This window comes from Salicola sp. Rm-C-2C1-2, from assembly GCF_040196175.1.
In the GTDB taxonomy this organism is placed as follows: Bacteria; Pseudomonadota; Gammaproteobacteria; order Pseudomonadales; family Oleiphilaceae; genus Halospina.
In genome coordinates, this window is the sequence record NZ_JBEFNF010000001.1 from 170578 (window position 1) to 227240 (window position 56663).

Annotated in this window: 55 protein-coding genes and 1 pseudogene (2 of these 56 only partly in view); 29 read left to right on the forward strand and 27 right to left on the reverse strand. The window is 60.6% G+C overall.

Features of this window, described 5'->3' with window-relative positions; genetic code table 11:
- Both AAF659_RS00740 and AAF659_RS00745 read right to left on the reverse strand, forming a co-directional pair.
- A protein-coding gene (locus tag AAF659_RS00740) for a YbcC family protein (RefSeq protein WP_349749778.1) crosses the window boundary here: on the reverse strand, positions 1-284 show its 5' portion. The gene continues 2206 nt to the left of window position 1, outside the view; the window shows 284 of its 2490 coding nt (coding positions 1-284); the start codon lies at positions 282-284; its stop codon lies off the left edge, out of view.
- The gene (locus tag AAF659_RS00745) at positions 281-1867 is read right to left on the reverse strand and encodes an NADH-quinone oxidoreductase subunit L (RefSeq protein ID WP_349749779.1); all 1587 of its coding nucleotides are present in this window, start codon (positions 1865-1867) and stop codon (positions 281-283) included. Before AAF659_RS00745 ends, AAF659_RS00740 begins: the two co-directional genes overlap by 4 nt.
- Before the next feature lie 101 nt (positions 1868-1968).
- Here AAF659_RS00745 and AAF659_RS00750 point away from each other — a divergent pair, with 101 nt between their 5' ends.
- Complete coding sequence (locus tag AAF659_RS00750) at positions 1969-2880, forward strand: LysR family transcriptional regulator (protein WP_349749780.1); 912 nt, start codon at positions 1969-1971, stop codon at positions 2878-2880.
- Positions 2881-2951: 71 nt separating this feature from the next.
- Here the strand turns inward: AAF659_RS00750 and AAF659_RS00755 are convergent, their stop codons facing one another.
- The gene (locus AAF659_RS00755; RefSeq protein ID WP_349749781.1) at positions 2952-3233 is read right to left on the reverse strand and encodes a hypothetical protein; all 282 of its coding nucleotides are present in this window, start codon (positions 3231-3233) and stop codon (positions 2952-2954) included.
- A gap of 275 nt (positions 3234-3508) precedes the next feature.
- Here AAF659_RS00755 and motA point away from each other — a divergent pair, with 275 nt between their 5' ends.
- The gene (gene motA, locus AAF659_RS00760; RefSeq protein WP_349749782.1) at positions 3509-4360 is read left to right on the forward strand and encodes a flagellar motor stator protein MotA; all 852 of its coding nucleotides are present in this window, start codon (positions 3509-3511) and stop codon (positions 4358-4360) included.
- Positions 4361-4393: 33 nt separating this feature from the next.
- Entirely contained in the window at positions 4394-5329 is a 936-nt protein-coding gene (gene motB / locus AAF659_RS00765) for a flagellar motor protein MotB (protein ID WP_349749783.1), read from the forward strand.
- Here motB and rsgA read toward each other — a convergent pair.
- Positions 5319-6308 carry a ribosome small subunit-dependent GTPase A gene (gene rsgA, locus AAF659_RS00770; RefSeq protein WP_349749784.1) on the reverse strand — a complete coding sequence of 330 codons (990 nt, stop codon included), beginning with the start codon at positions 6306-6308 and terminating at the stop codon, positions 5319-5321. The two genes, motB and rsgA, sit on opposite strands and share 11 nt — an antisense overlap.
- 71 nt (positions 6309-6379) lie before the next feature.
- Here rsgA and orn point away from each other — a divergent pair, with 71 nt between their 5' ends.
- Entirely contained in the window at positions 6380-6934 is a 555-nt protein-coding gene (gene orn, locus AAF659_RS00775; protein WP_349749785.1) for an oligoribonuclease, read from the forward strand.
- 78 nt (positions 6935-7012) lie between these two features.
- Here orn and queG read toward each other — a convergent pair whose 3' ends face one another.
- On the reverse strand, positions 7013-8074 hold the full coding sequence (gene queG / locus AAF659_RS00780; protein WP_349749786.1) for a tRNA epoxyqueuosine(34) reductase QueG: 1062 nt from the start codon (positions 8072-8074) through the stop codon (positions 7013-7015).
- Positions 8075-8176: 102 nt separating this feature from the next.
- Between queG and AAF659_RS00785 the strand changes: the two genes are divergently transcribed.
- The 12 genes from AAF659_RS00785 (at position 8177) to AAF659_RS00840 (ending at position 21131) form a co-directional block, all read left to right on the forward strand.
- Complete coding sequence (locus AAF659_RS00785) at positions 8177-9712, forward strand: NAD(P)H-hydrate dehydratase (protein WP_349749788.1); 1536 nt, start codon at positions 8177-8179, stop codon at positions 9710-9712.
- A complete protein-coding gene (gene tsaE / locus AAF659_RS00790) occupies positions 9705-10181 on the forward strand; it encodes a tRNA (adenosine(37)-N6)-threonylcarbamoyltransferase complex ATPase subunit type 1 TsaE (RefSeq protein ID WP_349749790.1) in 477 nt (158 codons plus the stop codon). The genes AAF659_RS00785 and tsaE overlap by 8 nt, the downstream gene beginning before the upstream one ends.
- The gene (locus tag AAF659_RS00795) at positions 10181-11515 is read left to right on the forward strand and encodes an N-acetylmuramoyl-L-alanine amidase (protein WP_349749792.1); all 1335 of its coding nucleotides are present in this window, start codon (positions 10181-10183) and stop codon (positions 11513-11515) included. Before tsaE ends, AAF659_RS00795 begins: the two co-directional genes overlap by 1 nt.
- An 18-nt stretch (positions 11516-11533) precedes the next feature.
- On the forward strand, positions 11534-13408 hold the full coding sequence (gene mutL / locus AAF659_RS00800; RefSeq protein ID WP_349749793.1) for a DNA mismatch repair endonuclease MutL: 1875 nt from the start codon (positions 11534-11536) through the stop codon (positions 13406-13408).
- A gap of 2 nt (positions 13409-13410) precedes the next feature.
- Complete coding sequence (gene miaA / locus AAF659_RS00805; protein WP_502949178.1) at positions 13411-14436, forward strand: tRNA (adenosine(37)-N6)-dimethylallyltransferase MiaA; 1026 nt, start codon at positions 13411-13413, stop codon at positions 14434-14436.
- A 19-nt stretch (positions 14437-14455) separates the two neighbouring features.
- Positions 14456-14716, forward strand: a complete 261-nt coding sequence (hfq, locus tag AAF659_RS00810) for an RNA chaperone Hfq (protein WP_349749795.1) — start codon at positions 14456-14458, stop codon at positions 14714-14716.
- 14 nt (positions 14717-14730) lie between these two features.
- Positions 14731-16140 (forward strand): ribosome rescue GTPase HflX, encoded by a 1410-nt coding sequence (gene hflX / locus AAF659_RS00815; protein ID WP_349749796.1) that lies wholly within the window; start codon positions 14731-14733, stop codon positions 16138-16140.
- A 12-nt stretch (positions 16141-16152) separates the two neighbouring features.
- Entirely contained in the window at positions 16153-17382 is a 1230-nt protein-coding gene (hflK, locus tag AAF659_RS00820; RefSeq protein ID WP_349749797.1) for an FtsH protease activity modulator HflK, read from the forward strand.
- A 2-nt stretch (positions 17383-17384) separates the two neighbouring features.
- On the forward strand, positions 17385-18260 hold the full coding sequence (hflC, locus tag AAF659_RS00825) for a protease modulator HflC (RefSeq protein WP_349749798.1): 876 nt from the start codon (positions 17385-17387) through the stop codon (positions 18258-18260).
- 108 nt (positions 18261-18368) lie between these two features.
- On the forward strand, positions 18369-18554 hold the full coding sequence (locus tag AAF659_RS00830) for a DUF2065 domain-containing protein (protein WP_349749799.1): 186 nt from the start codon (positions 18369-18371) through the stop codon (positions 18552-18554).
- Between the two features lie 48 nt (positions 18555-18602).
- Positions 18603-19781 (forward strand): ATP phosphoribosyltransferase regulatory subunit, encoded by a 1179-nt coding sequence (locus AAF659_RS00835; RefSeq protein WP_349749800.1) that lies wholly within the window; start codon positions 18603-18605, stop codon positions 19779-19781.
- Positions 19782-19835: 54 nt separating this feature from the next.
- Positions 19836-21131, forward strand: a complete 1296-nt coding sequence (locus AAF659_RS00840; protein WP_349749801.1) for an adenylosuccinate synthase — start codon at positions 19836-19838, stop codon at positions 21129-21131.
- Between the two features lie 3 nt (positions 21132-21134).
- Here the strand turns inward: AAF659_RS00840 and cmoB are convergent, their stop codons facing one another.
- The 4 genes from cmoB to AAF659_RS00860 are packed head-to-tail and all read right to left on the reverse strand — an operon-like array spanning position 21135 to position 24378.
- Positions 21135-22133 carry a tRNA 5-methoxyuridine(34)/uridine 5-oxyacetic acid(34) synthase CmoB gene (gene cmoB, locus AAF659_RS00845; protein ID WP_349749802.1) on the reverse strand — a complete coding sequence of 333 codons (999 nt, stop codon included), beginning with the start codon at positions 22131-22133 and terminating at the stop codon, positions 21135-21137.
- Positions 22130-22897, reverse strand: coding sequence for a carboxy-S-adenosyl-L-methionine synthase CmoA (gene cmoA, locus AAF659_RS00850; protein ID WP_349749804.1), 768 nt, complete (start codon positions 22895-22897; stop codon positions 22130-22132). Before cmoA ends, cmoB begins: the two co-directional genes overlap by 4 nt.
- 29 nt (positions 22898-22926) lie before the next feature.
- The gene (locus tag AAF659_RS00855) at positions 22927-23922 is read right to left on the reverse strand and encodes a serine/threonine protein kinase (protein ID WP_349749805.1); all 996 of its coding nucleotides are present in this window, start codon (positions 23920-23922) and stop codon (positions 22927-22929) included.
- Between the two features lie 3 nt (positions 23923-23925).
- Positions 23926-24378: a hypothetical protein gene (locus tag AAF659_RS00860; protein ID WP_349749806.1), complete on the reverse strand. Its 453-nt coding sequence runs from the start codon at positions 24376-24378 to the stop codon at positions 23926-23928.
- Between the two features lie 81 nt (positions 24379-24459).
- Here AAF659_RS00860 and AAF659_RS00865 point away from each other — a divergent pair, with 81 nt between their 5' ends.
- Positions 24460-25560 carry an NAD(P)/FAD-dependent oxidoreductase gene (locus AAF659_RS00865; RefSeq protein ID WP_349749807.1) on the forward strand — a complete coding sequence of 367 codons (1101 nt, stop codon included), beginning with the start codon at positions 24460-24462 and terminating at the stop codon, positions 25558-25560.
- 3 nt (positions 25561-25563) lie between these two features.
- Here AAF659_RS00865 and AAF659_RS00870 read toward each other — a convergent pair whose 3' ends face one another.
- Together AAF659_RS00870 and AAF659_RS15025 are read right to left on the reverse strand one after the other, a co-directional pair.
- Positions 25564-26007 (reverse strand): ComF family protein, encoded by a 444-nt coding sequence (locus AAF659_RS00870; RefSeq protein ID WP_349749808.1) that lies wholly within the window; start codon positions 26005-26007, stop codon positions 25564-25566.
- Between the two features lie 78 nt (positions 26008-26085).
- A pseudogene (locus tag AAF659_RS15025) lies at positions 26086-26310 on the reverse strand (double zinc ribbon domain-containing protein); the annotation flags it as partial.
- Positions 26311-26366: 56 nt separating this feature from the next.
- Between AAF659_RS15025 and bioB the strand changes: the two are divergent.
- The 9 genes from bioB to AAF659_RS00915 all read left to right on the forward strand — a co-directional run bounded on the left by bioB (position 26367) and on the right by AAF659_RS00915 (position 35901).
- Entirely contained in the window at positions 26367-27422 is a 1056-nt protein-coding gene (gene bioB / locus AAF659_RS00875; protein WP_349750735.1) for a biotin synthase BioB, read from the forward strand.
- Positions 27415-28578: an 8-amino-7-oxononanoate synthase gene (bioF, locus tag AAF659_RS00880; protein WP_349749809.1), complete on the forward strand. Its 1164-nt coding sequence runs from the start codon at positions 27415-27417 to the stop codon at positions 28576-28578. Before bioB ends, bioF begins: the two co-directional genes overlap by 8 nt.
- Positions 28575-29288, forward strand: coding sequence for an alpha/beta hydrolase family protein (locus tag AAF659_RS00885; protein ID WP_349749810.1), 714 nt, complete (start codon positions 28575-28577; stop codon positions 29286-29288). Before bioF ends, AAF659_RS00885 begins: the two co-directional genes overlap by 4 nt.
- Positions 29285-30094, forward strand: coding sequence for a malonyl-ACP O-methyltransferase BioC (bioC, locus tag AAF659_RS00890; RefSeq protein WP_349749811.1), 810 nt, complete (start codon positions 29285-29287; stop codon positions 30092-30094). The genes AAF659_RS00885 and bioC overlap by 4 nt, the downstream gene beginning before the upstream one ends.
- 16 nt (positions 30095-30110) lie before the next feature.
- Positions 30111-30812, forward strand: a complete 702-nt coding sequence (gene bioD / locus AAF659_RS00895; protein ID WP_349749812.1) for a dethiobiotin synthase — start codon at positions 30111-30113, stop codon at positions 30810-30812.
- Positions 30813-30893: 81 nt separating this feature from the next.
- On the forward strand, positions 30894-31163 hold the full coding sequence (locus tag AAF659_RS00900) for a flagellar biosynthesis protein FlgE (protein ID WP_349749813.1): 270 nt from the start codon (positions 30894-30896) through the stop codon (positions 31161-31163).
- 18 nt (positions 31164-31181) lie between these two features.
- Positions 31182-32093: a putative metalloprotease CJM1_0395 family protein gene (locus tag AAF659_RS00905; protein ID WP_349749814.1), complete on the forward strand. Its 912-nt coding sequence runs from the start codon at positions 31182-31184 to the stop codon at positions 32091-32093.
- A 107-nt stretch (positions 32094-32200) separates the two neighbouring features.
- Positions 32201-34000, forward strand: a complete 1800-nt coding sequence (locus tag AAF659_RS00910) for an acyl-CoA dehydrogenase C-terminal domain-containing protein (protein ID WP_349749815.1) — start codon at positions 32201-32203, stop codon at positions 33998-34000.
- Between the two features lie 107 nt (positions 34001-34107).
- A complete protein-coding gene (locus tag AAF659_RS00915; protein WP_349749816.1) occupies positions 34108-35901 on the forward strand; it encodes an acyl-CoA dehydrogenase C-terminal domain-containing protein in 1794 nt (597 codons plus the stop codon).
- Here AAF659_RS00915 and holA read toward each other — a convergent pair.
- The 3 genes from holA to leuS are packed head-to-tail and all read right to left on the reverse strand — an operon-like array spanning position 35898 to position 40059.
- Positions 35898-36902, reverse strand: a complete 1005-nt coding sequence (gene holA / locus AAF659_RS00920) for a DNA polymerase III subunit delta (protein ID WP_349749817.1) — start codon at positions 36900-36902, stop codon at positions 35898-35900. The genes AAF659_RS00915 and holA overlap by 4 nt on opposite strands.
- Complete coding sequence (locus AAF659_RS00925; RefSeq protein ID WP_349749818.1) at positions 36899-37453, reverse strand: LPS-assembly lipoprotein LptE; 555 nt, start codon at positions 37451-37453, stop codon at positions 36899-36901. Before AAF659_RS00925 ends, holA begins: the two co-directional genes overlap by 4 nt.
- A 20-nt stretch (positions 37454-37473) precedes the next feature.
- On the reverse strand, positions 37474-40059 hold the full coding sequence (gene leuS / locus AAF659_RS00930) for a leucine--tRNA ligase (protein WP_349749819.1): 2586 nt from the start codon (positions 40057-40059) through the stop codon (positions 37474-37476).
- 122 nt (positions 40060-40181) lie between these two features.
- On the opposite strand from leuS, the gene AAF659_RS00935 reads away from it, so the two are divergent.
- Positions 40182-40739, forward strand: a complete 558-nt coding sequence (locus AAF659_RS00935) for a zinc ribbon-containing protein (RefSeq protein WP_349749820.1) — start codon at positions 40182-40184, stop codon at positions 40737-40739.
- Positions 40740-40818: 79 nt separating this feature from the next.
- The gene (locus tag AAF659_RS00940; protein WP_349749821.1) at positions 40819-41802 is read left to right on the forward strand and encodes an aspartyl/asparaginyl beta-hydroxylase domain-containing protein; all 984 of its coding nucleotides are present in this window, start codon (positions 40819-40821) and stop codon (positions 41800-41802) included.
- Here the strand turns inward: AAF659_RS00940 and lnt are convergent.
- The 13 genes from lnt to AAF659_RS01005 form a co-directional block, all read right to left on the reverse strand.
- Complete coding sequence (gene lnt, locus AAF659_RS00945; RefSeq protein ID WP_349749822.1) at positions 41799-43310, reverse strand: apolipoprotein N-acyltransferase; 1512 nt, start codon at positions 43308-43310, stop codon at positions 41799-41801. The two genes, AAF659_RS00940 and lnt, sit on opposite strands and share 4 nt — an antisense overlap.
- 13 nt (positions 43311-43323) lie before the next feature.
- Positions 43324-44163, reverse strand: a complete 840-nt coding sequence (locus AAF659_RS00950; RefSeq protein ID WP_349749823.1) for a CorC family transporter — start codon at positions 44161-44163, stop codon at positions 43324-43326.
- A gap of 33 nt (positions 44164-44196) precedes the next feature.
- Positions 44197-44646: an rRNA maturation RNase YbeY gene (ybeY, locus tag AAF659_RS00955; protein ID WP_349749824.1), complete on the reverse strand. Its 450-nt coding sequence runs from the start codon at positions 44644-44646 to the stop codon at positions 44197-44199.
- Positions 44643-45614: a PhoH family protein gene (locus tag AAF659_RS00960; protein WP_349749825.1), complete on the reverse strand. Its 972-nt coding sequence runs from the start codon at positions 45612-45614 to the stop codon at positions 44643-44645. The genes ybeY and AAF659_RS00960 overlap by 4 nt, the downstream gene beginning before the upstream one ends.
- A gap of 12 nt (positions 45615-45626) precedes the next feature.
- Positions 45627-46970 (reverse strand): tRNA (N6-isopentenyl adenosine(37)-C2)-methylthiotransferase MiaB, encoded by a 1344-nt coding sequence (miaB, locus tag AAF659_RS00965; RefSeq protein ID WP_349749826.1) that lies wholly within the window; start codon positions 46968-46970, stop codon positions 45627-45629.
- 76 nt (positions 46971-47046) lie between these two features.
- The gene (locus AAF659_RS00970) at positions 47047-48066 is read right to left on the reverse strand and encodes a nucleoid-associated protein (protein WP_349749827.1); all 1020 of its coding nucleotides are present in this window, start codon (positions 48064-48066) and stop codon (positions 47047-47049) included.
- Positions 48067-48069: 3 nt separating this feature from the next.
- Positions 48070-49734, reverse strand: coding sequence for a sulfate adenylyltransferase subunit CysN (gene cysN / locus AAF659_RS00975; RefSeq protein WP_349749828.1), 1665 nt, complete (start codon positions 49732-49734; stop codon positions 48070-48072).
- 36 nt (positions 49735-49770) lie between these two features.
- The gene (cysD, locus tag AAF659_RS00980; RefSeq protein WP_502949192.1) at positions 49771-50754 is read right to left on the reverse strand and encodes a sulfate adenylyltransferase subunit CysD; all 984 of its coding nucleotides are present in this window, start codon (positions 50752-50754) and stop codon (positions 49771-49773) included.
- A gap of 36 nt (positions 50755-50790) precedes the next feature.
- A complete protein-coding gene (locus AAF659_RS00985) occupies positions 50791-51207 on the reverse strand; it encodes a PilZ domain-containing protein (RefSeq protein WP_349749829.1) in 417 nt (138 codons plus the stop codon).
- A 109-nt stretch (positions 51208-51316) separates the two neighbouring features.
- Complete coding sequence (gene gatB, locus AAF659_RS00990; protein ID WP_349749830.1) at positions 51317-52771, reverse strand: Asp-tRNA(Asn)/Glu-tRNA(Gln) amidotransferase subunit GatB; 1455 nt, start codon at positions 52769-52771, stop codon at positions 51317-51319.
- Between the two features lie 239 nt (positions 52772-53010).
- A complete protein-coding gene (gatA, locus tag AAF659_RS00995) occupies positions 53011-54465 on the reverse strand; it encodes an Asp-tRNA(Asn)/Glu-tRNA(Gln) amidotransferase subunit GatA (protein WP_349749831.1) in 1455 nt (484 codons plus the stop codon).
- 7 nt (positions 54466-54472) lie between these two features.
- On the reverse strand, positions 54473-54760 hold the full coding sequence (gene gatC, locus AAF659_RS01000; protein ID WP_349749832.1) for an Asp-tRNA(Asn)/Glu-tRNA(Gln) amidotransferase subunit GatC: 288 nt from the start codon (positions 54758-54760) through the stop codon (positions 54473-54475).
- A 65-nt stretch (positions 54761-54825) separates the two neighbouring features.
- On the reverse strand, positions 54826-56091 hold the full coding sequence (locus AAF659_RS01005; RefSeq protein WP_349749833.1) for a hypothetical protein: 1266 nt from the start codon (positions 56089-56091) through the stop codon (positions 54826-54828).
- 179 nt (positions 56092-56270) lie between these two features.
- Between AAF659_RS01005 and AAF659_RS01010 the strand changes: the two genes are divergently transcribed.
- Positions 56271-56663 carry the beginning of a rod shape-determining protein gene (locus AAF659_RS01010; RefSeq protein WP_349749834.1) on the forward strand. It continues 648 nt past the right edge of the window, so 393 of the gene's 1041 nt are visible here — the first part of the coding sequence; its start codon is at positions 56271-56273; its stop codon lies beyond the right edge, outside the window.

Below are 56663 nucleotides of genomic sequence, written 5' to 3' on the forward strand. Positions count from 1 at the left end.
GCTACTGCCGCTTCCAGGTGGTGCTCCCGGATGTGGTCACTTTCCCAGAGCCGGCGGTAGTAGGAGCGCGGCATCAGCAGTGACGTGCCCTGGCGTGTGGCGAGCATGGCGGCGATGGCCTCGATGGGCCGGTCCGTCATGTGCCAGAACGGGTTGACCGTTATGAACTGGTCGAGCGGCCAGGAAGGGGTGATGAATCCGCTGACCCGGTTAATGAGGCCACTCACCTCCCCAATGTCCGGAGACGTCGCGTACTGGTCGAGACAGGCTTGACTTAGGGTCATGATGAGACTCCTTCATCCGGGTAGATGGGGGCGGGTTCCGGTTGTTCACTGCGGGCACGTGGCTTCGGAGGCCAGAGTGTGAACGTGATCCGCGTGAACGCTTCATCCAGGTAGAGGCCGTTGAACAGCAGTGGGCGTGCGCGTTGCCACACCCGCGCCTGGGGGCGGTGCATGATGTGCGCCCGCGCGACCAGCAGCAGCGCAAGGACGACGGCGGTCAGAACGAAGGCCACAGGCGTGGGCGGCATCGCCGCGTACGGCGCCAGCCCAGTAAACAGCTGCTCCGCCAGCAGGTAGGCACCGGTGATGGCCACCGAGGTCGCCAGAGCCTTGCGCCAGCCCGCGCCACCCAGTGCGGCGCCGTATTCCGCGAGCAGCGAGGCAACCGCGGTTACCAGCACCACGCCCGTCAGCAGCGTTGCCGCCGTGAAGGGCTTGCCGACCAGCAGGTGGGCAACCACGAACAGGCCGAGCCCTGCCGCGAGCGCCAGGAGCCAGTTATTGGCGCTAGGCCGGCTCGACTCATCGCTGCCACGCCGGATCAGCGACTGCATCGGGGCCTGCCCCGAGCTCAGGAAGGTGTGCGCCTTGTAGAACGAGTGGGCGACGAGGTGCACCAGGGCAAGGTGATACAGCCCCAGGGCGCATTCGAGCAGCATGAAGCCCATCTGCGCCGTGGTGGACCAGGCGAGCATGACCTTGATGCTGATGCGGGTCATCATCACCAGCGAGGCGATGACCACCGTGGTCAGGGCGATGGCGAGGAGCAGCCAGACGGCGAACTGCGTGGCCTCGAGTACCGGTGACAGCCGGATCAGAAGGTAGCCGCCCATGTTGACGACCCCGGCGTGGAGGAGTGCGGACACCGGCGTGGGTGCTTCCATCACCTGGATGAGCCAGCCATGGAAGGGCAGCTGCGCGGACTTCAGGGCCGCCGCCAGGACGATCAGCACGGCCGCGATTTCGAGGCCAGGGGTGCCGGCGGCCGTACCCGCCTGGAGCCGCTCGGTGATGGTGGCGATGTCGGCGCTGCCCAGCGCCTGGGCGATCAGGATGAAACCGGTGACCAGCAGGATATCCGCCAGCCGGCTGACCAGGAACTTCTTGTGGGCGGCAAGCAGTGCCTTGGCCCGGTCCGGGTAAAACACCAGCAGCCGGTGAAGGCTGAGGCTGGTGGCCAGCCAGGCAAGTGCAAGCACGGTAAGGTGACTGGCAAGGACCAGAACAGTGACGCTCGTCAGCGTGAGTGAGAACCAAAGCGTAAAACGCAGTCTCCCGGGCTCGCCATCAATGTAGTTTCTGGAGAAGCGCAGGATGGACCAGCCCACAAGGGACGTCATCAGGACCATCACCGCGCTCAATGCGTCGGCACTGAGCAGCGGAAAATGGCGGGTGGGCGTTGCTGAGTGGAGTGTTGTGGCCAATATCGCAAAAGCTAATATGACGGCAGCGGAAGCGAATCCCTGGGTGAGGAGCCAGTGCTGGCGATGCAGCCGCGGAAGGCATGGAATGAGCGCAGCAGTCAGCCAAGCCAAAGGAAGCAGGGTCGGAAGGTAACCGTTCAGGTCAAAGAACCACGGCATCGGGCAGCACCTCTTGGGTCAACTTTGTTTGCCGGGATTGTCAGCTGGTTAAAAACATATTAAAAATAGAAACTATGGAATCGAAAGATCTATTTTTTAGATTGAATAAGCTTAATTACCACCATCTTTACCATTTCTGGTGGGTTGGACAGCTTGGCAACCTGACGCGCGCCGCAGACCAGCTCCATGTTGCTCAGTCTGCAGTTTCCACCCACGTGCATCGCCTCGAATCGGCGTTGGGCCAGACCTTATTTGAGCGCCAGGGGCGAACTCTCCAACTCACCGAGGCCGGGCGTGTGGCCATGCGTCATGCCGAGGAAATCTTCCAATCCGGTGCCGAACTGGTGGGGCTGCTTTCAGAGGGCGAAGAAAGTAGGACGCGGGACGTCCATGTTGGGGCCGTTTCCACGCTCTCGCGGAACTTTCAGGAGGCTTTCCTGTCCCCGCTGATCGGCAGTAGCGATGTGAACATGACACTCAACTCGGGGCGTCTGGATGATCTGCTCAAAGCTTTGGAAAATCACAGCGTGGATCTGATCCTGTCGAATACCGCCGTAGCCCCAGGGTCGGCAGGCATCCGGTCCTGCCAGGAAATTGCTCGCCAGGTGGGCAGCATTGTAGGGCCGCCCAGCCTGATGGAGACGTCGAACCATGTCTCTGATATCGACGGCGCGCCGCTGCTCCTACCAGGTCGTAGTAGTGGTTTTCGAGCCTCGTTCGACCTCTACTGCAGACGTATCGGGGTAGCGCCTGTCATCGTGGCAGAGGTCGATGATATGGCTATGCTGCGTCTTCTCGCCAGAGATTCCCAGTTTGCCGCCGTGCTGCCGAAGGTTGTTGTTAAGGATGAGCTGCACTCAGGAATGCTTGTGGAGTATGGGGAGTTGCCGGATGTCTATGAGTACTTCTATGCCATCACTGAGAAACGCCGATATGATAAGCCCGTCGTAATGGAACTATTGCGTCAGCTGGACGATGTACATCTCCATCAAAGCTTGAGAGCGTCCGAGTGAACCCAGGACTGAGTAGGTTTGGGCACAGAGGCCCGGAGCTGGCTGAAGGCTTTGTAACGAGTCGTTTACTCCTAAGTACGGGTAATATCTATGACACAGTTGATCGACAGTCGTTCATCTTTCGAATCTGCGCTGGCGATCAGTTCCGTCAAATCGGCCTTGGTCTGTAATAGCTGCTCAATACGTCGGTCGCTCTGCTCGCTGATATCGCCTAGCCGTTCCTGCTGGCTGAACCTGTCTTTTCGGTGGAATTGGATTTTGTGTTCGATTAAAGCTAGGAGAATGGTCTTAGCTTCTTCGGCTGAGAAATCGCCTTCAATCAGCTGATAGCGAGCATGTTCAGAATTTTCCAATATCAAACTCCATATTAAGATACCACCTATAAAATATAGCGCTTTCTGGGCGAATTGGGTAGGGGGAGTCTCGGGACGGAAACCCAACGGCAGGAAGCTGACTCGCAAGTCTCGCCTCGACGAACTGTACTCACTTCGCCTTCACTTTTGCTGCTATAGCACGACTTGGGTGCAGTTAGATGCTGTGCGATTTGCGGGTGCGTCTGGTCTGGTCCAGAATTAGCAGCGGGTTGTATTACCACGCGAGACCAGTCCAGCAGGAGTTACGCTAACCCATGCTCATCATCATCGGCGCGGTAGTGGTCACGTTCAGCGTGTTGGTCGGGTATGTGCTGCACGGAGGCAAGCTGCCCGTGCTGTGGCAGCCCACCGAACTGCTGGTTATTTTCGGGGCGGCGTTTGGCGCGTTCCTGATGGGTAATAACTTCCATACCGTCAAGGCCACGTTCGCCGCCTGGCCGCGGCTCATCATGGGCACGCCCTTCAATAAAGCGTTCTATACGGACCTTTTGAGCCTGCTCTCTGATGTCTTCGATAAGACCCGGAAACAGGGCATCATGTCCATTGAGGCGGACGTCGACGATCCCGAGGAGAGCCAGATCTTCACGCGTTATCCCGCAGTTATCAAAAACGAAGAGCTGCTGCATTTCATTACTGATTATCTGCGGATCATGAGTACCGGCAATATGGCAACCCACGAGCTTGAAGGGTTGATGGATCAGGAGATCGAGAAACGGGAAGAGGAACTGAAAGAGCCGGCACACGCTGTAGCGGGGGTTGCTGAAGCGCTGCCTGGTCTGGGCATTGTTGCAGCAATCCTGGGTATTATTATCACCATGGGGTATCTGGGCGGCAGCACCTCCAAAATAGGGGGGCTGATTGGCGCGGCTCTAGCCGGCACTCTTACGGGCATCTGGGCGGCTTATGGTTATGTAGGTCCAATCAGTAAGACCATGGAGCGTCAGGTGGACGAGGAGATGCATTGCTACGAATGCGTCAAGAACGCACTGCTGGCAACGGTGTCTGGCCAGGCGCCGCAAATGGCGGTTGAGTTTGGGCGCAAGGTGCTACCGACTGAAGCGCGCCCCAGTTTCCAGGAATTGGACGATCATATGCGTTCCAAGTGAATGCGGCAGACTTAACGCGAGACGAGGCGCGCCTTGGAAGACCGTCCCATTGTTGTAAAGCGGGTAAAGAAAGTCGAAGGCGGCCACCATGGCGGCGCCTGGAAGGTGGCGTTCGCTGATTTTGCCATGGCCCTGATGGCATTCTTCCTTGTGATGTGGGCAACCAACCAGGCTACGCCCGAGCAGAAAAAGGATATTTCCCGCTACTTCTCGGACCCAGTGGGCTATGAAGAGGGGGGGAATCCCAACCCCGTGGATCTGGGTGGGGCGCCGGCTGTTACTCGTAATGAAGGCCCCAGTGATGTTGCGCCAGAGCCTCTCAGTCTCAAGGAAGATCAGGTCAAAGAGCTCGCGGAGGCCATGGAACAGCGCCAGACGGAGCAGCTCATGCAGGATCTTGATCAGAAGCTCAAGGAAAGCGAGACCCTGCAGAAGTTTAAAGACCAATTGATGATCGACATTACGGATGAAGGGCTCCGAATTCAGATCGTGGACCGTTCGCAGCGGCCGATGTTTGCCAGCGGTGGCGACGAGTTGAAGCCCTACTCCCGGGATATTCTGTTTGAGCTGGCCGAGCCCCTCGCCGAGGTTTCAAATAAGCTCAGCATTACCGGCCACACGGATCGCACGCCATTCGCCCAGACCAATGACCAGTACACAAACTGGGAGCTTTCAGCGGACCGCGCCAATGCAGCGCGCCGCACCCTGGTCGCTGGTGGTGTGCCCAAAAATCATATTGGTCGGGTGGTGGGGCTTGCTGATTCGGTGCTGTTCAATAAGGAGGAGCCGCAGGCGCCGGTAAACCGCCGCATTTCAATCATTGTGTTGACCGAGGCAGCCCGCAAAGCCATGGAGAAGCGCGAATCCGGCGATACTGCCGACCCCGAGGATCGTGAAACCATGGCCGACGATAACTGGATGGAGCGGGCGCAGGAGAGCCAGGTCGACGAGTCCGAGGTTAATTGGTAGTCCGGCCGGCCTCGGCTTCATCGCGGATCACGAGGTAGTTCTCAACCCGTTCAGGGTCCAGTGTCCCATCCTCCACCGCTTCCTTAAGGGCGCAGCCGGGCTCCTTATGATGCCGGCAGTCGCGGAACCGGCAGTGGCCGACCCATTCGCGAACATCGGGGAACCCATCAATTACATTCTCCGGACTGATATGCCATAGCCCGAATTCGCGGATGCCGGGTGAGTCGATAATCGCGCCACCATTGGCGAGCCGGTACAGGCAGGCTGTCGTGGTGGTATGGGTGCCCTCTCCGCGGCGTGTAAGGTCGCCCGTGCGGATTTCGGTGCCCGGCAGCCAGCGGCGGATGAGGCTGGACTTACCCACGCCTGACTGGCCCGTAATGATGCTGGTAGCGCTGTCGTCGATGGGGTCGGGAAGGACGCTTTCGTCTTCTTCGGAAACGGAAGTCAGCGCCACGGGATAACCCAGATCCCGATAAGGCTCCAGAACTTCTTCCAGCAACTCCATGCTCTCCTCATCGAGAAGGTCGGCCTTGTTAAGCAGGATCACCACGGACAGCCCGTGAATCTCTGCGGCCGCCAGATAGCGGTCCATCAGAGTTGGTTGGGGCGCCGGAGCAGGGGCGATGACCAGCACCAGCCGGTCAATGTTGGCGGCCATGGTCTTGAGCCGGCCGTAGCGGTCAGGGCGCTGGAGCTCGCGCTCGCGCGGCTGCCGCGCCACGACCACGGCGGTGCCATTTTCTTCCTCGCGCCACACGATCCGGTCGCCGGCGACCAGGCCGCCGAGATTGGCCCTCGGCTGAGCGCGGCGCTGCTCCCAACCTTCGTCCAGGGGATAGTCAATCAGCAGCTCGCCCCCGAAGTGCGCCACCACGGTACCGTCGTGACCTTCTTCGCGCGCGGCGTCCTGCCACTGTTGTTGGCGGGACCGGATGCGGCGCTGTTGCTGGTGAGAGAGGTTGCGTTTGCCGGACACTGGGTCTTGTCTTGATGCTGTGAGAAGATGACGCTAAACCAACAGCTTATCGGAAAAGGAGCGCATCAGCCATGGCGCAGCACAATGAACGGGTTCAGCGACTGATCTGGATCGATCTGGAGATGACGGGGCTGGATCCGGACAGCGACCGCATCATCGAAGTGGCGACCATCATCACCGACGACCATCTCAACATCCTGGCCGAGGGGCCGGTGCTGGCAGTGCACCAGTCGGAAGCGGCGCTCGAGGCCATGGATGAATGGAACACGACTACCCACGGCAATTCCGGCCTGACCCGACGCGTGCGCGAGAGCAGTCTGACCGAGCGCGATGCCGAGCGGGAAACCATCGCCTTCCTGAAGGAGTGGGTGGACGCGCGCACCTCGCCCATCTGCGGCAACAGCATCTGCCAGGACCGGCGCTTCCTCGCCCGCTACATGCCCGAACTGGAAGCCTTTTTCCATTACCGTAACCTGGACGTGAGCACCGTCAAAGAGTTGGCCAAGCGCTGGAACCCTGAAGCTCTGGAAGGGTTCAAGAAGAAGGGGGCGCACCAGGCGCTGGACGACATCCGTGAGTCCATTGCCGAGTTGCAACATTACAGGAAGACATTGTTTGGGCTGTAAGCGCGACGCCATTCGCTTTTATATAGTCAGCGTTCCTCCATTGATGGTCAGGTATGGGACCTTCGGTGTGGATTCAGATCATACCTGAGTACTGCCATGTCTGCGCAGCGCCCATTGCACATGCTCTCGAACCAGCTCTGTCGGATAATCCCTCCGCGCTTTCAACGCCTCAATCACCGGAATGGTGCTCGGGGCGTTGCCCAGCCCCACCGCCAGGTTCCGTAACCAGCCCTCGTAGCCGGCCCGCCGGATGGCCGAGCCCTCGGTGCGTTTCAGGAACGTCTCCTCGTCCCACAGGAACAGCTCAGCCAAGGTGCTGTTGTCCAGTCCGTGGCGGGGCTGGAAGTCGGGTTCCTCCGTCGAATCGCTGAACTTGTTGAAGGGGCAGACCAGCTGGCAGTCGTCGCAGCCGAAGACGCGGTTGCCCATCAGCGGGCGCAGTTCCTCCGGGATGGGGCCGTTGTTCTCGATGGTGAGATAGGAGATGCAGCGGCCCGCGTCGAGCACATAGGGCTCCGGAAAGGCGTTGGTGGGGCAGACGTCCAGGCAGGCGGTGCAGCTGCCGCAATGATCCGTTGTCCAGGGCTCGTCCACCGGTAGTGGGGCACTGGTGTAGATCTCGCCCAGGAAGAACCAGGAGCCCGCCTGCGGGTGCAGCACCAGGGTGTGCTTGCCCTGCCAGCCCAGACCGGCCTTGACCGCTATGGGCTTTTCAAGCACCGGCGCGCTGTCCACGAAGGGGCGGTGATAATAGCCGGGTAGAGCCTCATCGATCCACTTTGCCAGCTTGGCCAATCGCTTGCGCATAAGCTTGTGGTAATCCCGGCCCAGGCTGTAGCGGGTGATGTAGGCCTTTTCGTCATCGGCAAGAACCGTCTCCGGGTCATCCGGTTCAGGCCGGTAGTCCAGCCTCACAGCAATGATCCTTTGGGTACCAGGGACCAGCTCGTCGGGTCGGTAACGTTTGCTGCCGTGCGCGGCCATGTACTCAAGATCCGCGTTCAGATCCTGGTTCAGCCACTGATTGAGACGGTTGCCGGCGTCATCCAGCTCGGTGTGGGTAATGCCTACTGCCTGGAAGCCCAGATCATGAGCCCAGTCGCGGACCTTCCCGGCGGTGGTTGTGAGGTTATCGGTCATACAGTGTTATGGCGCTCAAGCCGGAATTTGCTATGCTTATCAGGGTTCTGTGCGGATTTTTTCAACCGCATTGTGATAACTGGTTCATTTTTGAGCGAAAACATGCCAAACCAGCCGCTACCATTGTACACCGCTGAGCAGGTACGCAACCTGGATCGAACCGCCATTGAGGCATTCGGGGTGGACGGTTTTGAATTGATGAAACGGGCCGGTAAAGCCGCTTTCCGGTTGGCGCGTCGGCGCTGGCCGCAGGCGCGGCGTCTGCTTGTGCTCTGTGGTGGGGGTAACAATGGAGGCGATGGTTATGTGGTGGCTGGCCTAGCGGCTCAGCAGGGAGTTGCCTGCCAGTGCGTGGCCGTTTCCGATCCCTCGAAGCTCAGCGGGACCGCTGCCTCAGCCCATGCGTTTGCGCGTGAAAACGGCGTCGAGGTGATACCGTTTGAGGCCCTTGGTGAAGATGGCTTGGTTGCGCTTTTGGCTGAATCGGACCTGGTCTTGGATACCCTTCTGGGGACCGGGCTTTCCGGTGAGGTGCGTCCCCCTTATGCCGGTGTGATCGAGCAACTGAATGCGTCGCCGGTACCCGTGCTTGCTGTGGATATTCCTTCTGGACTCTGTAGTGGTACGGGTCGGGTGTTGGGCGTTGCGGCTCGGGCGGCGGCTACCATTACGTTTATTGGTCGTAAAACAGGGTTGTACACGGGCCAGGCGAGGGACTGCACCGGGCCTGTGACGTTTGATGATCTGGCTGTGGATGCGGCGGTCTATGAGGCGGAACCGTCTCCTGAAGCCTGGCTCTGGGCGCCGAAGGCTGCGCTCGCGCAACTGCCCCGCAGGCATCCCACCACCCATAAGGGTGAATGCGGGCGTGTTCTGGTGGTTGGCGGAGACGAGGGCATGGGCGGCGCGGGCATTCTGGCTGGTGAAGCGGCGCTGCGTTGTGGTGCCGGACTGGTGTTTCTGGCTACCCGGGCTTCCCATGTGCCGGCGGCGCTGGCCCGGCGCCCGGAAATCCAGGCGCGGGCGGTGGAGCACGGTAACGGGTTGGATCCGCTGTTGGAGCAAGTGGATGCCGTCGTGGTCGGTCCTGGTCTCGGTAGCAACGCCTGGGGGCAGCAGATGCTGCAGCGGGTGGCTGGTTTCCCCGGGCCCGTGGTTGCGGATGCGGATGCTCTGGCGCTGATGCAGCAGCAGGGAGTCCCGGCTGATGCCGAGCAGTGGATTCTGACACCGCACCCGGGTGAGGCAGCGCGGTTGCTGGAGACCAATGTGGCGGAGGTCGAGGCTGACCGTTATCAGGCTCTGGATAGACTGATCGAGCAACAGGGAGCTAGCGTCATTCTGAAGGGTGCCGGCAGTCTGGTGGGCGCGCGCGGGCGGGCGCCGGCTGTTATTGAGGGGGGCAATCCGGGCATGGCCACCGCTGGCATGGGGGATGTGCTCAGTGGTGCCCTGGGGGCGCTTCTGGGGCAGGGCCTGGGGCCGGTTGATGCGGCTGTGACAGGCGCGGCGTGGCACGCAGCGGCGGCGGATCATGCGCTGGCCTGGGCTGGCCCTGAGGGGGTGCTGGCCGGTGATCTTGCACAGGCATTCGCTGCAGCGGCAGACACCGTCTCCGCGGAGTCGCCACATGGATGAATCGCTGGCGCTGGAGCTCCCGGATGAGCAGGCGACCGAAGCTCTGGGCGCGGCTCTGGCAAACGCTCTTGCCGCGGGCGGCTTGGTTTACCTGGCCGGCGATCTGGGCGTTGGCAAGACCACACTGGCACGTGGACTTATGCACGCTCTGGGGCACGAGGGTGCGGTGCGCAGCCCCACCTTTACGCTGGTTGAGCCCTACGAAACCCTATCGCCGAAGGTCTATCACTTCGATCTCTATCGACTTGGCGACTCGGAGGAACTGGAAATGATGGGTATCCGCGACTACATGGAAGAGGGGGCCCTGGTGCTGATCGAGTGGCCTGAACGTGCTGGTGGTATGCTGCCAGCGCCGGAATGCCGGGTTGAAATTGCGGATGGGGGCAGCGGGCGTACCGCTCGTGTGGATACGAATGATCAGATTGCCCGGGTTCTGTCACAGATCCTGGTCAATGGGAGCAGCGGGTAATGAGCGCAAGGACCACACGTTTTCTGGCAAGTCTGGTCCTGATATTAGCGACCGTGGCACAGGCCGGGACGCCAGTGGATAATGCCCGGATCTGGCCGGCGACTGACCACACCCGCCTGGTGCTGGAAACCGGTGACTCAGTGGAGCATCGGTTGTTTGCTCTGGAGTCACCCCGCCGGCTGGTGATCGATGTGGAACAAGCGGATCTGGAGACCAATCTCGGCACCCTGAATCTGGATGATACCCCCATCCGCCAGATCCGCACAGGTCGCCGGCAGAACGGGGATCTGCGCGTGGTCCTGGACATGAAAGAGGATGTGGAGCCACGCAGTTTTCTGCTCCGTCCCAACGAACAGTATGGCCACCGTCTGGTGGTGGATCTGATGGATCTCGACAACACCCGGGATCAGGAGCAGAAAGCAGTGCTCGAAGACCAGAGTGAGAGTAAGCGCCGTGACGTCATTGTCGTGGTCGATGCCGGCCATGGGGGAGAGGATCCTGGTGCCATCGGTCCCTCGGGAACTCAGGAAAAAGAGGTTACCATGGCACTGTCTCAACGGATGGTGGAGCGGATTGATGCCATGGAGGGATTCCAGGCCTATCTGACCCGCAAGGACGATTATTACATTGGTCTGCGTAAGCGCACCGAAATCGCCCGTGATTACAACGCGGATCTGTTTGTTTCCGTGCATGCGGATGCGTTCCGTTCGCCGCAGCCGCGCGGTGCCTCGGTCTATGCGCTGTCCACGGATGGCGCGAGTAGTGAGACCGCCCGATGGCTGGCTGAGAGTGAAAACAGTGCCGATCTCATCGGCGGGGTTGGAGGCGTATCCCTCAAGGATAAGGACGAGATGCTTGCTGGGGTGTTGCTGGATCTTTCCATGACGGCAAGCATCGAGTACAGCATGGGCGTGGGGTCCAATGTGCTCGATCAGCTCGACTCGGTCGGTAAACTGCACAAATCATCTGTGGAGCAGGCCGGCTTTGCGGTGCTCAAAAGCCCGGACATTCCGTCGATCCTCGTGGAGGCCGGTTTTATCTCCAATCCGACGGATGAGCAGAAGCTGACCCGGGCTGGCCACCAGAAGCGTATCGTGGATGCCATGGTCGACGGCATTGATCGACATTTCCGTTCATCTCCGCCGCCGGGGACTCTGATTGCGCACCGCCAGCGAAATGGCGGCGAGGAGCGAGAGTATGAAATCCGCCGCGGCGATACTCTGTCCGCCATCGCGAGACGCAACCAGGTGTCCGTTCAGAAACTCAAGACGGTCAATGACCTGAATGGCGAGACGTTGCACATCGGCGAGGTCATCAGCATCCCGTCGTCCTGATCTGGTACCATTACGCTCATGGCAGCCATCCAGACACTACCTCCCCGTCTCGCTAACCAGATTGCGGCCGGCGAAGTCGTTGAACGTCCGGCTTCGGTCGTGAAGGAACTCATCGAGAATGCGCTTGACGCCGGCGCCTCCCGGATTGAAGTGGAGGTGGAGCAGGGCGGGGCACGTTTGATTCGGGTGCGTGATGATGGTGAGGGCATTGCTCATGATCAGCTGCCGCTGGCTCTGACCCGTCACGCGACCAGTAAAGTCCATAGCCTCGATGATCTGGAGGCCGTGGGATCCCTCGGCTTCCGGGGGGAGGCGCTGGCAAGCATCAGCTCTGTGGCCCGGCTGACGCTGACCTCGCGTGCCCGGGGTGAGACTGAGGGGTGGTGCGTTGAGGCAGAAGGCCAGGACATGCAGGCTCGGGTGTCGCCGGCCGCTCATCCCCAGGGCACCACTGTTGAGGTTCGGGATCTGTTCTTCAATACCCCCGCCCGACGCAAGTTTCTGCGTACCGAAAAAACCGAGTTCAACCACCTGGAAGAGAATCTGCGGCGTGAAGCGCTGAGCCGCTTCGATGTGGGTTTTACGCTCCAGCATAACGGCCGCGCGGTGCAGTCCCTGCGGCCGGCGACGACGGAACGCGATCAGCAGCAGCGGGTTGCCAGCCTCTGTGGCAGCCAGTTTATGACGCATGCCCTGAGCATTGATGTCCAGGCCTCGGGGCTGCGTCTGCAGGGGTGGGTGGCGCTGCCGACCTTCTCGCGCAGCCAGGCGGACCTGCAGTACTTTTTCGTCAATGGTCGCCCTATCCGGGATCGGCTGGTGGCCCATGCGGTGCGCCAGGCGTATCGCGACGTGCTCTACAATCAGCGCCACCCGGCCTTTGTACTCTACCTGGAGGTGGACCCTGGTAATGTGGATGTGAACGTCCACCCGACCAAGCATGAAGTACGCTTCCGTGATGGCCGTCTGGTGCATGACTTTCTGTTCCGGAGCCTGCACCGGGCGCTGGCCGAGGTGCGGCCGGGCGATGACAGCACGGAATCGCCGCAGGCGGATGCTAGTACCCCGGCGACGTCCGAACCGGCGGTGACGAAGGGCGCGGACGCGGCTGAGGCAGCCGGCGGGCAGGCACAGAGCCGGCAAGCGCCCCCCGGCCCCTCGGAAACCGAGGCCCAGATGGCGTTTTACGGAGGGCTCCATCAAGGGGGTGGTCCTTCCCGTAATGGCGTGCGTGAAGCCCCTCCCACGCCCTTCACTCAGAGCCGTGCCTCAACACCTTCCAGTATGAGCGAAGCATCCGACGGGGCGGTGCCGCCGCTGGGCTATGCCATCGCCCAGCTCCACGGTGTTTACATCCTGGCCCAGAGTGGTGAGGGGATGGTGATCGTGGACATGCACGCCGCCCATGAACGCATCGTTTACGAGCGCATGAAGCGCGGCATTGCGGGCGAGGGTGTAACATCCCAGCCGATGCTGGTGCCGCTGACTCTCAATGTGAGTCAGCGCGAGGCGGATCATGCCGAGCAGTATGCTCAGGATATGGCCATACTGGGTCTGCAGCTGGACCGGATGGGGCCTGAAACGGTCACTGTGCGTCAGGTTCCCGCTCTTTTGCGGGATGCGGACGTCGAGCAGCTGGTGCGTGATGTGCTTTCGGATCTGGTGGCCCATGGTCAGAGCCAGCAGGTTGAGGCGCGGATTGAAAACTTGTTGGGTACCATGGCCTGTTATGGCTCGGTGCGGGCTAACCGCCAGCTCACTATCCCGGAGATGAACGCGCTCTTGAGGGATATGGAAGCTACCGAACGCAGCGGCCAGTGCAACCATGGTCGGCCTACCTGGACGCGGTTGAGCATGGGCGACCTCGATAAGCTCTTCATGCGGGGGCAGTAGACGTGGCGCAGCGCCCTTCGGCGGTATTGGTGATGGGGCCAACGGCCTCGGGCAAGACGGATCTCGCCATGGAGTTGCGCGAGCGCCTGGACGGCGAACTGATCAGTGTGGACTCCGCCCTGGTTTATCGCGACATGGATATCGGCACTGCTAAACCGGATGCAGCTACGCTGCGCCGGGCCCCCCATCACCTGATCGACATCCGTGATCCGGCCGAACCCTATTCGGCGGCGGAGTTCGCGAATGATGCGAAAGACTTGACTGAGCGTATCCGTGGCGCGGGACGAGTACCGATACTGGTCGGTGGCACTATGCTCTATTTTAACGTACTGCGCCAGGGCATGGCCGCCATGCCGCAGGCCGATGTCGCCGTGCGAGCAGAGCTCGAGCAAAGGTTCAGCACCGAGGGGGGTGAGGCGCTTTACCGCGAGCTGGCGGCTGTGGACCCGGTAGCAGCCGCCAGGGTGCATCCGAATAACCGTCAGCGGCTGATCCGGGCCTTGGAAGTGTATCTGGTTTCCGGACAGCCGATCTCGGCATTCTGGGCACAAACCGGCGGTGACGGATCCAGCGGCGGGCTACCGGAGGGCACCGTCAGCCTGGCATTGGCCCCGCCGCAGCGCCGGGTTCTGCATGAACGGATCGAGCGCCGGTTCATGATGATGCTGGAGCGGGGGTTGCTGGACGAGGTCCGTCGCCTTTACGCGCGTGGTGATCTTTCTGCTGATCTGCCGTCAATCCGGGCGGTTGGATACCGCCAGGCATGGGAGTATCTCAACGGCGAGACCCATTATAATGGTATGATTGAACGCGCGCTGGCAGCCACGCGCCAGCTTGCGAAACGCCAGCTGACCTGGCTGCGCAAATGGCCCGGTGCGCACTGGCTCGATAGTCAGGGTGGCGATACGGTGGCCGATGCCTTGAAAATCATCGATGGTGGCACCACGTTCCCCGGTATTCCGGAGTCCACGCCCCACGATATGAAAGGAACAGCGCCCGGGGATCGCTCCGGGGGCGAGCAAGCATAAAAAATAAAGGAGCAGCATCATGTCAAAAGGGCATTCCCTCCAAGACCCTTACCTTAATTCCCTGCGCAAGGAACGTATTCCCGTCTCTATCTTTCTCGTCAATGGCATCAAGCTGCAGGGGCAGATTGAATCCTTTGATCAGTTTGTGATTCTGCTGCGTAATACCGTCAGTCAGATGGTCTATAAGCACGCCATTTCCACCATTGTGCCGGCGCGTAACGTTAAGGCGCCCCAGCACCCGGGTGACGAGGGTGAGGGTGAGGCAGCCGACAATGAATGAGGAGCAGCAGCTGATTGTTTGAACGTCCCGAGGTTGGCGAACGGGCCCTGCTGGTCCACATTACGCTGGCATCTGAAATGGAACCTGAAAGTCCGGATGAATTCCGTGAGCTGGCGGAATCCGCCGGGGTGATGTGTGCGGCAGTGGTCACGGGGTCCCGCAACCAGCCAAGCTCGCGGTTCTTTCTGGGGTCGGGCAAGCTTGAAGAGCTGCGGGCCACCCTCAACGCTGAGGGTGGCGATGTGGTGCTGTTCAACCACCAGCTTAGCCCCAGCCAGGAACGCAATCTGGAGGCTGAGCTGAAGTGCCGGGTTCTGGACCGCACCGGCGTCATCCTCGACATTTTCGCGCAGCGCGCCCGCACCTATGAGGGTAAGCTGCAGGTTGAACTGGCGCAGCTGGAGCATATGTCCACCCGCCTGGTCCGGGGCTGGACTCACCTTGAGCGCCAGAAGGGCGGTATTGGCCAGCGCGGCCCGGGTGAGACCCAGCTTGAGACCGACCGCCGGCTCTTGAGAGCGCGCATCAACCAGATCAACCGCCGGCTGGAGAAAGTGCGCCGTCAGCGTGAGCAGGCGCGGAGGTCGCGTAAACGGGCTGAGATTCCGGTGGTGTCGCTGGTGGGCTATACCAATGCCGGCAAATCCTCGCTGTTCAATCACCTGACCGACTCCACAGTGTTCGAGGCGGATCAGCTGTTCGCTACCCTGGATCCGACCGTGCGCCGTGTGCACATTCCGGACGTAGGGCCGGTGGTGTTGGCGGATACAGTCGGGTTCATCCGGCATCTGCCGCATAAACTGGTGGAGGCTTTCCGCGCGACGCTCGAGGAGACGGTTGAGGCATCGTTGCTGCTGCACGTGATCGACAACACCGATCCGACCCGCGATGACACCATTGAACAGGTCAACACGGTACTGGCTGACATCGGTGCCGGTGAGGTCCCGGTGCTTCAGGTGTGCAACAAAATCGATCTCGTTCCCGGCGGCGAGCCGGGAATGGAGCGTGATGAGAGCGGTCGCCCTGTACGTGTCTGGTTGTCGGCCCATACAGGAGCCGGCATGGAGGAGCTGCGTGATGCTGTTGCTGAGCGCCTGGCCGAGGACGTGGTTCATCGTTATGTGAAGCTATCTCCCGCCGATGGATGGCTGCGGGCCCAGTTCTACCAGACAGGCTCAGTGGTAGCGGAACGTATGTCGGAAAGGGGTGAGCCGGTTCTGGAAGTTCGGATGGAGTCCCGCGACTGGCACCAGCTGCTCGCCCGTGCCGGCATGAATGAAGACCAGATGGTGTGCTTGGAAAGCGGTGACTGGATGGCTGCTCAAGTCTGTGACCTCCCCCGGTTGTCGCGGCCTGCCAGAACACCTACTATTTGCGTCTGTTATGCCCGGCAGCTTCCGGGCCACTGCAGTGAACAACATTAGACGGAGAACACTATGGCCTGGAACGAACCGGGTGGAAACCGCAATAACGATCGTGACCCCTGGAGCTCGGGCAATCGCGGTGGCAATGACCAGGGGCCTCCGGACCTGGACGAGGCACTCAAAAAGGGCCTCGACAAGCTGAACAAGCTCTTCGGGAATAAGGGCGGTTCCGGCGGTAGCGGTGGTTCAGGAGGAGGGAGCAGCAGTAGTGGCGGTGGCTTCACCCTGATTCTGGCCGTCGTAGGTCTGCTTGTCTTCGGATTTCTGGCCTATCAGTCAGTCTACATCGTTGATGAACGTGAAAACGGCGTGGTGCTGCGCTTCGGCGAGTATCACAAGACGACCATGCCGGGTCTGAACTTCAAGATTCCGCTGCTCGACGATGTCCGCATGGTGACCGTGACCGATGTACGCTCGTTCAAGTCCACCGGGCACATGCTCACTGAAGACGAAAATATCGTGAGTGTGAACTTGGCCGTTCAGTATCGGGTGCAGGAGCCCAAAAACTTTGTGCTCAATGTGCGCGCCCCCAGCAGAACGCTGCGGTACGCCACAGACAGCGCCCTACGCCACGAAGTGGGCAGTTCCACGCTGCATGGTGTGCTCACCGAGCGCCGTGCGGAGTTGGGCCAGCTGGTTGAGAAACGCCTCCAGCGCTTTCTGGATACCTACACCGTAGGTATGCAGATCCTGCGCGTTAACGTTGAGAGCACCCAGCCTCCGGACCCGGTTCAGGAGGCCTTCCGCGATGTTCAGCGTGCGCGTGAGGACATGCAGCGCTTTGTTGATCAGGCCGAGCAATACCGCAACCGCGTCGTTCCGGAAGCGCGCGGCCAGGCCCAGCGAGTACGCGAAGACGCAAAGGCTTATCGCTCCAAAGTAGTGGAAGCGGCTCAGGGTGATACCGCGCGTTTCCTGGATGTGCTTGATGTTTACGAGCAGTCTCCAGAGGTCACCTCGCGTCGGCTCTATATCGAAACCATGCAGCAGGTTCTGACTGGGACCAGCAAGGTGGTGGTCGACGTCGAGCAGGGTAATAACCTGATGATGCTACCGCTGGATCAGATGATGAAGGGCGGTGCTAAGGCGATGGCGGATTCTTCCCCAGATGGGAGTGATTCCGGTGATGGTCAACACCAGGGTATTGGTTCCACCAAGAACCGCATCGATCGGATCAGCGATCAGGTGATCGACCGGATCCGCGACAAGCAGAACAGCAATTCCGGCCGGGAGAGGCGTTAAGCATGAACACTAAGGGTATACTGGCGATCATAGCCGGTGTCGTGGTTCTTTACCTGGTGTCGGCAACCGTCTACATCGTTCCGGAAACGCACCGTGGTGTTGTCCTGCGCTTCGGTGAGCTGGTCAAAACAGGCGTGGAGCCCGGGCTGCATTTCAAGTTGCCCTGGGTTGAGACGGCGGAGGAATTTGATACACGGATTCTGACGCTCAACATAGAGACCCAGCGGTACTTGACGGTTGAGAAGAAGCCGCTGGATGTGGATTCCTATGTGACCTGGCAGATAACGGATGTGGCAGACTTCTATCGGGCTACTGGTGGCAGTGAGGTGCGCGCTGAAGGGCTTCTTGCCTCCCGGATTGAGAATGGGTTGAGGGACGAGTTCGGTGTGCGCAACATGACTGAGGTGGTTTCCGGTGCTCGTGATGAATTGATGGAGAAGATCCAGCAAAGTGTGGATGAACTTACGCGCAAAGAGTTCGGCATCCGGGTTCAGGATATCCGGGTCAAGGGTATCGAGCTGCCTAATGAGGTCAGCGAGACTGTCTACCAGCGGATGCGTACCGAGCGCCAGGCTGAGGCCCAGGAATACCGGTCGCGCGGGCGTGAAAAGGCCGAAGGGGTGCGTGCTGCGGCGGACCGTAAGGTAACTGTGCTTTTGGCCGAGGCAAACCGGGAAGCTCAGGAGCTCCGTGGCGAGGGTGACAGTGAGGCCGCAACCATCTATGCCAAGGCCTTTGGCCAGAACAAAGAGTTCTACGAGCTCTACCGGACGCTCGAGGCCTACCGAAGTACGTTCAGCAGTCCTCAGGATGTGTTCCTGATGGATTCCCAGAGCGACTTCATGAATATGCTGGATGGGCCCATGAAGGCGCAGTGAGGCACGGGGATGCCTTTATTAACCGGAGCTTCGGCTCCGGTTTTTTTATGCGCGCTATGGGCGTAGAATCTCGACTCTGTAATGAACCCGAACGGTGCCAGATATCTCATGTGGCAGGATTTGCTGACAGCTCTGGGGCTGGTGCTCATCATTGAGGGTGTTGTGCCGTTTCTATATCCGCAGCGCTGGCAGCGCATGGTGGAAGTTCTGGCGCAGATGGCACCTACAAGCATGCGCTGGGCGGGCTTTTCCAGCATGCTGATTGGCGTGATTATGCTCTATATTGTGCGCTAACAGTGCCTGCCCAGTGATGCTGAATCAATAATCATGGATTCAAAGGTCATGACTACGTCCGATCGATGGTTGCTGCCCGATGGGGTAGCCGATGTATTGCCGCCCCAGGCCCAGAAAGCGGAGACACTGCGCCGGGGGTTGATGGACACCTATAAGCGGTGGGGCTATGAGCTCATCATCCCACCAATGATCGAATACCTGCAGTCGCTGCTGACCGGAACCGGTAACGATCTGGATCTTCAAACCTTCAAGCTTACAGACCAGCTGACCGGTCGCATGATGGGGGTGCGGGCCGACATGACCCCGCAGGCAGCGCGGATGGACGCACACAGTCTGCGCCGTCCGGGCGTTACGCGCCTGTGTTATGCCGGGCATGTGCTCAACGCCCGCCCGAGCAGTATGCTGGCCAGTCGCACTCCGCTTCAGGTTGGGTGTGAGCTTTTCGGAAGCCGGAGCAGCGCCGCCGACCAGGAAATCATTGATCTGATGCTGGAAACCCTGACCGCGGCCGGTGTTGAGACGGTCCATCTGGACATTGCCCACGTGGGCATCTTCCAGTGTCTGGCAGAACAGGCGGCACTGGGGCGCGATCTGGAAGGGCGTGTATTTGATGCCCTGCGCCGGCGTTCCATTCCGGAACTGGATGAACTTCTGGGTAGTGCCGAACCTGGATCGGCGCGCGCCATGCTGCGCGAGCTTGGTCGGCTCTGTGGCGGCGAAGAGGTGCCGCAGGTGGCCCGGCAGCGCCTTGCAGGTGCATCCGCACCTGTGCTCGAGGCGATCGATCAGCTCGAGCAGACTGCGACCCGCGTGCGCCAGCGTCACCCCGGTGTCGCTGTGGGGTTCGACTTCAGTGAGCTGCGTGGGTACAACTATCACACGGGGTTGGTCTTCGCCGCCTATACGCCGGGGCAGGAGGGCGCCGTGGCTCAGGGCGGACGCTATGACGCGGTAGGTGAAGATTTCGGTCGCGCCCGACCGGCGACCGGTTTCAGTGCCGATCTGAACCGCCTGCTGGAGGCAGGCAGCTACTCCTTCGGGGCCAGCAATGGTGCGATTCTCGCCCCGGGGGGCACTGACGCGACGCTGCGTCGGCGCATCAGTGAACTGCGCCAGAGTGACATCGTCATCCAGCAACTGGACGACGAAGCCACTGATCGGGTCCCGCCCGGCTGTGATCGCCAGCTGGTCTGGCGCAATGGCGACTGGCAGGTGGAGCCGCTGTAACGACAGTGGCGCGAACATCAATCACGAGTTTCTGAACGGATCAGCGAGCCATTCATGGGTAAGAACGTCGTAGTGCTGGGCACCCAGTGGGGTGACGAAGGCAAGGGCAAGATCGTGGATCTGCTCACCGAGCAGGTTTCAGCCGTTGCACGGTTTCAGGGCGGACACAACGCCGGCCATACACTGGTGATTGATGGTGAAACCACAGCGCTTCACCTGATCCCATCCGGGATCCTGCGCCAGCACATCACCTGCATGATCGGTAATGGTGTGGTGCTGGCGCTGGATGCCTTGCTCAAGGAAATCCAGAAGCTGGAGTCGCGGGGTGTGGATGTGCGCTCACGGTTGCGGGTGAGTGAGGCCTGTCCGTTGATTCTGCCTACCCACGAGAGACTGGACCAGGCGCGAGAGCGTGCCCGTGGCAAGGACTGCATCGGTACCACCGGCCGTGGTATTGGGCCTGCTTATGAGGATAAGGTCTCCCGTCAGGCTCTGCGCTTCGGGGATCTTGCCGATCCGGAGGTGTTCGAGCGCGGTCTGCGTCACCTGATGGGGTATCACAATTTTGTGCTCACCGAGTACTACGGTGAATCGCCGGTGGACGTGGACGCCACACTGGCTGACTTCCGTGGCTACTCCGACGAACTGCTGCCCATGGCCGCGGATGTGACAGATATGCTCCATGATTTTCGCAAGCGCGGTGAGCATATCCTGTTCGAAGGCGCTCAGGGAGCGCTTCTGGACATTGACCACGGCACCTATCCGTTCGTGACCTCCTCCAATACAACGGCTGGCGGAGCGGCCACCGGGACCGGCGTCGGACCCCAGTATCTGGACTACATCATGGGCATCACCAAGGCCTATACCACGCGTGTGGGCTCTGGTCCCTTCCCGACTGAGCTGTTTAACGAGTGTGGTGATCACCTGGCGAGTCAGGGGCATGAGTTCGGCACCACTACCGGGCGTGCGAGGCGTTGTGGCTGGTTTGATGCGGTAGCACTGCGCCATGCGATCCAGGTCAATAGCGTTTCCGGCATATGCCTGACCAAGCTGGATGTTCTGGATGGGCTCGAGGAGGTGAAAGTCTGTGTGGGGTATCTGACCGAGGAGGGGCGGGTTAGCCGTCCACCAATCCGCGGGGCTCAGTACGAGGCTATTGAGCCGGTTTACGAGACCCTGCCTGGCTGGTCCGAGAGCACCTCCGGTATCACGGCCATCGACCAGCTGCCGGAGAATGCCCGCAACTATATCCGTTTTCTGGAACAGCAGATCGAGGCGCCGATCGATGTGATCTCCACAGGCCCTGACCGGATCGAGACGGTGACCCTGCGCCATCCCTTCAACGTCTGAATCTCAGGCCGGCTTACGGGCCACCAGGGTGGCCCGCCGGGGTGCTGGATAGCCTTCGATGGTCCGGTCAGGATCCTCCGCATCCAGAAAATCAGGTAGTGACTGGAACTGCATCCAGTCCGTCGCACGCTGCTCCTCGGTGGTTGTCTGGGTAACGTCCACGCACTCAATCTGTATGTAGCCGGCTCGCTGCAGCCAGCGCTCAAGGGTGGGCACGCTGGGGATGAACCAGACGTTGCGCATGCGGGCGTAGCGATCCTCGGGCATCAGGGTTTCGCCCATCACGCCCGCAATCACCAGTGTCTCCAGAACCAGCTCACCACCAGGTTTCAGAGTGCCTTTGAGTTCCAGCAGGTGGTCGATTGGCGAGCGCCGGTGGTAGAGCACGCCCAGTGACAGGGTGGTGTCGAACAGCTGCAGCTGGTGAGGCAGGTCTTCCAGCCGTTGGGGCAGAAGGTGGGCCGGCGGGTCGACCAGATAACGCCGGACTGCTTGGAACTGCATCAGAAACAGCGTGCCGGGGTCGACGCCCACTACCCGTCGAGCCCCGGCACCCAGGATGCGCCAGCAGTGGTAGCCGGAGCCGCAGCCTACGTCCAGCACAGTGCGGTTCCGCAGATCGCTGAGGCCCGGACTGACGCGTTGCCACTTCCAATCCGAGCGCCACTCGGTGTCGATCTGGGTGCCAAAGAAATCAAAAGGGCCCTTGCGCCAGGGCATGAGACCACGCAGCCCCTGGTCCAGCTGTTCCTGCTGGGTGTCAGTTAAATTGTCAGCAGCCCTGAGGGTGACCGTGGGTTGATCCAGCGCCGCCTCCGTGTCCGTCAGGCACGGCAGGTTTGTGAGTGCCGTGAGCCAGCGCGGCAGGTCACCATGGGGGTGAGTTTCGAAGACGGTGCTCAGGCGCTGCTCCAGTTGTTCCCGCCACTGGTTACGCCCGCTGTCACAGAGCCAGTCCAGCAGATTCGCGTACTCGGCTCGCCAGTCAAAGCGGGTGTTCATGGCGCCTCCTCCGGTGCAATCGCGATAATAGAGACAAAGTTGAGAGACTGATGCCAGAGCGTCACCTGCTCAAAGCCCGCGTTCTCAAGACGTCGCCGGTGAGCGGCGACGGATTCGGGGACCAACACTTCTTCAAGGGCGTTACGCTTGCGGCTGATCTCCATCTCGGAATAGCCCTGGGCGCGTTTGAAATCCAGATGCAGGTCTTCCAGTAGCGCCTGTTCGGCGGGATCATCGAAGGCCACTTTTTCCGAAAGCACCAGGGCACCCCCGGGGGTTAGAGCCCGGCACAGTCTTGAGAGCAGGACATCCCGGTCACCAGGGGGAAGAAACTGGAGCGTGAAGTTCAGGGCGACCACGCTGGCAGGCTGGTAGTCGATGGCGCGAATGTCCGCGCACTGAAGCGCCACTGGCAGTTGGCCGTCGTCCAGGGCGATGTAATGGCGGCAACGTTCGATCATTGAAGCGGCGTTGTCGACAGCCACGATGCGTGTTCTTTCAGCTCTGACGCTGTGGCGCATGGCCAGGCTGACAGCACCCAGCGAGCAGCCAAGATCATAGAGGGCCGTATCCGGGCGTGCGAAGCGTGCGGCAATAACGCCGATCATGGGCACGATGGTGGTGTAGCCGGGTACTGAGCGCCGGATCATGTCCGGAAAGACACGCGCCACCGCCTCATCAAAACGGAAGGGATCATCAGCGCCATTGGCGCCCGCATAGACAGCATCGGTTTCAGTATCGAAGCGAGCGGTTGGATCATTCATTGTGCGGTTTCCGTTGCTGGTGTGCGCCGTCAGGGCCCAGGAGGCCGGACCGGTGGCTGCTGCAGGTTCGCCAGTTGCTCGCGCAGCATCAGAATGTGGTCAGCCCAAAACCGGTCCTGACCGAACCAGGGGAAGTGCATGGGAAAAGTAGGATCGTCCCATCGCCAGGCCAGCCAGGCGGCCTGATTGATCAGTCGCATGGTACGCAGCGGTTCGATCAGGTGGCACTCCGCCGGGTTAAACTCGTTGAACTGCTCGTAACCGTCAATCAGCTCGCCCAGCTGCCCGCGCTGTTCCTCGGAGTCGCCGCTCAGCATCAACCAGATATCCTGAATGGCCGGCCCCTGGCGGGCGTCGTCGAAGTCCACAAACAGTAACCGTTCTTCGCGATTCAGGATGTTGCCTAGGTGGCAATCTCCGTGGAGGCGTTGCAGGGTCACGGTGCCGGCTCGATCCTGGCAGGCCCTGATGGCGTCAAGCAGGTCCGGGATCAGGCTCTGGTAGGCCTCTCTCAGATCGTGCGGAATAAAACCGGCTTGCAGCACATAACGATGCCCTTGCTCGATGATCCGCACGGGGTCAATGGTTGGGCGGTGCTGGAAGTCGGAGCGCGCGCCGACCTGGTGGATTCGGCCCAGCCACTGGCCAATGCGGAACAGGGTATCCGGCATGGTGATGTCCGGGGCCTGCCCACCGCGTTGGGGGTAGAGGGCCAGGGTGAAGCCACCGTAGTTGGCAAGATAGCTGCCATCGGTCATCGGCAGGGCGCCGACCGCCGGGATCTCGGCAGCTTCCAGCTCGGCGACAAAGCCGTGCTCCTCTTCCAGTTGCGCTTGGGACCAGCGGCCGGGGCGATAGAACTTGGCGATCAGTGGCTGCCGATCTTCAATTCCGACCTGATAGACCCGGTTTTCATAGGAGTTGAGAGGGAAAAGGCGCCCATTGACCGGGTAGCCGCAGGCCTCAACGGCATCAAGAACCAGGTCAGGGGTGAGATACTGGTAGGGATGTGCCATTGTCTCCATGGGTCAGCCACCTGCCGCGGGGTTCATGGGTGTTGCGCTGCCAGGGCCGCGGCGAGTCGCCATGTCATTGAGGTAGTACCAGTTCTCATCCAGCTCCCAGCGTACCCGCTGGATGCCTGGTGAGGTTGTAACGGTCTTGCTCGCCTGTGCCTGAAGGCGTGCGTATTCCTGTTCGGCGCGCAGGAGGTCAGGGCTGGTTGCCGGCGTCCGTTCCAGATCCGGAAAAAGTTCCCTCATCGCCAGGGCCGTATCGATACGGGTCGAGCGCAGTGTGCTCATGACGGCCGTATCCCCTTCTACGCGCAGTACGCGGAAGGGGTAGGGGTAGTCAGCCAGAGCGGACTGTTGGCGCAGCTTTTCATTGAGTTCCACCACGGTGAAGCCGCGCCAGCCCAGCCAGCTTACGAACAGGGCTGCAACGATCATGACCGCTATGAACTGGCGGATGTCTGACATGCTTCCCCCGGAAAAATGATAGGGCCAACAGTATAACCGGTTGGGCGTTTTAATCAGAGCCCCTGATGGTATCCTTTGGCCATGGATTCGGAACAGATTGATGCAGTTGTTATTGGTGGCGGCGTTATAGGGCTGTCTGTAGGTCGGGCGCTGGCCAGGGCCGGGCATGAAGTGCTGGTTCTGGAGCGTCATGCTCACCCCGGCGAGGAAACATCCGCGCGCAACAGTGAGGTCATACACGCAGGAATCTATTATTCCCCTGGCTCACTGAAGGCAGAGCTGTGCCGCGAAGGGCGTGATCGGTTGTATGATTACTGTGAGCGTCATGGCGTGGCGTACAGTCGTTGTGGTAAATGGCTCGTTGCGGTAAGCGAGGATAAGATACCGGCGCTGGAACAGCTGCGGTGCAATGCTGCCAACAATGATGTGACCCTGAACTGGCTGGGTGCATGGGAACGCCAAAAGGAACCCGCGCTGAAGGCCGCTGCGGCCTTGGAATCGCCCATGAGTGGCATTGTGGATTCGCACGCCTATATGCAGGCCCTTTTGGGGGACTTGGAAGCCCACGGCGGTTGGCTGGTACGCCGGGCGCCGGTAGAGCGGATCGAGAGCGTGCAGGGGCGCCACTGGATCCAGGTGGGGGGCGACGTGCCCTGTGAGCTCAGTGCCGGCATTGTGGTGAATGCTGGCGGTCTGGGTGCGGTGGCGTTGGCGCGGCGATGGCAGGGGCTGGCCCCGGAGGCCATTCCGTCGCAGTGGTTCAGCAAGGGGCACTATTTCGCCTACAATGGTCGCCATCCCTTTCAGCGCCTGATCTACCCTTTGCCGGGCGCCGGCGGTCTTGGTGTGCATCTGACCCTCGATATGGCAGGCCAGGCGCGGTTCGGCCCGGACGCCCACTGGGTGGAGGCACTTGAGACCGCCGTGCCTGAGTCACTGGCACCGAGTTTTGTCAGCGCCGTGCAGCAATGGTGGCCAACGCTGGATCCCGCGCGTCTCACACCCGCCTATGCCGGCATCCGGCCGCGCATTCACGGTCCCGGCGACGCGCCAGCCGATTTCATCATCCAGGGGCCCGAGGAACATGGATTGGCGGGTGCAGTGAACCTGTTTGGCATTGAGTCGCCTGGCCTGACGGCCTCTCTGCCCCTGGCTGACAGGGTTGTCAACTGCCTGATCTAGCGCCTAGGGCGTTCTCGCTAGGGCCCAGACCTCCAGACGCATCACTCCAGCCTGACGCAGGCAGTGTGCCATTGCTTCCACAGAAGCGCCGGTGGTGACCACATCCTCAATGAGAGCGATATGCCGCGGCAGAGGCGCGCTGCCAGTAACGAAGAAAGCCTGCTGCAGGTTGCGTGTTCGCTCGGAGCGGGAAAGGCTGGCCTGGGCCTGGTAGCCTGGATGGCGCTGGAGTCGGTCCATCAGTACCGGGACCTGGGTGGCTCGTGTGAACCAGCCCGCCAGCTCTGCGGTCTGACTGAAGCCGCGCTCGCGCAGCCGCTGCGGGTCCATTGGCGCCGCAATCAGGGCCTGCGGCAGCGGCGCCGGGGCTCCGGCTGCATGCAGCCAGTTGCGGGCGAGCGCGGCGCCCTGAGCGCGTCTGCCGTGATACTTGTAGTTCTGGATCATGCGGTCCACCGGGCATTCATAGCGCCACGGGATCCGGCTCAAATCCTGAGGCGGGTCAGTGCGCTCGCATCGATGACAGAGAGTGGAGCCGCGTTCGCCGATGGACAGTGGCAGGGCACAGCGCCTGCAGCAGGGCCGGGTTTCTGGAAGGTCCTGCAGACAGGCGCGGCAGAGCCCGCCGCTTTCATCGGGCCCCAGGCAGATGACGCAGCGGCCGAGGTAAAACTGGCTTATGCTTGCGCTGTTAACCAAGCTGGTTGCTCTGGTTGACAGTCGTCGGGCCATCCTTATCATGGTTTGCATTACGTCTGGGCACCTCCGTGTGGCAGACCATCGATCAGCAGGACAAGGACAAGAGTATGACCGCTTCCGATGCCATCCGTCACGATTGGACCCTGAAGGAGGTCCGCGAGCTTCTGGATATGCCGTTCAACGACTTGGTATTCCGGGCCCAACAGGCGCATCGCCAGTGGTTCGATCCCAACGAGGTTCAGGTCTCAACACTGCTTTCCATCAAGACTGGTGCCTGCCCCGAAGACTGCATGTACTGCCCTCAGAGCGGTCACTACAACACCGGTCTTGAGAAAGAGAAACTGATGCAGGTCGAAAAGGTCCTGGAGCAGGCCAAAGCGGCCAGAGAAAGTGGCGCCACCCGATTCTGCATGGGCGCCGCCTGGCGCAGTCCCACGAAGAAGGATCTGCCGCATGTGCTGGAGATGATCCGGGGCGTGAAAGATATGGGGCTCGAGACCTGTATGACGCTGGGTATGCTGACAGAGGATCAGGCCAGTGAGCTTGCGGAGGCGGGTCTGGACTATTACAACCACAATCTCGACACCTCAGAACGTTATTACAATCAGATTATTACCACTCGGACCTATCAGGATCGGCTGGATACCCTGGCCAACGTACGCAGCGCCGGCATGAAGGTCTGCTGCGGGGGTATCATGGGGATGGGCGAGGACGAGGACGACCGTGCCGGGTTGCTGATTCAGCTTGCCAACCTGCCGGACCACCCGGAAAGCGTGCCCATCAATATGCTGATCAAGATCCCGGGGACGCCGTTAGAGGACGTTGAGGATCTGGATCCGTTCGAGTTCGTTCGTACCATCGCCGTGGCGCGCATCCTGATGCCGAAGAGCCATGTCCGCCTGTCGGCGGGCCGCGAGGATATGAACGACCAAATGCAGGCGCTGTGTTTCATGGCCGGCGCCAATTCCATTTTCTACGGCGATCAGCTGCTGACCACGGAAAACCCGCAGGCCGAGCACGACCGGGCGCTATTCCGGCGTTTGGGTATTGTGCCCGAGCCGCTGGCAACGGACCGGTCGGATGAGGACGAAGCCGCAGAGCTGAGCCGTCGCATGGAACAGGAGCGCCAAAGCGCCCTGTTCTACGACGCGGCCAATGCCTGATTACAACGCGGAGCTTGAAGCGCTGCGCCAGCAGGGGCTGCTGCGGGAGCGCCGGGTTCTGGATTCTGCTCAGGGCCCGGAAATTGTTGTGGATGGCCGGAGCATGCTGGCCTTCTGCAGCAATGATTATCTCGGACTCGCCAGCCATCCCGGTGTAACCGAGGCGTTTACCCAGGCGGCCCGTGAGTATGGGGTCGGCAGTGGCGCCTCGCACATGGTTAACGGCCATCACCGGCTCCATCACGAACTTGAACAAGCTGTGGCTGCACACACTGGCCGGGAGTCAGCGGCGCTGTTCTCTACCGGATACATGGCCAATCTGGGTGTCATCGCCGCCCTGGCTGGTCGTCACGACGTTATCCTTCAGGATCGTCTCAACCATGCCTCACTGCTGGACGGGGCCCATCTCGCCGGGGCCCGCCTGAAACGTTATACGCATGCTGACACCCAGGCTGCGGCCCGCATGCTGGAAGGGGAATCACGCTGTGCACTGGTCGCGACCGATGGCGTGTTCAGCATGGATGGCGATCTGGCACCGTTGGATGGGCTGTCAGCCCTTTGTCACGAACAGGGTGTACCGCTGATGGTGGACGATGCGCACGGTCTGGGCGTACTCGGTAGCAATGGTGGTGGTATTGCTGAGGTTCGCGGACTGGGCCAGTCGGCCGTTCCGATACTGGTGGGAACCCTGGGAAAGTCACTTGGTGTTGGCGGGGCCTTCGTTGCCGGTTCCCGGGCTTTCGTGGATTACCTGGTGCAAAAGGCACGAACGTACATCTATACCACCGCCATGCCACCGGCAATGGCGGCTGCAACCCAGCGCAGCCTGGAGCTGTGCCGGGAGGAGAGCTGGCGCCGTGAACGGCTGGCGAAACTGGTGGCATGGTTCCGGGATGAGGCAATGGCACTTGGCTACCGTCTGTTGGAATCCTGGACGCCCATTCAACCGCTTATTGTAGGGCCTTCAGACCGGGCGATGGCACTGAGCGAAGCGCTGGCACGACGGGATATTCTGGTGCCGGCGATTCGCCCACCAACGGTACCTCAGGGCGAGGCGCGTCTGCGTTTCACGTTCAGTGCTGCTCATACCGATGAACACATGGAGCGGCTGCTGGAAGCGCTCAAGGAAGCACGCAGCGAAACGGGGGCGGCGTGAGCGCGGTCGTGGTTGTTGGTGGCTGGGGCATTCCGGCCACTGCACTCGAGTCACTACTGCCCTCGTCGATAGAGCCCGTGCTGCTGGAGCCAGCATGGATGGCGGCCGGGCATAGCGACTCCCGTTCGGCTCTGGACGCCGCTATGGGGTGTGTTCCTTCGGGAACGCCCTGGCTCGGCTGGTCGTTGGGTGGCCAGCTGGCCATGGCAGCCTGGGAACACTTCCCGGAACAGGTAGGTGGGGTCATCACACTCTGTTCCTCCCCCTGTTTTCGGGAGGCGCCGGGGTGGCCTATTGGCATGGCGGGTTCAGACTTCCAGGGCTTTCGTGACGGCATGCTGACGGATGTGGAACAGACGCTTGGTCGCTTCTGTGCGCTGGTCAGCCAGGGTAGCTCATCTCCCAGACAGGTTCGTCGTGAGCTGCAGGGGCTGGATTGGCCGGAGCTGACTGGCGATTATAAGCAGGGGCTGGTGAACAGCCTGGAATGGCTGGCTCAGCTGGACCAGCGCCAATCCTGGCAAGAGGCAGGGCCCGGAGCGCTGCATCTGTTCTGCGAACGCGATGCCTTGGTGAGTGCGACAGTGGCGGAGGCGCTGGGGCTGGCCGACAGCCGCTACCGCCTGGTGGCTGATGCCGGTCACTGGCCGGGTACAGTGACCGGCCTGACGGAGTGGATCAGTGAGGCTCTGGAGCAGGTGGTTCGATGAATGCATGGCAGAGCAATCAGATCCCCCGTAAGCGGGTATCCGATGATTTTGGGGCTGCCGCTGACAGCTATGACGAGGTGGCACATCTGCAGCAGCGTGTGGCGCTGGACCTGATAGCGCGCCTGAAAGTTCCGCCTGGTGGCACCGGGCTGGATCTCGGCTGCGGCACAGGGTTCAGTCTGCCGCAATTGCAGCAGGAACTGGCTCCGAAGGAACTGATCGCCGCTGATCTGTCCCCTGGTATGATCGATTATGCTCGAACGCGTCGGGGCGTGGACGCGCGCTGGCTGGTGGCTGATGCTGCCAGCCTGCCACTGGCCTCCGCCAGCCTGGACTGGATCCAGTCCAGTCTTATGATTCAGTGGTGCGGGGATACCAGCGCTGTGGCCCAGGAAATGGCCAGGTTGCTCCGCACTGGTGGCGAAGCCCACCTGGCAACGCTGGTGGATGGAACCCTGACCGAACTGGAAACCGCATGGGCCGAAGCCGATCCAGGGCGACGTCATGTCAACCGTTTCCTGGCTCTCTCTGAGCTGGAGGCAGGTCTCGCTGCTGGGTTTGAGCGTGTGACCATTGATGTCGAACCACTGGTTCTCTGGTATCCGGATGTGATGGCGCTCCTGAGCGAACTCAAGACCCTTGGCGCAAGCTACAAGGATGCCGGTCGCCATCGCAGCGCGCTTGGCCCGGGGCGCCTGAAGGCTATGCGGCGTGCCTATGACCGCCACCGTGATGCCCGGCATGGTGTGCCGGCAACCTGGCAGGTGGCCTTTGTACGAATGACCGGCCCCAGGCCACAACCTTGAGAGTCTCCGAAAGCTCATGTCACGACAATCCTTTTTCATAACCGGAACTGACACGGACGCCGGTAAAACAGTGGTAACCACAGGCCTGCTGCGTCTTGCTTCCCGCAATGGTCTGCGCACGCTTGCCATGAAACCCCTGGCCTCCGGCTGTGACCAGACGGAGGAGGGACTACGTAATGCTGATGCGTTGGCGCTAGCGCAGAGCATGACCGAGCCCATGCCCTATGAATCCGTGAATCCGGTTGCGCTGGAACCGGCGATAGCACCGCATGTCGCTGCCCGTGAAGCCGGGCGAGGGGTCAGTGCCGAGCGCTTGGCAGGGTTCTGCCGGGGGGGCATGACGCGCCCGGCGGATCTGTTTCTGGTCGAAGGCGCCGGGGGCTGGCGTGTGCCCCTCAATGAGCAGGAAAGCTGGAAGGATCTGGTCACGGCGCTCCAGCTTCCTGTGATTCTGGTCGTCGGGCTGCGTCTCGGTGCCATTAACCACGCGTTGCTCAGTGCCGAGCTCATCCAACGTGATGGCTGTCGTCTGGCCGGATGGGTTGCCAACCGCTGCACTCCGGAACCCATGGCCCGGGAAGATGACACTTTCAATACGCTCTGCGAGCGTATGCCGGCCCCCTGCATGGGCCGTGTGCCTCGGTTGACCTCAGACGACCCTGCCGCCATGGCGCAAGAGGCTTCCCGTCACCTTTCATTGCCGCTGTCAGGGGTGTGAGTCGCCTTTGCTCTGGTTGTTTGAATATTGAACACCGTTGTGATGTAATATTCGTGAACACTCTGGGTATGAGGTGTGCCCATGATCAGTAATTCTCTATCCATTGGCGTCAACGGCGTTCAGGATGCCCAGCGCGGTATGCAGGATGCGGCCAACCGAATTGCCCGCTCGGGAACTACTGAAACTCCTCCTCAGGAGGCTGCCGCCCCAAGTGGGGCCAACGCAGGGGAGGATAGCCTGGCGGGTTCCATCCTGGATCTGAAGGCGAATCAGCGGAATGCTGAGGCCTCTCTGGAAGTGGTTCGGACAGCGGACGAGATGGTGGGGACGCTGCTCGATGAACGTGCCTGACTCAGGGATGCATTTGCCGTGCAGCTTACATCCATCCAGTCCGCGATTAATAATGGCGGCGGCACTGTAACCCGAAGCGCCGCGACGCCCGGCACGACATCCGGTAGCGTGCCACCGACCAGTACGTCCACCAGCGGTGCTCAGCCATTCTCCGCGCAGGGCTCTGTTGGTTCTGCCCCTCCCTCAAGGCCGGTCTCTTCCGCTACACGTGGTGCAAGCGGTGGTGGGGTACAGGTTTCGATTAGTGAGCAGGCCCGGCAGCAAAGCCCGCAGGGCTCAAACCCCAGCGCCGCTGGGGATGATGAGGGGGCTTCAGAGCTCGCTCCGGAAAAGCCGCGCGCTGAGGCCGGCAAGAAACCCGAACAGGAAGCTGGTGGGCGCGACCGGCAGGAGCCGGACAAAGGCTCCGACGAGTCATCGCCGGCACAGCAGTCGACCGTTCAGGAGCTGCGTCGCCGGGATCAACAGGTGCGCCAGCATGAGCAGGCGCATCAGGTGCTGGGTGGCCAGTACGCCGGTGCGGCCACTTACACCTATCAACGTGGTCCGGACGGCCAGCTCTATGCTGTGGGTGGCCAGGTCTCTATTGATAGCAGCCCGATTCCGGATGACCTCGAAGCCACCATCAACAAGATGCAGACGGTTCGTTCTGCCGCGCTCGCTCCGGCCGAACCTTCTCCGCAGGATATCAGGGTAGCCCAGGAAGCGACCCGCCAGCTGCTCCAGGCCCGGTCGGAGCTGCGCTCCCAGCGCCAGCAAGGGGCTGACGCGGGCGAGGGCGAGACCCAGAGCGCCCCAGGTGCAGAGGCCGCGGCATCTGATCGCTCAGGCGGTGATGATGCCCGGATCAGCCTCTTCCGCAATGTCGATGGCATACCGGCCACGAACTCAACCACCAGCCCAGATTCAGGCCTGCGCGCCACAGCTTGACGATCGCCGAAAAATGCGTCCATGCAGGCGTTGTCTCTTGACAGCCGGCCCATCCCAAACGTATGTTTCAAACAGCCGTTTAATTATTGGAACCGAGGTACAACGCCATGCCCCAGTACAGAGCCCCCCTGCGTGACATTAAATTCGTCATGAGTGAACTCCTGGATTCGGAAACCCATTATCAGCAGATACCCGGTGGCGAGGAAGCGACGCCGGATATGGTCGACGCGATTATTCAGGAAGGAGCGAAGTTCTGTGAGCAAGTGCTGTCACCCTTGAATCAGGTCGGGGATGAGGAAGGGTGTAGCCTTCAGGACGGACATGTCAGCACTCCCACTGGGTTTAAAGAGGCGTATCGCCAATACATTGAGGGGGGGTGGCCATCCATGACCTCGGACGAGGAACTTGGCGGCCAGGGGCTGCCCGGATCTCTGTCTATGGTCATGAGTGAGATGGTAGGAACCGCGAACTGGGCATTTGGCATGTACCCCGGGCTGAGCCATGGGTGTATGGCCACGCTGGAAGCGCATGGCAGTGATGAGCAGAAGCAGACTTACCTTCCGAAAATGGTCACTGGTGAGTGGACCGGTACGATGTGTCTGACTGAACCACACTGTGGATCGGATCTTGGGCTGCTGCGTACCAAGGCTACACCCAACGACGATGGCAGCTACGCGATCACTGGGCAGAAAATCTGGATCTCCGCGGGTGAGCATGACCTGTCTGACAACATAATCCACCTGGTACTTGCCCGTCTGCCGGACGCGCCCAAAGGCACCAAGGGGATCTCGGTGTTCGTGGTACCCAAGTTCCTGTCGGATGCGAGCGGTAATCCTGGGGAGCGCAACACGCTTGTGTGCGGCTCTCTGGAGGAGAAAATGGGCATTCACGGGAATGCCACCTGCGTTATGAACTTTGACGACGCAAAAGGCTACCTGATCGGTGAGCCCCACAAGGGGTTGAGCTATATGTTCACCATGATGAACATTGCCCGTATCGGAACCGCCATTCAGGGGCTTGCTTCGTCGGAGCTCGCCTTCCAGGGCTCACTGGAGTACGCCAAAGATCGCCTTGCGATGCGCTCGCTCTCGGGTGCCAAGAATCCTGACGGCCCCGCCGATCCGATTATTGTACATCCCGATGTCCGTCGGATGCTTCTTACCCAGAAGACCATCGCGGAAAGCGCCAGGGCCATGATCTATTACGCGGCCCAGCAGGCGGACATCTCCCAGGCCAGCAATGATGAGGACGAGCGCAATGAGGCAGATGAACTGCTCAGTTTTCTGACGCCAATTGCCAAGGCGTTCCTGACTGAATTGGGCGTGGAGGCAGCGAACCAGGGGATGCAGGTGTTCGGTGGCCACGGCTATGTTAAGGAATGGGGCATGGAGCAGATCGTAAGGGACGCCCGTATCAGCACCATCTATGAGGGCACAACCGGCATTCAGGCTCTGGATCTTCTGGGGCGTAAGGTTCTGATGACCCAGGGTGAGTCGCTCAAGCGCTTCACCAAGAAAGTGCATCTCTTCTGCAAGGAGCAGGCTGATAATGAGTCCATCAGTGAGTTTGTTGAACCGCTCCAGAGCATGAACAAGGAGTGGAGCGACCTCACCACGAAGCTGGGCATGTCTGCCATGAAGGATCGGGAGGAAGTTGGCGCGGCCTCCTTTGATTATCTGATGTATTCTGGGTACGCCGTGACGGCTTATCTCTGGGCTCGGACCGCGGAAGTGGCGCAACGTAAGCTGCAGGAGGGCACCTCCGAGGAAGCGTTCTACAAAGCCAAGCTCCAGACCGCACGCTTCTTCTTCAAGCGCATGCTGCCGCGGGCCAAAGCCCACGCTGATGCCATGATGAGCGGTGCTGACAATCTGATGGAGATGGAGGAAGAGCATTTCGCTTTCTGAACCGGTATGATCCAGTACGCATGAAAAAAGCCCGCCACGCGCGGGCTTTTGTGTGAGAAATCCCGGGGGAGAATAGCCCCGCAGACGTTCAAAGTGAGGACCAACCCATGGCTGACTATAAAGCGCCCCTGCAGGATATGCGGTTCCTGCTCAACGAGATCTTCGACGCACCGGGCCAGTGGGCTTCCCTGCCCGGGCTGAGCGAGAGCGTGGATCCGGAGACGGCGGATGCCATTCTGGAGGAAGCCGGTAAAATTGCGGCGGGGACGCTTGCTCCGATCAATCAGAGTGGCGACGAGCAGGGCTGTCAGTTGAAGGATGGCGAAGTAACCACTCCGGATGGATTCAAGGAGGCGTTCCAGATCTTTGCCGAAGGTGGCTGGGTCGGTCTTGGTGGGGACCCGGACTATGGTGGTATGGGCATGCCGAAGAGCCTCGTCGGGCAGGTTGAAGAAATGATGCAGGGGGCCAATATGGCTTTCGGCCTCTGCCCCATGCTGACCGCAGGTGCCTGCCTGGCGCTGCATGCTCACGGCAGTGAGGAGCTCAAGGAAAAGTATCTGCCGAAAATGTACGACGGTACCTGGTCAGGCGCCATGGATCTGACCGAGCCGCATGCCGGCACCGATCTGGGTATCATCCGTACCAAGGCGAAGCCCAATGATGACGGCTCCTACAACCTCTCCGGCACCAAGATCTTTATCACTTGGGGTGATCACGACATGGCGGAGAACATCATCCATCTGGTACTGGCCAAACTGCCGGATGCGCCTGCTGGCCCCAAGGGGATTTCGCTGTTCCTGGTGCCCAAGTACGAAGTGAGCGAGGATGGCACTCTGGGGCCGCGTAACGGTGTTTCCTGCGGCTCGTTGGAAGAGAAGATGGGTATTCACGGCTCTGCAACCTGCGTCATGAACTTTGATGATGCCCGCGGCTGGCTGGTTGGCGAGCCCAACAAGGGACTGATGGCCATGTTCACCATGATGAACTATGAGCGTCTGGGTGTGGGGATCCAGGGCGTGGGCGCCGCTGAAGCCTCCTATCAGCACGCTCTGGCCTATGCCCGTGAGCGTCTTCAGAGCCGCTCTCCTGACGGCCCCCAGGCACAGGATAAGCAGGCGGATCCCATTATTGTGCATCCGGACGTGCGCCGTATGCTGTTGAAGATGAAAGCCCACACCGAGGGTAGCCGTGCCTTCATTACCTATGTGGCGCAGTGGCTGGATCAGGCCAAGTTTGCCGAGGATGCTGAGGCCAAGGAGAAAGCGGATGGCATGGTGGCATTGTTGACGCCAGTGGCTAAGGCTTTCCTGACCGACCGGGCGCTGGATACCTGTGTGATCGGCCAGCAGGTCTATGGTGGCCATGGCTACATCAGCGAGTGGGGTCAGGAGCAGCTGGTGCGCGATACCCGCATCACCCAGATCTATGAAGGCACGAACGGCATCCAGGCGATGGATCTGATGGGCCGCAAGGTTGTCGCCAATGGCGGTAAGTATTTCGAGGTTTTTGCCAATGACGTTGCGGATTTCATCAATGCGAATCAGGATGAGCCGGCGGTTGCAGAATACCTCCAGCCCCTGGCGGCGGCCCTTGAGCGTCTTTCGGATGTGACTGAAAGCGTCATCAAGGCAGCGGACGGCAATCCCGCGGAAATTGGTGCTGCGGCAGTGGACTACCTGGACCTGTTTGGCCTCACGGCTGAGGCCTACCTGTGGGTCCGCATGGTGCAGGCTGCGGCGCCGAAGGCCGAGAGCGACACCTCCGGTTTCTACAGTGGTAAGCTCAAGACCGCTCGCTTTTTCTTTGACCGAATCCTGCCGCAATCAGTCGCCCTGGCGGAATCCATCCGCAATGGCGGCGACAGCATGATGGCGCTTGACGACGCCGAGTTCGGCTAGGCGGAGAGCGTCTCCACCAGGGCGGCAAGGGCAGACCAGGCCGGCATGGCCGGGTCTTTTCCCTTGCTGGCCCGGTCTACCTGCCTGGCCTGTTCCCAGGCTCTGCTTATGGATTGGCTGTTGTGCCGACGTGAGGCTTTCTCCAGCGCCTTTCTCAGCGGTGGCTGACGAACCCCGTTGTGCTTGAACCAGGTGGCGGCATTGCTGCCTTGGCGCAGGCTGTGCTGCAGGTTGGCGAGATGCTTAAGGTCGCGCTGGAAAACGCCCAGTATAGCCAGTGTACTGGTGCCTTCTTCCTCCAGGCGCCGCAGCATCTGCAGGGCGTGAATCCGGTTGCCGGTCAGTGCCTCGCTGCTGAGCTCGAAGGCATTATAGCGGCTGCTGTCTTCGATACCACCGATGGCGACTGCGTCATCCACGGGCTCATTGCCGGCAATAACCCTGAGGCGTTCCAGCTCCTGGTGAGCAGCCAGCAGGTTACCCTCCAGGCGTTCACTGAGCTGGCTCACAGCGTTGCGGGTGAGCTTCAGGCCCATGGTGTCGGCGCGGCGTGAGAGCCAGCGGGGAAAGTCCGCCGGATCCACAGGCCATACCGGCACATGAAGTCCGACCTTTTGCCAGTTGCGGAACCAAGCCTTGCTGGTCTCACCACTGTCCAGGCGTGGACCCGATACAATCAGGATTACATCCTCGGGCGGCGCCTTGGCGAAAGCCTCCAGAACCTCCCGGCCCTTACCGGGCTTACCACTGTGCAGGCGCACTTCGATGCGCCGGCGGCTTGCAAACAGTGACAGCGCCTGGGTTTCGTCATGGACCTGCTGCCAGTCGAACTGAGCGTCCGTCTGAAAGACCGTACGTTCTTCATAGCCTTCCGCGACCGCGCGCTCGCGGATTCTGTCGCAGGCTTCCTGCACCAGCAGCGGCTCATCGCCGGTGACCAGGTAGCCGGCATCCAGGCGCTTCGCGAGCTGATCCGGAAGCTGTTCCGGGTTGACCTTCATTCGGCGGCGTCCGTTGTGCTTTCGTGCTCTGAGCGGATCCGGTTGATGCGCTCCTCGGTGAAGGGCATAAGGCGGCGCGTGACCTGCTGGATAAGCTGGTCCTGGAGGAGGCCCTCAATACCCTGCTGTTCACGTTCTCCCGCCAGAACCTGCTGCTCGTCAGCCTGGTAGAACTCCCGGGCACTCAGCTCGGTGTCCGCGAGAAGGGGAATGCCGTCCTCAGTGGTCAGCGCCACCGCCATGCGAGCACTGAGCTCGTATTCGCTGGCGGCTGCCCGTTCATCCAGGGCACTGGTGCGCCGCTCCTGTTGATAGTCACGGAGCTTGAGGTGGTAGCCAGCGGTTTCGTGGTCTTCAGCCAGGATGTTGTAGAGACCAAGGCGATCGCGCAAACCCGAGCAGACCGGCTCGGGTACACCGTTCCCACAGGACAGCGCCAGTGGCGACAGAGCATCCGACACCATGGCCGTGCCCCGCAAATGGAAGCCACAGGCGGTGAGCGCCATCACCAGGACCAGTGTCATGATGGATTTCCAGGCGGCCTGGCGCATGGATGACCTCCGGAGCCGGATCAGTTGGCGACCACGTTCACGAGTTTCCCGGGCACTACGATCACTTTGTGGACGGTCTTGTCCTCAATGAAGCGCTGGACGTTCTCGTCTGCGAGTGCGAGTGCCTCCAGCTGGTCGCGCTCGGTCTCGGCATCCGCTTGGATGCGCGAGCGCAGCTTGCCGTTGACCTGCACCACCAGCTCGATACGGTCCTGTTTCATCAGCGACTCATCCGCAACGGGCCATTGCGCATCCACCACGGGCGTTTCATGACCCAGTGCCTGCCAGAGTTCGTGGGTGATGTGGGGCGCGACCGGGGCCAGTACCAGAACGGCTGTCTCCAGGACCTCCTGCATTACGGCCTGGTCGCCATTGTTACGGATCTCAAGACGACCGGCATCGTTGAGCAGTTCCATGACAGCGGCGATGGCCGTATTGAAAGTCAGTCGGCGGTTGAAATCGTCTGTGACCTTGGCAATGGTCTGATGGGTTTTGCGGCGTATGGCCTGCTGGTTGTCATCCGCCGCCTCAGGCATGGCCTGGCCGGTGCCGCCCTCAGTGACATGCTGGTGTACCATGCGCCAGAGCCGGCGCAGGAAACGGTGGGCACCTTCCACGCCGCTGTCCGACCACTCAAGGGACTGCTCCGGCGGTGCCGCGAACATCATGAACAGCCGCACCGTATCCGCTCCATGCTCATCGATGATCGCTTGCGGGTCGATGCCATTGTTCTTGGACTTCGACATCTTGGTCACGCCACCGGGGTGGACGGGGTCGCCGTCTGCCTTGAGCGTGGCGCTGATCACGTTGCCCTTGCCGTCATATTCGGCCTCCACATCCTGCGGCGAAAACCATTCTTTGGCGCCGTTGTCCGTCTCCCGGTACCAGGTTTCGGCTAATACCATGCCCTGGCACAGCAGGCGATTGAAGGGCTCGTCGCTGTTGACCAGGCCTACGTCGCGCAGAAGCTTGTGGAAAAAGCGGGCGTAGAGCAGGTGCAGGATAGCGTGTTCAATGCCGCCAATATACTGGTCCACCGGCAGCCAGTAGTTGGCTGCCTCCGGATCCAGCATGCCGTCGTCCTTCCAGGGGCTGCAGAAGCGTGCGAAATACCAGGAGGACTCCATGAACGTGTCGAAGGTGTCCGTCTCGCGGAAAGCGGGCTGGCCGTTGTAGGTGGTTTGGGGCCATTCGGGATCGGTCTTGAGCGGAGACTGGACGCCGTCCATGGTCACATCCTCGGGAAGCGTTACCGGCAGGTCACTTTCGGGCACAGGTGCAGGTTCACCGTTTTCAAGCGTGAGCATGGGGATGGGGGTGCCCCAGTAGCGCTGACGTGAGACCCCCCAATCGCGCAGCCGGTAGTTGGTTTTCCGTTCCCCGATGCCGCGCTTTTCCAGTTGCTCTGCGATGGCAGCAATGGCTTCGTCCGAGCTCATGCCGGTGTAGGGGCCGGAGTTGGCCAGAAGTCCTTTTTCGGTAAAGGCTTGTTCGTAAGTGTCCACGTCGCGGCCATCACTGGGACTGACAACCTGGCGAATCGCAATGCGATACTTACGGGCGAATTCGTGGTCGCGCTCGTCATGGGCCGGTACCGCCATCAAGGCACCGGTGCCGTACTCGTGGAGCACGAAATTGGCGATGTAGACCGGTATGCGCTCGCCGGTAAGCGGATGCAGCGCGTAGAGTTCGGTCTCGATGCCTTTTTTCTCCATGGTCTCCACGTCCGCTGTGGAGGCGACGGTATTGCGGCATTCGGCGACGAAGTCTGCAACCTCCCGCGAGCGCTCAGCGGCTTGCTCCGCAACGGGGTGGCGCGCGGACAGTGCCATGTAGGTGACGCCGTAGAGGGTGTCCGGGCGCGTGGTATAGACTCTCAGGGTCTCTGAGTCGTCCTCCATCTGGAAATCGAGTTCAACGCCTTCCGAGCGCCCGATCCAGTTGCGCTGCATGGCCTTGACCTGTTCCGGCCAGCCTTCAAGCTTATCCAGATCGTCCAGGAGTTCATCGGCGTATTCTGTGATCCTGACGAACCACTGGGGAATCTCTTTCTGTTCCACCACGGCACCGGAGCGCCAGCCGCGGCCATCCACGACCTGTTCATTGGCGAGCACGGTCTGGTCAACCGGATCCCAGTTGACGGTGGCGTTCTTTTTATACACCAGCCCTTTTTCATAGAGTTTGGTGAAGAACCATTGCTCCCACTGGTAATACTCCGGGTCACAGGTGGCGAGCTCCCGGTTCCAGTCGTAGCCAAAGCCCAGGCGTTTGAGCTGGGCTTTCATGTGTTCGATATTCTGTCGCGTCCAGTCAGCCGGCGCGGTGCGGTTGCTGATCGCGGCGTTCTCGGCTGGTAGACCAAAAGCGTCCCAGCCCATGGGCTGGAGTACGTTCTTGCCCTGCATGCGCTGGAAACGCGAGATCACATCACCGATGGTATAGTTTCGCACGTGCCCCATGTGCAGCCTTCCGCTGGGATAGGGGAACATAGATAGGCAGTAGTATTTGGGCTTGCCGGGTACTTCCTGTACCGCGAAGACATCGTTGGATTCCCAGTACTGCTGGGCTTTGCTTTCGACGGCGTCGGGGCGGTAATGCTCTTCCATGGGTTCGGGTGCCTTATCTCTCGGATCAAAATGGCTGTTGCATCGGCAAAGGGCTCATTCTAGCGTAGAGAGAAGGTGACAGGTAGGCATGCCGACCGCCAACCCATTAACAGGAGAAAACCGTGGCCGAACAGCAACGCCCCCGTCTGAGTGACAATGCTGAAAAATCCTACAATCGCATGCTGGAGCGGGTTGAGTCCCGGCTGGCGGCGGTCGAAGAGCGCACTTGGGAGCGCCTTCAGGATGAGATCGAGGAAGCGGTCAAGTTTGAGCAGGACGTAGCGGAACTGACCCGCGAAGAGCTCGATTTACTGGCGGCCTATCTGCGCCGGGATCTTTCCCATCTGCTGGGATTTGTGTCCAACACCGGCGATGGTGTCGCGGAATGGTTGTGGACGGACCTGGAGTGGATCGAGGACTGGCTGGTGGAAAAGCTGTTCTCCATCGCCGATCCCACGCGGCTTGATACGCTGGCGTTGCAGCAGAAGCTGCAGGACAGTGATCCGAGCCACTATTTCGCGGGCGAGCTTGCCATGGCCGGTGTGTTGCGCTGCCTCAACTGCGGCCACCTTCTGACGCTGGCGGAGACGACCCGGCTGGAGCCGTGTGAGCGCTGTGAATCCCATTACTTTGAACGAGTCACGGCTCACACGCCGGATGTGGACCCAACAGCATCCTGATAGCCGCCGTCTTTGATTGATCATGCGAACTATCCTAGGATGAATGCTTCTTATCCAAGTTCATCCTGGGAGGTTCTCGATGTCGGTCGCCTTGACCGTTTTTCTATTGATCATCGCCTTTGTCGTGGGTTCCATGATCTACGTATACCGTTTTCGTGGTCAGCAGCGTTATAAAAGCGTTGGGGAGTACTGGCGAAAAGGCTGGCCGATTTTCAGCCCGCTGAACTGTCTTCTGTATCTGTTCACTAAAAAGCGGGCACGGGCCCCTATCATGGACCGGGAGCAGTTTCCGGAGCTCCAAGTGATTCAGGACAACTGGGAAACCATCCGGCGGGAGGCGGTCAGGCTGTATGATGACCGGGTATTCGATCAGACCAGTGATCCCGACTCCAGCGCTTACTACGATATCGGTTTCCGTACCTTCCAGAAGTATGGCTGGAGCAAGTTCTATCTCAAGTGGTATGGCACCCAGCATAACTCGGCCCAGGCCTCATGCCCTGAAACGCTCAAGATTCTGGATCAGGTGCCCTCTGTGAATGGTGCCATGTTCTCCATTCTGCCGGTGGGCTCGCAGCTGACCCGCCACGCGGACCCTGTCGCATGTTCATTGCGCTATCACCTGGGGCTGTCGACGCCCAATGATGACCGTTGCTACATCAATATTGATGGCACGGATTACTCCTGGCGCGATGGTGAAGATCTGATTTTTGACGAAACCTATCTACACTATGCCCACAACGACGCGAAACAGTACCGACTCATCCTGATGTGTGACGTGGAGCGGCCCACCTGGCTGGTCGGGCGGGTGATCAACGTCTTCTACAAAGGGCTGATGCGCCTGACGGTGGTGCCCAATATGGACGGCGACCAGCGTGGTTTCGCGAACAGTATGTTTGCACGCATCTCGCCAGCCTTGGCGCGGGTGCGGGAATTGAAAAAGACCAACCGGCGCCAGTACAAGGCGATCAAGTATGCCGTGAATACGCTGTTGGCGTTGGCACTGGGCGGTGTCCTGCTGGGCGGTCTGGTATTGATCGACGGACTTGTCGCTTCGGTCGCTTAGGCTGTTTCCGTGCCTCGGCGCTGGCGGCCGAAAACGATCATTACAGCCGCCAGCGTTACGACCGGCCAGGAGCCGGTGGCCATAAAGGGCGTTGAGCCTGACATGGGTTGGATCTCTCCCCTCAAAACATCCCTTTCATAATGTTTGGCCCGGGCACGGATGCGGCCCTCGCGATCCACGATGGAAGTGATACCGTTGTTGGTTCCGCGCAGCAGTTCCCGACCGGTCTCCAGAGCACGCATGCGTGCGATCTGGTGGTGCTGGAACGGACCGAGCGAGCGTCCGAACCAGGCATCATTGCTGACCGTCATGAGAAAGCCGGTGCTCTGCGCGTGCTGGGCTACGAAATCGGCATAGGCAATTTCGTAGCAGATGGCGGGATGGCTGCTGGCATCAGCGATCTGGAGTGGCGACTGGTTCTGCGGGCCTGGCTGGAAAACCGACATGGGCAGACTGAGGAATTCGATGGTGCCGCGCAGCAGCGATTCTAGGGGCACATACTCGCCAAAGGGAACCAGCCGCTGCTTGTGGTATGTGCCCTGTCCGGGGCCCACCGTCATCAGGCTGTTGTGAAAAACCGGCTCCGGGTAGTGTGGGCTGTTGCCGTACCAGGGAATCCCCGTGACCAGGGTGGTTTCGGTGTCAAAGGCGCGGCTTTCCAACGCATCCAGTACCTGCGATGCCTGACCCTGGGTGGCTGGTAGAGCGGTTTCAGGCCACAGGATGAGATCCCTGCCCCAGAGCGGCTCCGTGAGCTGGCGATAGATCCGGATCTGCTTGCGGAGCATTTCCGGGTCCCATTTGTCGTGTTGCGAGATATTGCCCTGGACCGCAGCGACCGAGAGGGGGTCGCCCTGCGGCTTTGTCCATTCGAACAGATTGGCCAGCGGTGCCAGTAGCCAGGGCAGAAGCGCAGCGGCTGTGAGTCCGATAGGAACCCAGCGCGTTGCGCCGCGCCAGTGCTGCCAGGCGGCGATCAGCAGAGCCGCCGTGGCGGCTGTAATGAAGGTGATACCGTGCACGCCCATTACCGGGGCTAGCCCGGCCAGCGGGCCATCGACCTGGGCGGTTCCGGCATAGAGCCAGGGGAAGCCGGTGAGCAGCCAGCCTCGAACCCAGTCCATCAATGTCCAGATCGCAGGGAACAACCACAGGCTGCGAGTGCTGTGGCTGCCAGCCAGCCGCCCCCAGCACCAGAAGGCAATAGCCGGGAACAAAGCCAGGCCCATGGCGAAAAGCAGCGTCATGATCGCGGCCAGGGGGGCAGCCGTCATGCCGTATTCGTTAATGCTCACATAGACCCATGAGGCGCCACTACCGAAAAGGCCCATCCCCAAAAACCAACCGTCGCGAAAAAGGGCTTTGGCGTCGCGGGCGCTGCACATGAGCAGGACCAATCCGAGGGAAGCCAGGGCGGCGGGCCAGAGGTGGAAAGGCGCGAAAGCCAGTGTCTGAAGCGCACCAGCAGCGACCAGTGCGGGAATTCGGAAAAGGCGATTCTGGGTCATGGCGCGTCCGGCGTCATGCGATGGGTTTAACCTGGATCAGGCGGATTTTGCGGTTGTCGGCGTTGAGTACCTTGAACCGGAAGCGGTCGAAGGTGGTGGTCTCGCCCCGCCGTGGCAGCCGCCCGAATTCCCTGAGCATCAGTCCACCAATGGTGTCGAACGCTTCTTCGTCCAGGCCAGTGCCGAAGAATTCGTTGAAGTCCTCGATGGGGGTCTGGGCTTTGACCGCGTAGATGCCGTGCTCGCGCTCGCGGATCCGGTCATCGTCGTCAACATCATGCTCGTCCTCAATATCGCCGACGATCTGTTCCAGAACGTCCTCAATGGTGATGAGTCCTGAGACGCCGCCGTATTCGTCCACCACGATGGCCATGTGGTTACGGTTCTCTTTGAACTCCTTGAGCAGCTGATTGCAACGCTTGCTTTCGGGCACGACTGTGGCCGGACGCAGAATGTCCCGGATACTGTCACGGGTCAGGTTGTTGCGCAGCGCCAGCGGCAGCAGGTCCTTGGCCAGCAGGATGCCGATGATTTCGTCCGAGGTGTCGCCAATGGCCGGAAACCGCGAGTGGGCGGATTCGATGATCTCGTTGATGTAGGAGGAGGGGTCCGCCTCGGCCTTGACTGTGACCATGCGAGAGCGGGGGATCATGATTTCCTCCACACGCATGTCCGTAACCTGCATAGCGCCTTCGATGATGCTCATGGCATCCGAATCGATCAACTGCTGAAATTCGGCGTCGCGTAGTAGACGCAGTAGATCTTCGGGCGTGCGGGGCTCACTGGAGAAGGCCTGGGATAATCGCTCCAGCCAGGAGTTCTTCGTCTGGCCATTGGATGAGTCGTCGCTCATGGGGTCGCTGTCCGAATTCCTGTTCGCGGGTTGCTACCGATAGGGGTCGGGGAAACCAAGTTGTTCGAGAAGACGCACTTCAAGCGCCTCCATGGTTTCCGCCTCGTCGGGGTCCTGATGATCGTAACCCTGCAGGTGAAGCATGCCATGAATCACCAGATGTGCCCAGTGGGCCTCGGACCTTTTGCCCTGTTGCCGGGCTTCGCCTTCGACCACGCCGGCGCAGATGATCAGATCGCCGAGCAGGCTCAGTGAGATACCAGGCGGTGCCTCAAAAGGGAAGGACAGGACGTTGGTGGCGTAATCCTTCCCCCGGTACTGATGGTTCAGCTCACGTCCTTCTGTCTCGTCCACAATGCGCACTGTAACCTCAGTGTTGGCGTCATCCTGCCAGCCGTGCTCCGCCCAGGCCGAAAGGTCTGAATGGGCGGGCAGTTCCGTCTGGTGGGTTGCCAACTGAAGATCGAGGGTCACGAGGCTCATGCGTTACGCTCGTCCCAGTCATCGTAGGCTTCCACGATGCGCTGCACAAGCGGATGGCGGACTACGTCCTCGGCGCCGAAGTAGGTGATGCCAATGCCTTTGACCTCCCGCAGAACCCGCAATGAGTGTTCCAGGCCGGAGTGTTGGCCGCGCGGCAAGTCGATCTGGGTGATGTCGCCGGTGATGATGGCTGTGGAGCCAAAACCGATGCGCGTTAGGAACATTTTCATCTGTTCCCGGGTGGTATTCTGGCTCTCGTCCAGAATGATGAAAGAGTTGTTCAGTGTGCGCCCGCGCATGAACGCCAGGGGTGCGATCTCGATCACGCTGCGCTCGATCAGCTTGTTCACCTGCTCAAAGCCGAGCATTTCGTAAAGCGCGTCGTACAGCGGCTTGAGGTAGGGGTCAACCTTCTGGGATAGATCCCCCGGAAGAAAGCCCAGCTTTTCACCGGCTTCCACCGCCGGGCGTACGAGCATCACCCGCTTGACTTCTTCGGCCTTGAGCGCTTCCACAGCACAGGCCACGGCGAGCCAGGTCTTGCCAGTACCTGCCGGGCCTACACCAAAGTTGATGTCGTGGGTGCGGATGGCGTGCACGTAGCGTTGCTGATTGTCGCCTCTGGGCTGGATTTTCAGTCGCGGCGTATCGATGACCTGCTGGGCGCCGTCGTAGCCACTGGTCTCGGGCAGGCGTTCGAAGCCGGATTCGCGGATGAACAGGTGCACCGTGTCCGGACTGATGTCATCGCCGGCTTCGGTTTCGCGGTAGAGATGCTTGAGCACCTCCATCGCCGCTGTCGCCGCTTCGCCATCACCGGTAACCCGGAAGGAATGCCCGCGATAACCGATGCGTACGCCCATGCGCTTCTCGATGTGTTTGAGGTGTTCGTCGAACTGGCCGCAGAGGGCGGCCAGGCGGTCGGTATCTGCGGGTTCCAGCTGGAATTCGCGGGTGTCGGCGCTCAAGCGGGCCTCGGCTCAGTAACGGTTGGCATCTATCATGACGCCACGCAGGGAATTCGGCAATGCCTCGGTGATCTCCACGTCCACGAAGGAGCCGATCACGCCGGGTACGTCAGTACGGAAGTTGACCACCCGATTGTTCTCGGTACGGCCCTGGTACTCGCCCGGATCCTTCTTGGAGACGCCCGTGACCAGAATGCGCTGGGTACTGCCGACCATGCGGCGGCTGATCTCCTGCGCCTGCTGGTTGATGCGGTCCTGCAGGATTGCCAGACGTTCTTTCTTGACGCTTTCCGGGGTGTCGTCCGCAAGGTCCGCGGCCGGGGTGCCGGGGCGGGCGCTGTAGACAAAGCTGAAAGAGACATCGAAACCGACGTCGTTGATCAGCTTCATGGTGTCTTCAAAGTCTTTCTCCGTTTCGCCCGGAAAACCGATGATGAAATCCGAGGACAGACTCAACTGAGGACGGATGCGGCGCAGCTTGCGGATCTTGGACTTGTACTCCAGGGCCGTGTGGCCGCGCTTCATCAGTGCCAGGATCCGGTCCGAACCGGCCTGGACCGGAAGGTGCAGGTGGCTGACCAGCTCCGGTACCTGTTCGTAGACGTTGATCAGTGCGTCCGAGAACTCGACTGGGTGGGAGGTGGTGAAGCGGATGCGGTCAATGCCGTCGATGTCCGCCACCCAGGTGATCAGCTCGGCCAGGTCCATGGTGTCGCCATCCAGGGTCTCGCCGTCGTAGGCATTGACGTTCTGGCCCAGAAGATTCACCTCTCGCACCCCCTGGCGGGCCAGGTCCCGGACCTCTTCAAGCACGTCCTCAACCGGCCGACTTAGTTCCTCACCCCGGGTGTAAGGCACCACGCAGAAGGAGCAGTATTTGCTGCAGCCTTCCATGATGGAGACAAAGGCGGTGGGACCATTAACACCAGGGCCGGGGAGTTCGTCGAACTTCTCGATCTGGGGAAAACTGACGTCCACCACGCCAACGCCGCCATCACTGTCGGCCTTGGTGATCATCTCGGGCAGCCGGTGCAGCGTCTGGGGGCCAAAGACCATGTCCACGTACGGCGCCCGGTCGAGGATCGCCTGACCTTCCTGGCTGGCAACGCAGCCGCCAACGCCGATGATGGCGTCCGGGTTGTCCTTCTTCAGTTTTTTCCAGCGGCCCAGCTGGTCGAAAACCTTTTCCTGGGCTTTTTCACGGATGGAACAGGTGTTGAGCAGCAGGATGTCCGCATCGTTGGCGGTATCGGTTAGCTCCACCTCGTGACTCTCGCGCAGGAGGTCGATCATGCGCGATGAGTCGTATTCGTTCATCTGGCAGCCGTGGGTCTTGATGAAGAGCTTTTTTCCCATGGTTGGCGGCGTTCTGTCTGGTTGGAAGATCGTCGATTATAACGCCTGCGGTCTGGTTCTGTCACAAACCAAAAGCTCAGTCGGAGGCGTCATCCAGATAACTCTGGAGCTGTTCCTTGAGGCTGCGGGGGACCTGGGTGATGATGAGGGCATCCCGGTCGCGGTCGTAGTGCACCGCCTGGTTCACCAGATCGGAAGAGAACGACAGGCTCAGCCCGTTGCCCTTGCCGGCAATCCGCACCAGTTTTTTCACCTTGCGTCGATCGGGATGCAGCACCTGATCTGGCCCCAATGCCTGGGATTCGGCCACGTGCTCGGCAAACCGCTCCGGCTGGCTGTCGTCGATGTAGCTGGAAAGGGCCGAGAGGGGCACTGGCTCGCCCAGTGCCTCCTGCTCATTACAGAATTCGAACGCCTTGTGGCGCACGGCGTGGGCGTGATCCGGCTCCGACTGCTGCTGGGCGAAGGACTCCACCGCCTCCAGGAAGGTCCGGGTCTCGGCCTCCACGTCCACCTCCTGCTGGAAGCCCACCAGGCGCGCGAAACACTTGCCGATCTCGCCTGTTCCGCGACCCTGGAGCACCGTCAGGTAGTTCTCCGAGCCCTGTTCGCCGCGCCAGTCCGCCAACTCCACGCGCGCCGCCAGGTTCAGGCGGGAGCGGCTGATGGTCTCGGTAGGGGCGAGTTCAAGGTTGGCGTCCAGAGTAAAGAGCGGGTCCATCTCCAGAGCGAAGAGGTACAGCACTTCGCCGTCGGCCAGGGACTCATGGACGACGAGCAGTGGGCGTTCGGGGTCGGTGTCCGCGCGGGTGATCTCGTCCTGCCACTGGCTCAGGAGCTGGTTGGTAAAGGCCTCAAACCCCTGATGCTCGTCGAGGTAGTCGCCCAGCCAACCCCGGATGGGATGGCTGCCGATATCATCCGAAAAACGGCCATAAGCCTTGCCGGGGCGACTGTTGAACAGTTTCTTGAGCTGGCGGTGCAGGGCCTCATAATCACCACCCGGCTCGGCCATGGCCGAGCCGGCCACGACATGAGTCGGTTGACCACCGCCGGGCAACGAGGCCCGCATCAGCCGAAGTTGGCGGATCGCCATCGGTCAGCCCTGCAGCCGCTTTTCCCGACGCAGCGTCTGCAGCAGCTCCTGGACGGCCTTGCTGATGCCGGCGTCGTCGTCGGCATTGACGCTGTAGTCCGCAGGGGTGCCACTGACGCCGGCCGTTACTACGATCAGGCCTTGATTGTAGAGTACCTCGGCCATGCTGCCGCGATCCTCTTCCGAATCCGTGTTGGTGTTATCCAGCACGATGCCGGTTTTGCCCATATCGAACAGGCTGCGCTGTAGTGCTGTTGCCAGCTTGTCCGCTGCCTCGCCACCGCAGTCGATGACCAGCGGCTTCTGGTCCAGCCGGCGCTGCCATTCATCGGTGGTAACCGGGTTCATAAGACCTTCGGCATCGCTGGCGGTGCTCTTGATCATGCCCGCGCCAATGGTGATGTTGGTCAGCCGGTCGATGATGATGAAAGCGCCTGTTGAGCCACAGTTCGGGTAGGGGTCAAAAGCCAGCGGATGGCTGACCGCGAACTCGCACAGGCCGATCTCGTTCAGCGCGAGCTCAGTGCCCTGCTGCTGCTCCAGAGTGTTGACGTCCGTCTTGTAGTGCACCCGGCGCATGGCCCCGGAGGTATAACGTGGTCCCTGCTTGATGTCGTACTGGCGGCCCGGGGTCAGCGGGTCGTCGATCATCCACACCACATTGGCGTTGAAGGCAGTGGCCACCTCGGGCATGTTGCCAGCGTGCACCAGCATATCACCGCGGCTGATGTCGATCTCGTCCTTCAGTGTGAGGGTGACGGCCTGGTCGATATGGGCTGCCTCCTGATCCCCTTCAAAGGTGACGACACGGTCAACGCGGGTGGAGCGCCCTGATGGCAGGGCAACCACTTCATCGTCAGGCTTCACTACGCCACTTGCGATGGTGCCGCAGAAGCCCCGGAAGTCGAGGTTGGGCCTGTTCACATACTGCACGGGGAACCGCAAATGCTCGAAGTCCTTGTCACGGGAGATTGGCACGGTTTCCAGAACCTGCATCATGGGCTGGCCTTCGAACCAGGGCATGTTGTCGCTGGGATGGACGACGTTGTCGCCCTCAAGTGCCGAAATCGGAACGAAACGCACGTCCTCCAGGCCGAGATTACCGCAGAAGTGCTGGTATTCTTCTCTGATCTCGTTAAAACGCTGCTCGCTGTAGTCGACCAGGTCCATTTTATTGATGGCGACGACCACATGCTTGATGCCAAGCAGTGAGGCCAGGAAGGAGTGGCGCTTGGTCTGGGTCAGTACGCCTTGGCGGGCGTCGATCAGGATGACGGCGAGCTGCGCGTTCGAGGCACCGGTGGCCATGTTGCGCGTGTACTGCTCATGGCCGGGCGTGTCGGCCATGATGAATTTGCGCTTGGCCGTCGAGAAGTAGCGATAGGCCACATCAATGGTGATCCCCTGTTCCCGCTCCGCCTGCAGGCCGTCGACGAGCAGTGACAGGTCCAGTTTTTCGCCGGTGGAGCCCACTTTGGAGCTGTCGGACTCCAGTGCGGCCAGCTGATCCTCGTAGATCATGCTGGTGTCGTGCAGCAGCCGGCCGATGAGGGTACTCTTGCCGTCGTCCACACTGCCGCAGGTCAGCAGCCGCAGAAGCTCTTTCTGTTCGTGCTGCTTGAGATAGGCATTGATGTCGGTGCCGATCAGGTCTGACTGATGTGACATGGATCTTTTCTCCGAAAAACCGGGTTGGGCTCGCGCTTAGAAGTAGCCTTCTTGTTTCTTCTTCTCCATGGAGCCGGCGCTGTCGTGGTCGATGACCCGGCCCTGGCGCTCAGAGCTGCGTGTGAGCAGCATCTCCTGGATGATCTCGGGCAGGGTGTCCGCCTCGGACTCGATGGCGCCGGTCAGCGGGTAGCAGCCCAGAGTGCGGAAGCGCACGGATTTCATTTCAGGCTTCTCGCCCGGTTCCAGCGGCATGCGGTCGTCGTCGACCATGATCAGGGTGCCGTCACGTTCGACGACAGGCCGCGGCTTGGAGAAGTAGAGCGGCACGATTTCGATATTCTCAAGATGGATATACTGCCAGACGTCCAGCTCGGTCCAGTTGGACAGCGGGAATACGCGGATACTCTCGCCCTTGTTGATCTGGCCGTTGTAGATATTCCACAGCTCCGGGCGCTGGTTCTTTGGGTCCCAGCGGTGGTTTTCATCCCGGAAGGAGTAGACGCGCTCCTTGGCTCGGGATTTCTCCTCGTCCCGGCGGGCGCCGCCGAAAGCCGCGTCGAACTTATACTTCTCCAGCGCCTGTTTGAGCGACTGAGTCTTCATGACGTCAGTGTGTTTGGCACTGCCGTGGCTGAAGGGGCCGATGCCCTGATTCACGCCTTCCTCGTTGATGTGGACGATCATATCGAGGTCGTACTTTTCGGCCATCCGATCCCGGAATTCAATCATTTCCTTGAATTTCCAGGTGGTGTCCACGTGCAGCATGGGGAAAGGGATCCGACCGGGCCAGAAGGCCTTGCGGGCCAGATGGAGCATCACTGAGGAGTCTTTGCCGATGGAGTAGAGCATGGCCGGGTTGTCAAACTCGGCCGCTACTTCCCGCATGATGTGGATGCTTTCCGCTTCCAGCTGTTTGAGGTGCGTGAGATTGTATTGGGTCATCGCGCTCTGTACCGCTGTTGACTCGGAATGGAACCGGTTCTTATAAAAACCGGCCTCAACTGAACTGCGGATTATACCAGAGCATTGGGTGGGGTAAGAAGGGTGGTGGCGTCAGATGCTCGCGGCAAGCTGTTTGTTGATGTAGTGATCGAGGTGCGTGTCGCTATCATCCTCGAATTCCGCGAAAGACATGCCCACATTGAACGAGTCCCGGGAAACCCGGCGTACGGTGACCACGTCGCACCGGGCCCGGATACAGATGCTGCCGGCCTCGCCGGGAACGCTGAACGTCAGGTGCACCGGGATGGCCATGTGTGGTGCAACGGGTTTGCCGTTGGGTACGAGCCGCTCAAGAATCGCCGACGCGCATTCAATATGGAGGCCGGATCGTGACAGGTTGTTGATGGTGCACTCGGGTAGGAGATCTCCGTCCTGCTCAAGTGACGCTGCCAGGTGAACCGGAATGCGGTGATAGTGACGCAGATTGGGTCGCCCGTTGAAGCCCGCCAAAGAGGACCGTGCCGCCATGAGCCATTCCTGATTTACGTGATTTGACTTGCAGCATAGGCCCTGTATGCGGAATGTACAAACCTCAGTAAGGCATTGATATGCCTTGCCTGACGCGGAATGCAGCCGCCTAATCGGTAGTGGTGAGCCGCTGCTGCAGGATGTCGTTCACCTGGGCCGGGTTAGCCTTGCCCTGGGAGGCTTTCATGACCTGTCCGACCAGAGCATTGAACTTCTTTTTCTGTTTCTTGGCCACGTCCTCGCCCAGATAATCGTCAATCATGGCCTGGTTTTCAGCCAGAACCTGGTCTACCAGGGCTTCGATCTCACTGCTGTCGGAAACCTGCTTCAGCCCCTGCTGTTCAATGATCTCATCAGGGTTGCCTTCGCCTTTCCATAGAGCCTCAAATACCTGTTTGGCGAGCTTGCCGGAGATCGTGCCGTCCTGGACACGCAGGATCAGGGTGGCCAGATCGTTGGCGCTGACCGGGCAGTCCTGGATTTCGATTTCGTGCTGGTTCATCAGGCGGGCGAGTTCGCCCATGATCCAGTTGGCCGCCTGGCGGGCATCACCGCTGCTGCGGGCAACCTGCTCGAAGTAATTGGCCAGTGTCTGGCTCTGGACCAGGGGTGCGGCCTCTCCTGTGCTCAGGTCGTAGTCACTGACAAAACGCGCCTGTTTGGTGTCCGGTAGCTCCGGAAGTTCGTCGCGGATGCGGTTGATAGTGTCGTCGTCGATCACCACCGGTAGCAGGTCGGGGTCTGGGAAGTAGCGGTAGTCGTTGGCGAATTCCTTGGTACGCATGGAGCGGGTTTCGTCCCGCTCCGCGTCGTACAGGCGGGTTTCCTGTTCTACATCGCCGCCGTCCTCGATCAGCTCGGTCTGGCGTTCCACTTCGGCATTGATGGCCTTCTCCACGAAGCGGAAGGAGTTGACGTTTTTGATTTCGGTGCGGGTGCCGAATTCGGTCTGCCCCTTGGGACGGACAGAGACGTTGCAGTCGCAGCGCATGGAGCCCTGGGACATGTTGCCGTCTGAGATGCCGAGGTAGGTGACGATGGCGTGGATTTTCCGCAGGTAGGCAGCGGCTTCCTCGGCGCTGCGCATGTCCGGTTCGGAGACGATCTCAAGCAGGGGCGTGCCGGCGCGGTTGAGGTCGATACCGGACTGGCCCTGAAAGTCTTCGTGCAGGGATTTGCCGGCATCTTCCTCGAGGTGGGCGTGCTCGATGCCAATGGTGCGCTCACTGCCGTCGGACAGGTTCACGCTGACTTCCCCCTTGCCCACGATGGGGTGGTACATCTGGCTGATCTGGTAGCCCTTGGGCAGGTCGGCGTAGAAGTAGTTCTTGCGGTCGAAGACGGACCGGTGCGCGATGTCGGCATTGACGGCGAGGCCGAACTGAACGGCCATGCGCACGGCGTCTTCATTGAGCACGGGGAGCATGCCGGGCATGGCCAGGTCGACGGCGCTGGCCTGGGCGTTGGGTTCGGCGCCGAAGGCGGTGCTGGCGCCGGAGAAGATCTTGGACTGGGTGGCGAGCTGTACGTGGACTTCCAGCCCGATCACGGTTTCCCATTGCATGATGTTGTCTGCTCCCGCGGAGTTGTATCTAGCCTGCTGGTTGGTTGCGGGCATGAGTGCGGGGCGCCTTAACAGGAATCGCTATGAATCCATCCATGGACGCTGCGCGATCGCCATCCCTGGCGATCGAGCTTCCTGTAAAGGCGCCCCACACCCATGCCTTTGGCCGCCCAGCTGTCATCAATCTGTCAGTAACTTTACGCCTTCTGGCTATGCCAGTAGTAGGCCAAGCAAATACCTCAGACGCTGTTCGGCGCCACCTGCTGATGCCAGTCCGTCACTTGCTGGAAGCGATGGGCGGCATTCAGCATCCGGGCTTCGTCAAAATAGTTGCCGATGATCTGCAGTCCGACCGGCAGGTCGTTGACCATGCCGCCGGGGATGGACATGGCCGGCAGGCCTGCGAGGTTGGAGGCAATGGTGAACACGTCCTCCAGGTACATGTTGATCGGGTCGTCAGTCTTGTCGCCCTGAGCGAAGGCCGGTGAGGGCGATGTGGGGCCCATGATCAGGTCGACTTCGCTGAAGGCGTCGGTGAAGTCCTGCTGGATCAGGCGCCGGACTTTCTGGGCCTTGAGGTAGTAGGCGTCAAAGAAACCGGCCGAAAGGGCGTAGGTGCCGACCAGGATGCGGCGTTTGACTTCTTCGCCGAAGCCTTCGGAGCGCGAACGCAGGTAGAGGTCGTTGAGGTCCTGCGGGTTTTCGCAGCGGTGGCCGTAGCGAACACCGTCAAAGCGTGAGAGGTTGGCGGAAGCTTCGGCGGGCGCGATCACGTAGTAGGCGGCCACAGCCAGGTGCGAGTGGGGCAGGCTGATCTCTTTGACCGTGGCCCCGAGTTTCTCGTATTCGCTGATGGCGTTGCGGACCTGTTCCGCCATCTCCGGTGACAGCGTATCGGAGAAGTACTCCTTCGGCAGGCCGATGCGCAGACCGCCCAGGTCGCTCTCCAGATTATCGGTGTAGTCCGGCACTTCGCGGTCCAGGCTGGTGGAGTCCTTGGGATCGAAGCCGGCCATGGTGTTGAGCATCAGGGCGGCATCCCGGGCATCGTGCGTGAGGGTGCCGGCCTGGTCGAGGCTGGAGGCGAAAGCAATGATGCCGTAGCGGGAGATGCGGCCGTAAGTGGGCTTGAGGCCTGTGAGGCCGCACAGCGCCGCGGGCTGGCGGATTGAGCCGCCAGTGTCGGTCGCGGTGGCGGCGGGCACCAGGCGTGCGGCTACGGCCGCAGCGGAGCCGCCGGAGGAGCCGCCGGGTACGAGGCCCTCGCCCCAAGGGTTGGTCACTGGGCCGAAATAGCTGGTCTCATTGGAGGAGCCCATGGCGAACTCGTCCATGTTGGCCTTGCCTACACAGACAGCGCCGGCGTCGTCCAATTTCTGGGCCACTGTCGAGTTATAGGGCGGCGCGAAGTTATCGAGCATATGCGAGCCGCAGGTGGTAAGCAGGTCTTCGGTGCAGAAGATGTCCTTGTGTGCGAAAGGGATGCCTGTCAGCGGGCCTGCGTTGCCGTCGGCGCGGGCCTGGTCGGCGGCGCGTGCCTGTTCCAGCGCGCGTTCCTCAGCAACGGTGACGAAGCTGTTGTAGTTGTCGTCATGGGCCCGGATACGCTCAAGGGTTTCACGGGTCAGGGCTTCACTGGTGGTTTCACCCGTTTGAAGTGCCTGTGCCAGTTCTGAGAGGGTTCTGGTGTGCATCCGGCGCTTACTCCACTACCCGCGGTACCAGGTAAAGTCCGTCCTGTGTTTCCGGAGCTACGGCCTGGAACCGTTCGCGCTGATTGGTTTCGGTGACTTCATCCGGGCGCAGTCGCTGGGTGGCATCCAGTGGGTGCGCCATGGGGGTGATGCCGTCGGTGTCCGCGGCCTGGAGCTGGCCGACCATGCTCAGGATATCGCTCAGTTTGTTCTCAAGCGCTTCCTTATCGGATTCCTCGAGCTGGATGCGGGCCAGCCAGGCTACCTGTTCGATTTTGTCTCTGGAAATGCTCATGCCGTTTCCTTCCCGTCAGAGCGCGCGATGATAGCAGATCAGGTCGCATTCTGAACCCCGGAACCTCATAGCGGAATCCTGATGCGTAGGTTGCCGCCACCGAAACCGGGCTCGTGGAGTTCCACAGAGGGGTTAAGGGTGAGCCGAGGACCGTTCTTGCCCTGCGGCGCCCAGCTGAACGGCAGGGATGCTTTGATGTAGTTGCCGTCATGATCTGAGTATCGCTGTTTAAGCCCATTGAGTGAGTAACCGTTCACGTGGGCGACAAACAGCTCCGGGGAGAACTGCCATTCGGGGGAAAGTGACTGCCCGAAGCCTATGAAGGCCAAGTATTCGTCCCGGTCGGAAAGTTGCCGTGCGTCTCCAATGAGTTGGCCGCTTTCAGCCAGGCTGAGGAATTCGCCACCCAGGCGCCAGCGTTCAACACGGCCGCCAGCATAAGTCAGGATTGCGCGGCTGCGCCAGACACGGCGTTCCATACTGGCGGATGCGCTGCTGGATAGGCCGTTCTGGTGCCGATCAGTAAAAGCGCCTTCTATGAGCCAGCGTACACTCGCATCTTTGTTGAATCGGTGCTGGAGGCTGAATCCGCCCTGGGCTGACTCCTCCCGGAACAGGCTGTCCCTTGAGGGGATCTCCAGCTCGGTTTCCGGGCTGAGGCTGATGTAGCCTTTAAGAGAAGTGACATCGGAGGCGTGCCATTGGGCGGCACTGAACAATGTTCTGGGCGTGTCGGCGTAGTGGGCTTCATTTTGTTTTTCATTGAACACGTAGTCAGGCATGACCAGGGCCACTCGCACGGCGTTGCCATGGCGATCCTGCCAGCCAAGTTCCGGCTGCAGGTCAATACGGGCTTTGTCACCCTGCGCATCGGCCATGAGTCTTGCCTGGATGCCGCCTCCGGGATGGATGCCGAACCCCACCAGGTTGCGCGAATAGCGTCCGTCGTAGTCTTCGGTTCGCCGGAAGCGGTACTGGAAGTCGACAGTGCCCTTGCGGTCGAAGCGTTGGGTGGCCCTCGCGCTGGCATCAAGAAAGAGTTCATCAGAGCGGGAGCTGCCGCCCACACCTTCAATGTGATCCTGAGGTAGAGGATGTGAGCGGTACTCTGCAGGTGTTGAGGCGAAGCTGCTGCGGTGAATGAAACTTTCGTCATTGTACTGAAAAGTCCGGCTTTCCAGAACGCGCTCCTGGCGGAACGGCTGGGGCTCCATGGCCAGGGTGTTGCCCCAGAAGGCGTGACCAGTGAGCGGTAGCACCCACAGCAGCAGTGCTGAGAGCCCAGCGCAGGAAGCTTGCGCACGTCTGTGAGAAAGCGCCGTGATATTCATGGCCTCCTGACCCAAGGTCAAAAATGCATTATTCCATTGGTTGCTGATGGGTAACAATGCGGGGTGTCTTGCCTGAACCCCCCGCCACTGCTAAAGTTCCGGCATCCAAGAGGTTTCGCCACGGAAACGGCAGGCGAGGCCGGCCATCGAATCCGTAAAGCCAGGTTGAAACAGCACTGATGCTCAAGAAACTCAGAGGCGCGTTCTCCAGCGATCTTTCCATTGATCTGGGAACCGCCAACACGCTCATCTTTGTCCGTGGTCGGGGGATCATACTGGATGAGCCTTCCGTCGTTGCCGTAAGTACCTCCAACGGCCAGAAGAAAGTAGCGGCTGTCGGCAGCGAGGCCAAGCGTATGCTGGGCCGTACACCGGGCAATATAACGGCCATACGTCCGCTTAAGGACGGTGTGATCGCGGATTTTGTGGTCACCGAAAAGATGCTCCAGCATTTCATTCACAAAGTCCATGAGAACAGTTTCATCACTCCGAGCCCGCGGGTTCTGGTCTGTGTGCCGAGTAAAAGCACTCAGGTGGAGCGCAAGGCCATCCGGGAGTCCGCTTTGGGTGCT

Excerpts from the sequence above, each read along its gene's own strand:
- AAF659_RS01005 (WP_349749833.1), bottom strand. The coding sequence starts at position 56,091 with ATGAATATCACGGCGCTTTCTCACAGACGTGCGCAAGCTTCCTGCGCT.
- gatA (WP_349749831.1), bottom strand. The coding sequence starts at position 54,465 with ATGCACACCAGAACCCTCTCAGAACTGGCACAGGCACTTCAAACGGGT.
- mutL (WP_349749793.1), top strand. The coding sequence starts at position 11,534 with ATGGCAGCCATCCAGACACTACCTCCCCGTCTCGCTAACCAGATTGCG.
- tsaE (WP_349749790.1), top strand. The coding sequence starts at position 9,705 with ATGGATGAATCGCTGGCGCTGGAGCTCCCGGATGAGCAGGCGACCGAA.
- bioC (WP_349749811.1), top strand. The coding sequence starts at position 29,285 with ATGAATGCATGGCAGAGCAATCAGATCCCCCGTAAGCGGGTATCCGAT.
- AAF659_RS00925 (WP_349749818.1), bottom strand. The coding sequence starts at position 37,453 with ATGCGCCAGGCCGCCTGGAAATCCATCATGACACTGGTCCTGGTGATG.
- AAF659_RS00835 (WP_349749800.1), top strand. The coding sequence starts at position 18,603 with ATGACTACGTCCGATCGATGGTTGCTGCCCGATGGGGTAGCCGATGTA.
- AAF659_RS00860 (WP_349749806.1), bottom strand. The coding sequence starts at position 24,378 with ATGTCAGACATCCGCCAGTTCATAGCGGTCATGATCGTTGCAGCCCTG.
- AAF659_RS00950 (WP_349749823.1), bottom strand. The coding sequence starts at position 44,163 with ATGAGCGACGACTCATCCAATGGCCAGACGAAGAACTCCTGGCTGGAG.
- ybeY (WP_349749824.1), bottom strand. The coding sequence starts at position 44,646 with ATGAGCCTCGTGACCCTCGATCTTCAGTTGGCAACCCACCAGACGGAA.
- cmoA (WP_349749804.1), bottom strand. The coding sequence starts at position 22,897 with ATGAATGATCCAACCGCTCGCTTCGATACTGAAACCGATGCTGTCTAT.
- orn (WP_349749785.1), top strand. The coding sequence starts at position 6,380 with ATGGCGCAGCACAATGAACGGGTTCAGCGACTGATCTGGATCGATCTG.
- AAF659_RS00915 (WP_349749816.1), top strand. The coding sequence starts at position 34,108 with ATGGCTGACTATAAAGCGCCCCTGCAGGATATGCGGTTCCTGCTCAAC.
- AAF659_RS00855 (WP_349749805.1), bottom strand. The coding sequence starts at position 23,922 with ATGGAGACAATGGCACATCCCTACCAGTATCTCACCCCTGACCTGGTT.
- lnt (WP_349749822.1), bottom strand. The coding sequence starts at position 43,310 with ATGACCCAGAATCGCCTTTTCCGAATTCCCGCACTGGTCGCTGCTGGT.
- AAF659_RS00940 (WP_349749821.1), top strand. The coding sequence starts at position 40,819 with ATGTCGGTCGCCTTGACCGTTTTTCTATTGATCATCGCCTTTGTCGTG.
- AAF659_RS00970 (WP_349749827.1), bottom strand. The coding sequence starts at position 48,066 with ATGGCGATCCGCCAACTTCGGCTGATGCGGGCCTCGTTGCCCGGCGGT.
- AAF659_RS00870 (WP_349749808.1), bottom strand. The coding sequence starts at position 26,007 with ATGATCCAGAACTACAAGTATCACGGCAGACGCGCTCAGGGCGCCGCG.
- bioF (WP_349749809.1), top strand. The coding sequence starts at position 27,415 with ATGCCTGATTACAACGCGGAGCTTGAAGCGCTGCGCCAGCAGGGGCTG.
- AAF659_RS00910 (WP_349749815.1), top strand. The coding sequence starts at position 32,201 with ATGCCCCAGTACAGAGCCCCCCTGCGTGACATTAAATTCGTCATGAGT.
- cysN (WP_349749828.1), bottom strand. The coding sequence starts at position 49,734 with ATGTCACATCAGTCAGACCTGATCGGCACCGACATCAATGCCTATCTC.
- hflC (WP_349749798.1), top strand. The coding sequence starts at position 17,385 with ATGAACACTAAGGGTATACTGGCGATCATAGCCGGTGTCGTGGTTCTT.
- AAF659_RS00795 (WP_349749792.1), top strand. The coding sequence starts at position 10,181 with ATGAGCGCAAGGACCACACGTTTTCTGGCAAGTCTGGTCCTGATATTA.
- hfq (WP_349749795.1), top strand. The coding sequence starts at position 14,456 with ATGTCAAAAGGGCATTCCCTCCAAGACCCTTACCTTAATTCCCTGCGC.
- gatB (WP_349749830.1), bottom strand. The coding sequence starts at position 52,771 with ATGCAATGGGAAACCGTGATCGGGCTGGAAGTCCACGTACAGCTCGCC.
- hflK (WP_349749797.1), top strand. The coding sequence starts at position 16,153 with ATGGCCTGGAACGAACCGGGTGGAAACCGCAATAACGATCGTGACCCC.
- holA (WP_349749817.1), bottom strand. The coding sequence starts at position 36,902 with ATGAAGGTCAACCCGGAACAGCTTCCGGATCAGCTCGCGAAGCGCCTG.
- motA (WP_349749782.1), top strand. The coding sequence starts at position 3,509 with ATGCTCATCATCATCGGCGCGGTAGTGGTCACGTTCAGCGTGTTGGTC.
- leuS (WP_349749819.1), bottom strand. The coding sequence starts at position 40,059 with ATGGAAGAGCATTACCGCCCCGACGCCGTCGAAAGCAAAGCCCAGCAG.
- miaB (WP_349749826.1), bottom strand. The coding sequence starts at position 46,970 with ATGGGAAAAAAGCTCTTCATCAAGACCCACGGCTGCCAGATGAACGAA.
- AAF659_RS00840 (WP_349749801.1), top strand. The coding sequence starts at position 19,836 with ATGGGTAAGAACGTCGTAGTGCTGGGCACCCAGTGGGGTGACGAAGGC.
- queG (WP_349749786.1), bottom strand. The coding sequence starts at position 8,074 with ATGACCGATAACCTCACAACCACCGCCGGGAAGGTCCGCGACTGGGCT.
- AAF659_RS00900 (WP_349749813.1), top strand. The coding sequence starts at position 30,894 with ATGATCAGTAATTCTCTATCCATTGGCGTCAACGGCGTTCAGGATGCC.
- AAF659_RS00785 (WP_349749788.1), top strand. The coding sequence starts at position 8,177 with ATGCCAAACCAGCCGCTACCATTGTACACCGCTGAGCAGGTACGCAAC.
- AAF659_RS00745 (WP_349749779.1), bottom strand. The coding sequence starts at position 1,867 with ATGCCGTGGTTCTTTGACCTGAACGGTTACCTTCCGACCCTGCTTCCT.
- bioD (WP_349749812.1), top strand. The coding sequence starts at position 30,111 with ATGTCACGACAATCCTTTTTCATAACCGGAACTGACACGGACGCCGGT.
- gatC (WP_349749832.1), bottom strand. The coding sequence starts at position 54,760 with ATGAGCATTTCCAGAGACAAAATCGAACAGGTAGCCTGGCTGGCCCGC.
- cmoB (WP_349749802.1), bottom strand. The coding sequence starts at position 22,133 with ATGAACACCCGCTTTGACTGGCGAGCCGAGTACGCGAATCTGCTGGAC.
- bioB (WP_349750735.1), top strand. The coding sequence starts at position 26,367 with ATGACCGCTTCCGATGCCATCCGTCACGATTGGACCCTGAAGGAGGTC.
- AAF659_RS00830 (WP_349749799.1), top strand. The coding sequence starts at position 18,369 with ATGTGGCAGGATTTGCTGACAGCTCTGGGGCTGGTGCTCATCATTGAG.
- AAF659_RS00985 (WP_349749829.1), bottom strand. The coding sequence starts at position 51,207 with ATGGCGGCACGGTCCTCTTTGGCGGGCTTCAACGGGCGACCCAATCTG.
- AAF659_RS00865 (WP_349749807.1), top strand. The coding sequence starts at position 24,460 with ATGGATTCGGAACAGATTGATGCAGTTGTTATTGGTGGCGGCGTTATA.